56 protein-coding genes and 1 riboswitch (2 of these 57 cut by a window edge) are annotated in these 56,652 nt (G+C 70.2%); of the genes, 33 read left to right on the top strand and 23 right to left on the bottom strand.

Annotation, left to right across the window (positions count from 1 at the left end; all coding sequences use genetic code 11):
- On the top strand, positions 1–975 hold the 3' portion of the coding sequence (locus ND450_RS44170; protein ID WP_253323882.1) for an AAA family ATPase. The gene continues 1,578 nt to the left of window position 1, outside the view; 975 of the gene's 2,553 nt are visible here — the last part of the coding sequence; the start codon falls outside the window, past its left edge; its stop codon occupies positions 973–975.
- A gap of 218 nt (positions 976–1,193) precedes the next feature.
- Positions 1,194–1,709 carry an EF-hand domain-containing protein gene (locus tag ND450_RS44165; RefSeq protein ID WP_253323881.1) on the top strand — a complete coding sequence of 172 codons (516 nt, stop codon included), beginning with the start codon at positions 1,194–1,196 and terminating at the stop codon, positions 1,707–1,709.
- A 52-nt stretch (positions 1,710–1,761) separates the two neighbouring features.
- Here the strand turns inward: ND450_RS44165 and cobN are convergent, their stop codons facing one another.
- Positions 1,762–5,328, bottom strand: a complete 3,567-nt coding sequence (gene cobN, locus ND450_RS44160) for a cobaltochelatase subunit CobN (protein ID WP_253323880.1) — start codon at positions 5,326–5,328, stop codon at positions 1,762–1,764.
- Between the two features lie 34 nt (positions 5,329–5,362).
- Positions 5,363–5,496, bottom strand: a riboswitch (cobalamin riboswitch).
- Between the two features lie 8 nt (positions 5,497–5,504).
- On the opposite strand from cobN, the gene ND450_RS44155 reads away from it, so the two are divergent.
- Genes ND450_RS44155 through ND450_RS44145 form a run of 3 tightly spaced genes read left to right on the top strand, consistent with a single transcriptional unit; the run spans position 5,505 to position 8,565 of the window.
- A complete protein-coding gene (locus tag ND450_RS44155; protein WP_253323879.1) occupies positions 5,505–6,500 on the top strand; it encodes a hypothetical protein in 996 nt (331 codons plus the stop codon).
- On the top strand, positions 6,497–7,117 hold the full coding sequence (locus tag ND450_RS44150; RefSeq protein ID WP_253323878.1) for a precorrin-8X methylmutase: 621 nt from the start codon (positions 6,497–6,499) through the stop codon (positions 7,115–7,117). Before ND450_RS44155 ends, ND450_RS44150 begins: the two co-directional genes overlap by 4 nt.
- Complete coding sequence (locus ND450_RS44145; RefSeq protein WP_253323877.1) at positions 7,117–8,565, top strand: precorrin-2 C(20)-methyltransferase; 1,449 nt, start codon at positions 7,117–7,119, stop codon at positions 8,563–8,565. The genes ND450_RS44150 and ND450_RS44145 overlap by 1 nt, the downstream gene beginning before the upstream one ends.
- A gap of 58 nt (positions 8,566–8,623) precedes the next feature.
- On the opposite strand, the gene ND450_RS44140 is transcribed toward ND450_RS44145, so the two are convergent.
- The gene (locus ND450_RS44140) at positions 8,624–9,130 is read right to left on the bottom strand and encodes a hypothetical protein (RefSeq protein WP_253323876.1); all 507 of its coding nucleotides are present in this window, start codon (positions 9,128–9,130) and stop codon (positions 8,624–8,626) included.
- Positions 9,131–9,307: 177 nt separating this feature from the next.
- On the opposite strand from ND450_RS44140, the gene ND450_RS44135 reads away from it, so the two are divergent.
- Entirely contained in the window at positions 9,308–12,157 is a 2,850-nt protein-coding gene (locus tag ND450_RS44135) for a BTAD domain-containing putative transcriptional regulator (RefSeq protein ID WP_253323875.1), read from the top strand.
- Here ND450_RS44135 and ND450_RS44130 read toward each other — a convergent pair.
- The 5 genes from ND450_RS44130 to ND450_RS44110 form a co-directional block, all read right to left on the bottom strand.
- Positions 12,098–12,790: a cobalt-precorrin-6A reductase gene (locus ND450_RS44130; RefSeq protein ID WP_253323874.1), complete on the bottom strand. Its 693-nt coding sequence runs from the start codon at positions 12,788–12,790 to the stop codon at positions 12,098–12,100. The genes ND450_RS44135 and ND450_RS44130 overlap by 60 nt on opposite strands.
- Positions 12,787–13,527, bottom strand: coding sequence for a precorrin-4 C(11)-methyltransferase (gene cobM / locus ND450_RS44125; protein WP_253323873.1), 741 nt, complete (start codon positions 13,525–13,527; stop codon positions 12,787–12,789). Before cobM ends, ND450_RS44130 begins: the two co-directional genes overlap by 4 nt.
- Positions 13,524–14,669, bottom strand: a complete 1,146-nt coding sequence (gene cbiE / locus ND450_RS44120; RefSeq protein WP_253323872.1) for a precorrin-6y C5,15-methyltransferase (decarboxylating) subunit CbiE — start codon at positions 14,667–14,669, stop codon at positions 13,524–13,526. Before cbiE ends, cobM begins: the two co-directional genes overlap by 4 nt.
- Positions 14,650–15,039 carry a PPOX class F420-dependent oxidoreductase gene (locus tag ND450_RS44115; protein ID WP_253328153.1) on the bottom strand — a complete coding sequence of 130 codons (390 nt, stop codon included), beginning with the start codon at positions 15,037–15,039 and terminating at the stop codon, positions 14,650–14,652. The genes cbiE and ND450_RS44115 overlap by 20 nt, the downstream gene beginning before the upstream one ends.
- 66 nt (positions 15,040–15,105) lie before the next feature.
- Positions 15,106–17,589: a chitobiase/beta-hexosaminidase C-terminal domain-containing protein gene (locus ND450_RS44110; RefSeq protein WP_253323871.1), complete on the bottom strand. Its 2,484-nt coding sequence runs from the start codon at positions 17,587–17,589 to the stop codon at positions 15,106–15,108.
- 193 nt (positions 17,590–17,782) lie between these two features.
- Between ND450_RS44110 and ND450_RS44105 the strand changes: the two genes are divergently transcribed.
- Positions 17,783–18,625, top strand: a complete 843-nt coding sequence (locus ND450_RS44105) for a helix-turn-helix transcriptional regulator (protein WP_253323870.1) — start codon at positions 17,783–17,785, stop codon at positions 18,623–18,625.
- Positions 18,537–18,779 (top strand): DUF397 domain-containing protein, encoded by a 243-nt coding sequence (locus ND450_RS44100; RefSeq protein WP_371927597.1) that lies wholly within the window; start codon positions 18,537–18,539, stop codon positions 18,777–18,779. Before ND450_RS44105 ends, ND450_RS44100 begins: the two co-directional genes overlap by 89 nt.
- On the opposite strand, the gene ND450_RS44095 is transcribed toward ND450_RS44100, so the two are convergent.
- Genes ND450_RS44095 through ND450_RS44080 form a run of 4 tightly spaced genes read right to left on the bottom strand, consistent with a single transcriptional unit; the run spans position 18,757 to position 22,890 of the window.
- Positions 18,757–20,421 (bottom strand): aminotransferase class V-fold PLP-dependent enzyme, encoded by a 1,665-nt coding sequence (locus tag ND450_RS44095; RefSeq protein ID WP_253323868.1) that lies wholly within the window; start codon positions 20,419–20,421, stop codon positions 18,757–18,759. The genes ND450_RS44100 and ND450_RS44095 overlap by 23 nt on opposite strands.
- 1 nt (position 20,422) lies before the next feature.
- The gene (locus tag ND450_RS44090; RefSeq protein WP_253323867.1) at positions 20,423–21,181 is read right to left on the bottom strand and encodes an amino acid ABC transporter ATP-binding protein; all 759 of its coding nucleotides are present in this window, start codon (positions 21,179–21,181) and stop codon (positions 20,423–20,425) included.
- Positions 21,168–21,980 carry an amino acid ABC transporter permease gene (locus ND450_RS44085; protein ID WP_253323866.1) on the bottom strand — a complete coding sequence of 271 codons (813 nt, stop codon included), beginning with the start codon at positions 21,978–21,980 and terminating at the stop codon, positions 21,168–21,170. The genes ND450_RS44090 and ND450_RS44085 overlap by 14 nt, the downstream gene beginning before the upstream one ends.
- Positions 21,981–21,987: 7 nt before the next feature.
- A complete protein-coding gene (locus tag ND450_RS44080; RefSeq protein ID WP_253323865.1) occupies positions 21,988–22,890 on the bottom strand; it encodes an ABC transporter substrate-binding protein in 903 nt (300 codons plus the stop codon).
- Positions 22,891–23,255: 365 nt separating this feature from the next.
- On the opposite strand from ND450_RS44080, the gene trxA reads away from it, so the two are divergent.
- From trxA to ND450_RS44045, 7 genes are all read left to right on the top strand, one after another.
- Positions 23,256–23,636 (top strand): thioredoxin, encoded by a 381-nt coding sequence (trxA, locus tag ND450_RS44075; protein ID WP_089913549.1) that lies wholly within the window; start codon positions 23,256–23,258, stop codon positions 23,634–23,636.
- Positions 23,637–23,700: 64 nt separating this feature from the next.
- The gene (locus tag ND450_RS44070) at positions 23,701–24,090 is read left to right on the top strand and encodes a phage holin family protein (RefSeq protein ID WP_089913552.1); all 390 of its coding nucleotides are present in this window, start codon (positions 23,701–23,703) and stop codon (positions 24,088–24,090) included.
- Positions 24,087–24,407, top strand: a complete 321-nt coding sequence (locus ND450_RS44065) for a DUF3618 domain-containing protein (RefSeq protein ID WP_089913556.1) — start codon at positions 24,087–24,089, stop codon at positions 24,405–24,407. Before ND450_RS44070 ends, ND450_RS44065 begins: the two co-directional genes overlap by 4 nt.
- Positions 24,404–24,673 (top strand): DUF4235 domain-containing protein, encoded by a 270-nt coding sequence (locus tag ND450_RS44060; protein WP_253323864.1) that lies wholly within the window; start codon positions 24,404–24,406, stop codon positions 24,671–24,673. The genes ND450_RS44065 and ND450_RS44060 overlap by 4 nt, the downstream gene beginning before the upstream one ends.
- An 80-nt stretch (positions 24,674–24,753) precedes the next feature.
- Entirely contained in the window at positions 24,754–25,272 is a 519-nt protein-coding gene (locus ND450_RS44055; protein ID WP_253323863.1) for a VOC family protein, read from the top strand.
- 13 nt (positions 25,273–25,285) lie between these two features.
- Positions 25,286–26,374, top strand: coding sequence for an S-(hydroxymethyl)mycothiol dehydrogenase (locus ND450_RS44050; protein WP_089913565.1), 1,089 nt, complete (start codon positions 25,286–25,288; stop codon positions 26,372–26,374).
- On the top strand, positions 26,374–26,973 hold the full coding sequence (locus ND450_RS44045; protein WP_253323862.1) for an MBL fold metallo-hydrolase: 600 nt from the start codon (positions 26,374–26,376) through the stop codon (positions 26,971–26,973). The genes ND450_RS44050 and ND450_RS44045 overlap by 1 nt, the downstream gene beginning before the upstream one ends.
- Positions 26,974–27,061: 88 nt before the next feature.
- On the opposite strand, the gene ND450_RS44040 is transcribed toward ND450_RS44045, so the two are convergent.
- Entirely contained in the window at positions 27,062–27,820 is a 759-nt protein-coding gene (locus ND450_RS44040; RefSeq protein WP_253323861.1) for an enoyl-CoA hydratase/isomerase family protein, read from the bottom strand.
- A gap of 56 nt (positions 27,821–27,876) precedes the next feature.
- On the opposite strand from ND450_RS44040, the gene ND450_RS44035 reads away from it, so the two are divergent.
- Both ND450_RS44035 and ND450_RS44030 read left to right on the top strand, forming a co-directional pair.
- Complete coding sequence (locus ND450_RS44035; RefSeq protein ID WP_253323860.1) at positions 27,877–28,845, top strand: DUF2332 family protein; 969 nt, start codon at positions 27,877–27,879, stop codon at positions 28,843–28,845.
- Between the two features lie 11 nt (positions 28,846–28,856).
- A complete protein-coding gene (locus ND450_RS44030; RefSeq protein WP_253323859.1) occupies positions 28,857–29,777 on the top strand; it encodes a hypothetical protein in 921 nt (306 codons plus the stop codon).
- Positions 29,778–29,798: 21 nt separating this feature from the next.
- Here the strand turns inward: ND450_RS44030 and ND450_RS44025 are convergent, their stop codons facing one another.
- Complete coding sequence (locus ND450_RS44025) at positions 29,799–30,533, bottom strand: SDR family oxidoreductase (RefSeq protein ID WP_253323858.1); 735 nt, start codon at positions 30,531–30,533, stop codon at positions 29,799–29,801.
- Between the two features lie 65 nt (positions 30,534–30,598).
- Here ND450_RS44025 and ND450_RS44020 point away from each other — a divergent pair, with 65 nt between their 5' ends.
- Entirely contained in the window at positions 30,599–31,378 is a 780-nt protein-coding gene (locus ND450_RS44020) for a helix-turn-helix transcriptional regulator (RefSeq protein ID WP_253323857.1), read from the top strand.
- Positions 31,379–31,673: 295 nt separating this feature from the next.
- On the top strand, positions 31,674–32,807 hold the full coding sequence (locus tag ND450_RS44015) for a hypothetical protein (RefSeq protein WP_253323856.1): 1,134 nt from the start codon (positions 31,674–31,676) through the stop codon (positions 32,805–32,807).
- 72 nt (positions 32,808–32,879) lie between these two features.
- On the opposite strand, the gene ND450_RS44010 is transcribed toward ND450_RS44015, so the two are convergent.
- Positions 32,880–33,698 (bottom strand): triacylglycerol lipase, encoded by an 819-nt coding sequence (locus tag ND450_RS44010; RefSeq protein WP_143091526.1) that lies wholly within the window; start codon positions 33,696–33,698, stop codon positions 32,880–32,882.
- Positions 33,699–33,919: 221 nt separating this feature from the next.
- On the opposite strand from ND450_RS44010, the gene ND450_RS44005 reads away from it, so the two are divergent.
- Positions 33,920–35,374 (top strand): wax ester/triacylglycerol synthase family O-acyltransferase, encoded by a 1,455-nt coding sequence (locus ND450_RS44005; protein ID WP_253323855.1) that lies wholly within the window; start codon positions 33,920–33,922, stop codon positions 35,372–35,374.
- 50 nt (positions 35,375–35,424) lie between these two features.
- Positions 35,425–35,928: a hypothetical protein gene (locus ND450_RS44000; RefSeq protein WP_253323854.1), complete on the top strand. Its 504-nt coding sequence runs from the start codon at positions 35,425–35,427 to the stop codon at positions 35,926–35,928.
- Here the strand turns inward: ND450_RS44000 and ND450_RS43995 are convergent.
- The 3 genes from ND450_RS43995 to ND450_RS43985 are packed head-to-tail and all read right to left on the bottom strand — an operon-like array spanning position 35,838 to position 38,249.
- Positions 35,838–36,752, bottom strand: coding sequence for an alpha/beta fold hydrolase (locus ND450_RS43995; RefSeq protein WP_253323853.1), 915 nt, complete (start codon positions 36,750–36,752; stop codon positions 35,838–35,840). The genes ND450_RS44000 and ND450_RS43995 overlap by 91 nt on opposite strands.
- A gap of 43 nt (positions 36,753–36,795) precedes the next feature.
- Positions 36,796–37,683 carry a hypothetical protein gene (locus ND450_RS43990; RefSeq protein WP_253323852.1) on the bottom strand — a complete coding sequence of 296 codons (888 nt, stop codon included), beginning with the start codon at positions 37,681–37,683 and terminating at the stop codon, positions 36,796–36,798.
- Positions 37,680–38,249, bottom strand: a complete 570-nt coding sequence (locus ND450_RS43985; RefSeq protein WP_253323851.1) for an RNA polymerase sigma factor — start codon at positions 38,247–38,249, stop codon at positions 37,680–37,682. The genes ND450_RS43990 and ND450_RS43985 overlap by 4 nt, the downstream gene beginning before the upstream one ends.
- A gap of 63 nt (positions 38,250–38,312) precedes the next feature.
- Between ND450_RS43985 and ND450_RS43980 the strand changes: the two genes are divergently transcribed.
- Positions 38,313–39,212 carry a phosphotransferase gene (locus ND450_RS43980; protein WP_253323850.1) on the top strand — a complete coding sequence of 300 codons (900 nt, stop codon included), beginning with the start codon at positions 38,313–38,315 and terminating at the stop codon, positions 39,210–39,212.
- Here ND450_RS43980 and ND450_RS43975 read toward each other — a convergent pair.
- Positions 39,209–41,395, bottom strand: a complete 2,187-nt coding sequence (locus tag ND450_RS43975) for a hypothetical protein (RefSeq protein ID WP_253323849.1) — start codon at positions 41,393–41,395, stop codon at positions 39,209–39,211. The two genes, ND450_RS43980 and ND450_RS43975, sit on opposite strands and share 4 nt — an antisense overlap.
- A 128-nt stretch (positions 41,396–41,523) precedes the next feature.
- Here ND450_RS43975 and ND450_RS46185 point away from each other — a divergent pair, with 128 nt between their 5' ends.
- The 8 genes from ND450_RS46185 to ND450_RS43940 are packed head-to-tail and all read left to right on the top strand — an operon-like array spanning position 41,524 to position 48,108.
- On the top strand, positions 41,524–41,658 hold the full coding sequence (locus ND450_RS46185) for a putative leader peptide (RefSeq protein ID WP_371927596.1): 135 nt from the start codon (positions 41,524–41,526) through the stop codon (positions 41,656–41,658).
- A 41-nt stretch (positions 41,659–41,699) separates the two neighbouring features.
- On the top strand, positions 41,700–42,815 hold the full coding sequence (locus tag ND450_RS43970) for an ROK family transcriptional regulator (protein WP_253323848.1): 1,116 nt from the start codon (positions 41,700–41,702) through the stop codon (positions 42,813–42,815).
- Between the two features lie 44 nt (positions 42,816–42,859).
- Positions 42,860–43,819 carry a TauD/TfdA family dioxygenase gene (locus tag ND450_RS43965; protein ID WP_253323847.1) on the top strand — a complete coding sequence of 320 codons (960 nt, stop codon included), beginning with the start codon at positions 42,860–42,862 and terminating at the stop codon, positions 43,817–43,819.
- Positions 43,819–44,301: a flavin reductase family protein gene (locus ND450_RS43960; protein WP_253323846.1), complete on the top strand. Its 483-nt coding sequence runs from the start codon at positions 43,819–43,821 to the stop codon at positions 44,299–44,301. Before ND450_RS43965 ends, ND450_RS43960 begins: the two co-directional genes overlap by 1 nt.
- 3 nt (positions 44,302–44,304) lie before the next feature.
- Entirely contained in the window at positions 44,305–45,327 is a 1,023-nt protein-coding gene (locus ND450_RS43955) for an ABC transporter substrate-binding protein (RefSeq protein WP_253323845.1), read from the top strand.
- Complete coding sequence (locus tag ND450_RS43950) at positions 45,324–46,157, top strand: ABC transporter permease (RefSeq protein ID WP_253323844.1); 834 nt, start codon at positions 45,324–45,326, stop codon at positions 46,155–46,157. The genes ND450_RS43955 and ND450_RS43950 overlap by 4 nt, the downstream gene beginning before the upstream one ends.
- On the top strand, positions 46,133–46,795 hold the full coding sequence (locus ND450_RS43945; RefSeq protein ID WP_253323843.1) for an ABC transporter ATP-binding protein: 663 nt from the start codon (positions 46,133–46,135) through the stop codon (positions 46,793–46,795). Before ND450_RS43950 ends, ND450_RS43945 begins: the two co-directional genes overlap by 25 nt.
- Positions 46,792–48,108: an LLM class flavin-dependent oxidoreductase gene (locus ND450_RS43940; protein WP_253323842.1), complete on the top strand. Its 1,317-nt coding sequence runs from the start codon at positions 46,792–46,794 to the stop codon at positions 48,106–48,108. The genes ND450_RS43945 and ND450_RS43940 overlap by 4 nt, the downstream gene beginning before the upstream one ends.
- Here ND450_RS43940 and ND450_RS43935 read toward each other — a convergent pair.
- Positions 48,097–48,957 carry a patatin-like phospholipase family protein gene (locus tag ND450_RS43935; protein WP_253323841.1) on the bottom strand — a complete coding sequence of 287 codons (861 nt, stop codon included), beginning with the start codon at positions 48,955–48,957 and terminating at the stop codon, positions 48,097–48,099. The genes ND450_RS43940 and ND450_RS43935 overlap by 12 nt on opposite strands.
- Positions 48,958–49,002: 45 nt before the next feature.
- Positions 49,003–50,100 (bottom strand): alkaline phosphatase family protein, encoded by a 1,098-nt coding sequence (locus tag ND450_RS43930; RefSeq protein WP_253323840.1) that lies wholly within the window; start codon positions 50,098–50,100, stop codon positions 49,003–49,005.
- 49 nt (positions 50,101–50,149) lie between these two features.
- On the opposite strand from ND450_RS43930, the gene ND450_RS43925 reads away from it, so the two are divergent.
- The gene (locus ND450_RS43925; protein WP_253323839.1) at positions 50,150–52,474 is read left to right on the top strand and encodes a Tex family protein; all 2,325 of its coding nucleotides are present in this window, start codon (positions 50,150–50,152) and stop codon (positions 52,472–52,474) included.
- Positions 52,475–52,525: 51 nt separating this feature from the next.
- Here ND450_RS43925 and ND450_RS43920 read toward each other — a convergent pair whose 3' ends face one another.
- Positions 52,526–53,764: an ABC transporter substrate-binding protein gene (locus tag ND450_RS43920; protein ID WP_253323838.1), complete on the bottom strand. Its 1,239-nt coding sequence runs from the start codon at positions 53,762–53,764 to the stop codon at positions 52,526–52,528.
- Positions 53,765–54,099: 335 nt separating this feature from the next.
- Here ND450_RS43920 and ND450_RS43915 point away from each other — a divergent pair, with 335 nt between their 5' ends.
- Together ND450_RS43915 and ND450_RS43910 are read left to right on the top strand one after the other, a co-directional pair.
- The gene (locus ND450_RS43915; protein ID WP_253323837.1) at positions 54,100–54,483 is read left to right on the top strand and encodes a hypothetical protein; all 384 of its coding nucleotides are present in this window, start codon (positions 54,100–54,102) and stop codon (positions 54,481–54,483) included.
- Complete coding sequence (locus ND450_RS43910) at positions 54,480–56,018, top strand: NAD(P)/FAD-dependent oxidoreductase (protein WP_253323836.1); 1,539 nt, start codon at positions 54,480–54,482, stop codon at positions 56,016–56,018. Before ND450_RS43915 ends, ND450_RS43910 begins: the two co-directional genes overlap by 4 nt.
- Here the strand turns inward: ND450_RS43910 and ND450_RS43905 are convergent.
- Both ND450_RS43905 and ND450_RS43900 read right to left on the bottom strand, forming a co-directional pair.
- Positions 56,012–56,449 (bottom strand): SRPBCC family protein, encoded by a 438-nt coding sequence (locus tag ND450_RS43905; protein WP_253323835.1) that lies wholly within the window; start codon positions 56,447–56,449, stop codon positions 56,012–56,014. The two genes, ND450_RS43910 and ND450_RS43905, sit on opposite strands and share 7 nt — an antisense overlap.
- 21 nt (positions 56,450–56,470) lie before the next feature.
- Positions 56,471–56,652, bottom strand: partial view of a DUF4041 domain-containing protein gene (locus ND450_RS43900; protein ID WP_253323834.1) — the 3' portion only. Its footprint extends 301 nt past the window's final position; the window shows 182 of its 483 coding nt (coding positions 302–483); the start codon falls outside the window, past its right edge; its stop codon occupies positions 56,471–56,473.

Below are 56,652 nucleotides of genomic sequence, written 5' to 3'. Positions count from 1 at the left end.
CAGGCCCCGGCGTTGCGGGCGCTGACGAACGTGATGCGCGCGAACGTCCAGCGCCGCAAGGGAGATCTCACCTCCGCGCACGCCGACCTGGCCGTGGCCGCCGACCACCTGAGGCAGGACCGCCGCTGGCACGCGGTCTCGACGTGGCACGCGACGCTGCTCGGCGACATCCTGCTGGAGGAGGGACGCCTGGACGAGGCCGCCGAGGTGATCGCCGAGGCCTCGACGGACGAGGCGCGGCGCACCTGGTCGTTCGGCGGCGTGCTGACCGTGCGCGGACGGCTGCTGACCGCGCGGGGCGACGACCACGAGGCCCTGGAAGCGTTCCTGGCCGCCGGCCGGCACTGCGCCGCGTGGCCGTACCGCAACCCGGCACCGCTCGCGTGGCGTTCGGGCGCGGCCGTGGCGTACGCGGCACTGGGCGACGGCGAACGGGCCCGCGCGATCGCCAGGGAGGAGGTCGAACTGGCCCGCGTCTGGGGCGCGCCGAGGGCGTTGGGCATGGCGCTGCGCGCGGAGGGCCGCGTGACGGCGGGCGCGGCCGGGCGAACGGTGCTGGAGGAGGCCGTGCGCGTGCTGCGCGGCTCCCCCGCCCGCCTGGAACTGGCGCGCGCGTTGGTCGACCTCGGCGTGGTGGCACGCCGCCAGGACGACAAGGCCTTCGCCCGCACGTGCCTGCGCGACGCGGTGGACCTCGCGCAGAAGTGCGGGTCGTCGGCGATGGCCGCGCGTGCCTACTCCGAACTGGTGGCGACGAGCGCCGGACCTCGGCGGATGCGGCAGACGGGCCCGACCGCGCTCACCCCGGTGGAGCACCAGGTGGCGGAACTGGCGGCACGCGGCCGTTCGGATGACGAGATCGCGTCGACGCTGCTCATGCCCGCCTCCGACGTGGAGGGCGTGCTGTCCAGCATCTACCGGAAGCTCGGCGTAGGCGGCCGTTTGCACCTGGCGGATGCTCTGTTCGTGGACTAGTGCCGTTGGTATGACCCCTGGCAGGCAATTTCACGCTCAGCAGGACGCCTCGCGGCACCGCCCCCACGCCCCCGTACAACCAGTACGAGGACGTGGGGGCGGCACCACGATGCGTCCGTCTGAACGCGAAATGGCTAGCGAGGTTTCATACCAACGGCACTAGTTGGGACCCGTTCGGCCGATTATCCGATTAGGTCGTCCGGCCTATCGTCCTGCCCATGGCGAGCGAATTTCAGCGCAGCAAGGTGGACCTGGTGTTCGGCGCGATGGACGTCACCGGCGACGGATATCTGACGGAGGAGGACTTCCGCCTGCTCGCCGAGCGGTGGGCGTCGCTGCGCGGCAGCGACGAGGAGCTGCTGTCCACCGTGATGCTGGGCTGGTGGAACACCCTGCGGCTGGCCGCGGGCGGAGCCGAGAGGGTGACGCTGGACGACGTGCTGAACGTCGTGGACGTGTTGCCCGGCAACATCGAGCCGGTGCTCGGGACGGCCGACGCGATGTTCGGCGCCGTGGACTCCGACGGGGACGACTACGTCTCCGAGGACGAGTACCGGGTGATGATCGAGGCCTGGCTCGGCCGCGAGGGCCGCACCGACTTCACCGTCCTCGACCTCGACGGCGACGGCAGGTTGTCGCGCAACGAGTTCACGACGCTGTGGGCCGAGTTCTGGGCCGGTGACGACCCGGACGCCGCCGGTTCCTACGTGTTCGGACCGGTCCGGACCGCCTGAGCTCCGGGAGGGTCGAGGCACGACGCCCGCCTCGACCCGTCGCCGGACTCGGTCAGGCGCCGTCCTCCAGCTCGCCCTCGGTCTCCAGGTAGGCCGACCGCAGCGCGTCCAGAGTGGACTCCTCCGGGTGCTCCCACATCTTGCGCTCGGCCGCTTCGAGCAGCCGCTCCGCGATGCCGTGCAGCGCCCACGGGTTCGACGTCTGCAGGAACTTCCGCGTCTCCGGGTCGAGCACGTAGCTCTCGGTCAGCTTCTCGTACATCCAGTCCGCGACGACACCGGTCGTGGCGTCGTAGCCGAACAGGTACTCGACCGTCGCCTGCAGCTCGAACGCGCCCTTGTAGCCGTGGTTGCGCATCGCGCCGATCCAGCGCGGGTTCACCACGCGGGCGCGGAAGATCCGCGACGTCTCCTCGGTCAGGGTGCGGGTGCGCACGGCCTCCGGGCGCGTGCTGTCCCCGACGTACGCGGCGGGCGCCTTGCCCGTCAACGCCTTCACCATCGTGACCATGCCGCCGTGGTACTGGAAGTAGTCGTCGGAGTCGGCGATGTCGTGCTCGCGGGTGTCGATGTTCTTGGCCGCCACCGCGATCCGCCGGTACGCCGACTCCATGTCCGCGCGTGCCTCGACACCGTCGACACCGCGGCCGTAGGCGTAGCCGCCCCACACCGCGTACACCTCGGCGATGTCGGAGGAGTCGCGCCAGTTGCGGCTGTCGATCAGCGGCAGCACGCCCGCGCCGTACGCGCCCGGCTTGGACCCGAAGACGCGCAACGTCGCCCGGCGCTGGTCGCCGTGTTCTTCCAGATCCCGCAGCATGTGTGCGCGCACGAAGTTCTGCTCCGCGGGCTCGTCGAGCGCGGCCACCAGCTGCACGGCGTCGTCCAACATGGACACGACGTGCGGGAAGGCGTCGCGGAAGAAGCCGGAGATGCGGACCGTGACGTCGATGCGCGGGCGCTGCAGCTCCTCCGGGGACACGACTTCCAGCCCGGTGACGCGGCGGGACTGGTCGTCCCACACGGGCCGGACGCCGAGCAGTGCGAAGACCTCGGCGATGTCGTCGCCGGCGGTGCGCATCGCGGACGTGCCCCAGACCGACAGGCCGACCGAGGGCGGCCATTCGCCGTCGTTCTCGGACCGGTAGCGCTCCAGCAGCGAGTCGGCCATCGCCTGGCCGGTCTCCCACGCGAGCCGCGACGGGATGGCCTTCGGGTCGACCGAGTAGAAGTTGCGGCCGGTCGGCAGCACGTTCACCAGGCCGCGCAACGGAGAACCCGACGGGCCGGCCGGGATGTAGCCGCCGTCCAGCGCGTGCAGGACGTTCGTCATCTCGTCCGTGGTGCGCGCGAGCCTCGGGACGACCTCGACGGCCGCGAACTCCAGGATCTTCTGCACGTCCGCCGAGGGGTGCAGACCCGCTGCGGCGGAACGGTCCCAGCCCGCGTCCTCCATCGCCTGGACGAGCGCGCGGGCCTCTTCCTCGATCGCGTCCACGTCTTCCCGTGCGGTGCTCGTGAGCCCGAGTGCCTCACGCAGACCTGGCAGCGCGGCGACCTGACCGCCCCACATCTGCCGCGCCTGCAACATCGCGAGCACGAGGTTCACGCGAACGGAACCGGTGGGCGCCTCGCCGAGGACGTGCAGGCCGTCGCGGATCTGGACGTCCTTGACCTCGCACAGCCAGCCGTCGACGTGCAGGATGAACTCGTCGAACTCCGCGTCGTGCGGCCGGTCGTCGAGCCCCAGGTCGTGGTCGAGCTTCGCGGCCTTGATCAGCGTCCAGATCTGCGCGCGGATCGCCGGCACCTTCGCCGGGTCCATCGCGGAGATGTTCCCGTACTCGTCGAGCAGCTGCTCCAGGCGCGCGATGTCGCCGTAGCTGTCGGCGCGGGCCATCGGCGGCACGAGGTGGTCGACCAGCGTGGCGTGCGCACGGCGCTTGGCCTGCGTGCCCTCACCGGGGTCGTTGACGAGGAACGGGTAGATCAGCGGCAGGTCGCCGAGCGCCGCGTCCGTGCCACAGGACGCCGACATGCCGACGGTCTTGCCCGGCAACCACTCCAGGTTGCCGTGCTTGCCGACGTGCACCACCGCGTCCGCGCCGAAGTTCGACTCGATCCACCGGTAGGCGGCGAGGTAGTGGTGCGACGGCGGCAGGTCCGGGTCGTGGTAGATCGCGATCGGGTTCTCGCCGAACCCGCGCGGCGGCTGGACGATCACCGCGACGTTGCCGGACCGCAGCGCGGCCAGCACGATCTCGCCGTCCTCGGACTTGGAGAAGTCGACGAACAACGAGCCGGGCGCCTCGCCCCAGTGCTCGCGCATCGACTCGCGGAAGTCCTCCGGCAGCGTCTCGTGGAACTCGCGGTAGTCGGCCGCGGCGATGCGGATCGGGTTGCTCTCGAACTGCTCCTGCGTGAGCCAGTCGGCGTCCTGGCCACCGGCGGCGATCAGCGCGTGGATCAGCTTGTCGCCGTCGAGCTCGTCGACGCCCGGCAGCTCGTCGCCGATGTCGTACCCGTGCTCCTTCATGGCCTTGAGCAGCCGCACGGTCGACGCGGGCGTGTCGAGCCCGACCGCGTTGCCGATGCGCGAGTGCTTCGTCGGGTACGCCGACAGCATCACGACGACCTTGCGCTCGGCGACCGGGATGTGGCGCAACCGGCCGTGCCGCACGGCGATGCCCGCGACGCGCAGCGCCCGTTCGGGGTCGGCGACGTAGACGGTGAGACCGTCTTCGTCGATCTCCTTGAACGAGAACGGGACCGTGATGATCCGGCCGTCGAACTCCGGGATCGCGACCTGGGTCGCGGTGTCCAAAGGAGACAGTCCGTCGTCGTTGGAATCCCACGTGTCGCGGCTCGACGTGAGGCACAACCCCTGCAGGATCGGTACGTCGAGCGCGGCCAGCGCCCCGACGTCCCACGCGTCGTCGTCACCACCGGCGGACGCCTTGGCGGGGTTCGTGCCCCCGGCGGCGAGCACCGTGACGACCAGCGCGTCGGCCTGCCGGAGGGTGTCGAGCAGCTCGGGTTCGGCGGTGCGCAGCGAGGAGCAGTAGACCGGCAGCGGCTTGCCGCCCTTGGCCTCGATCGCGTCGCACAGGGCGTGGATGAACGCGGTGTTCCCGGCGACGTGGTGCGCGCGGTAGTAGAGCACGGCGACCGTGGGACCGGTCTCCGGCGTGCTCTCCCGCTCCAGCACCCCCCACGTGGGCGTGGCGGCCGGTGCCGCGAAGCCGTGGCCGGTCAGCAGCACGGTGTCGGAGAGGAACTTGTGCAGCTCGGTGAGGTTCGCCGGGCCGCCGTGCGCGAGGTAGAGGTGCGCCTCGGCGCACACGCCACCGGCGACCGTCGACAGCTCCATGAGCGCCGCGTCGGGCTGCATCTCGCCCCCGAGCACGACCACCGGCAGCCCGCTCGCGAGGAGCCAGTCGAGCCCTTCCTCCCACATCCGGCGGCCGCCGAGGATGCGCACGAGGACCAGGTCGACGCCGTCCACCAGCGCGGGGAGGTCGTCGACGGTGGTGCGCGACGGGTTGCCGAGCCGGTACTCGGCACCGCTCGCACGCGCCGACAGCAGGTCGGTGTCGGAGGTCGACAGCAGCAGGATCACGCAGGCTCCATCCCTCGTGGGGTCCTCGCCCCAGGTTGCGGGTGACTGGCGAAGCAGAGTTCCTGACTCCCAGCGGTGTGCTGGTCACAGTGGCGGGACCGCGCCGGATTCACACCGGCTTCCTCCTGCGCTTCGTCGTTCGGGCTCACCCTAACCGGCGGGTTACAGTCCGACCTATGCGTAGTCACCCGGATGCCTGCCCCGGCGCCGTCGAGCTGCACGCCGCGGCCGACGGCGGGCTGGCGCGCATCCGGGTGCCCGGCGGCACGCTTTCCGCTGCTCAGTGGGACGTCGTGCGGGTGGCCGCACTGGAGCTCGGAAACGGTTCAGTGGAACTGACCTCGCGGGCGAACCTCCAGATCAGGGGCCTGCGGGACGGCGTGGAGCTGGGTGCGCGACTGGCCGCGGCGGGCCTGCTGCCGTCGGCCACGCACGAGCGGATGCGCAACATCATCGCGGCGCCGCTGGAGGACAACCAGGGGCTGGTCGACGAGATCGACGCGGCGTTGTGCGCGGACCCGGAACTGGCGGACCTGCCAGGCCGTTTCCTGCTCACGGCAGGGGAGTCGGTGAGCGGGCTGGGCGGCGACTTCGGCCTGGTCAGCGCCCCGGAGGGCACGTTCGCCCTGCTGCTCGCCGGTCGTGACACCGGTGTGCGCGTCACCGACCCCGCCGACGCCGTCCTCACCGCCGCCCGCCTGTTCCAGCGGCTGCGCGGCCCGGCCTGGCGCCTGTCCGAAGTGGACGACGGTGTGCGAAAGATCACCGCTCACTTCGGCACGACGGACGCCCCGCGCATCACCCCTGCTGTGACTCCTGTCGCACCTTCACCGTTGACCCCGGGCGTTCCACTAGGCCGCCTCGACGCGCACCAGCTTCCGGGCGTCGCCCTCCGCCTGACGCCGTGGCGCGGCCTGGTCGTGCCCGCCGGCACCGACACCTCCGGCCTGATCACGGACCCCGGCTCCCCCTGGCACGGTGTGAGCGCCTGCACCGGCCGCCCCGGCTGCGCGAAGTCGCTCTCCGACGTGCGGGCCGACGCCCGCGCGTGGCTCGGAACCCCGCACGACCGGCCCGTTCACTGGTCGGGCTGTGCCCGCCGCTGCGGTCGTCCCGCCGGTGATGTGATCGAGTTCGTCGCGACCGGCGACGGCTACGAGGAGATCAGGTGACGCAGTACATCAAGGACGGGGCGGAGATCTACCGCCAGTCCTTCGCCACCATTCGCGCGGAGTCGGACCTCACCAGGTTCCCGGCAGACGTCGCGAAGGTCGTCGTCCGCATGATCCACGCGTGCGGTATGACCGACCTGCCCGACGACGTCGCGTTCTCCGCGAACGTCGTGCGTGACGCCAGGGAGGCGTTGCACGACGGCGCGCCGATCCTGTGCGACGCCAACATGGTCGCGTCCGGCGTGACCCGCCGCCGGCTGCCGAAGGACAACGAAGTCCTTTGCTACCTCCAGGATCCGCGCACACCCTTACGAGCGCAGGAGATCGGCAACACGCGCAGCGCCGCCGCCCTCGAACTGCTCGCGGACCGCTTTGACGGCGCGGTGATCGCGATCGGCAACGCCCCCACCGCGCTGTTCCACCTCCTCGACCTGATCGCCGCGGGAGCCCCGAAGCCGGCGGCGGTTCTGGGCATCCCGGTCGGGTTCATCGGGGCGGCGGAGTCCAAGGAAGCTTTGGCCGCAACGGATCTGGAGCACCTCGTGGTGCGCGGCCGGCGCGGCGGCAGTGCCATGACGGCGGCGGCCATCAACGCGATCGCGAGCGAGGAAGAGTGATGACGGGCAAGCTCTACGGCGTCGGCGTGGGTCCCGGCGACCCGGAACTCGTGACGGTGAAGGCCGCACGGCTCATCCACGACGCCGACGTGATCGCGTTCCACAGCGCCCGCCACGGCCGCAGCAACGCGAAGACCGTTGCGGCGCCGTACTTCCGCGACGGCCAGATCATGGAACAGCTCGTCTACCCGGTCACCACCGAGGACACGGACGACTACCAGGGCGAGATCGACGCGTTCTACGAGGAGGCCGCCGCCACGCTGGCCGCGCACCTCGACGCCGGGCGTGACGTCGTCGTGCTCGCGGCGGGCGACCCGTTCTTCTACGGCTCGTACATGCACATGCACAAGCGCCTCAAAGACCGCTATGAGTGGGAGGTCGTCCCCGGCGTCACGTCCGTGAGCGGGGCGAGCGCCGTCCTCGGCACCCCGCTCGTGGAACGCGACGAGGTGCTCACGATCCTGCCCGGAACGCTGCCGCCCGACGAGCTCGCGTCCCGGCTCGCCGACACCGACTGCGCCGCGATCCTCAAGCTGGGCCGCACCTTCGGCAACGTCCGCGAGGCGCTCGAAGCTTCCGGCAGGCTCGACGGCGCGTGGTACGTGGAGCGCGCCACCACCACGCGGCAGAAGATGTCGCCGCTGGCCGACGTCGACCCCGAGTCCGTCCCGTACTTCTCGATCGCGCTGCTGCCGAGCCGGTCCAAGCCCGCCAAGCCGAAGGGCGAGGTCGTGGTCGTCGGCCTCGGCCCCGGTACCCGCGCGTGGCTCACCCCGGAGGCCCGCCAAGAGCTCGAAGCCGCCGACGAACTGGTCGGCTACAGCACCTATCTCGACCGCGTGCCGGAACGTCCCGGCCAGCAGCGGCACTCCTCGCACAACCAGGTCGAGTCCGAACGCGCTGCCTTCGCGCTGGACCTGGCGCGCAAGGGCTCGCGGGTCGCGGTCGTGTCGTCGGGCGATCCCGGCGTGTTCGCCATGGCCACCGCGGTGCTGGAGGTCGCGGCGGAGACCCAGGACGTGCCGGTGCGCGTCATCCCCGGTGTGACGGCCGCGAACGCCGTGGCGGCCAAGGCGGGCGCGCCGCTCGGGCACGACTACGCGGTGATCTCCTTGAGCGACCGGCTCAAGCCGTGGGACGTCATCGCCGAACGCCTCGAGGCCACCGCCAAGGCCGACCTGGTCGTCGCGATCTACAACCCGGCCTCCAAGGCTCGCACGCACCAGGTCGCGGACATGCGAGACCTTCTGTTGCGGCACCGCGAACCGGAAACTCCGGTGGTCGTGGGACGCGACGTCGGCGGCCCCGAGGAGGAGATCCGTGTGCTCACGCTCGGCACCCTCGCCCCCGACACGATCGACATGCGTTGCCTGCTGATCATCGGTTCGTCGCAGACCGTCGTCACGGACGCGGGCGTGGTGTTCACGCCGCGCCGCTACCCGTCCTGACCACGTCCGCACCCTCCGCGCCGGCAACGGCCGGCGCGGAGGGTGCGGAGGGCCGGGTTCAGGTGATGATGCGTCCGCCGGAGCGGAACGACCCCGTGAGCGGCTGATAACCGTCCGTCCACGTCACCTGGGCCGCCATCACGCTGTCGGTCCTGCCCGTGAACCCGTCGTAGAGCACGTGGTGGGAGCACGTCGCGGACGGGCCGGGCGTTGTGCACAGCGGGCTGGTCGGCGGGATGATGCTGGTGCCCTTGCGGATGCCGATGATCATGCTGATGTCCTTGACCAGGGGCGACAACTGGTTGGTCGCGGTGTCCCGGCAGGCGATGGCCCACGTGACGTGGAGCTGACCGTCGTAGAGGGTGACGTCGTTGCCGACGCCGACCTCGCAGCGGATCGCGGCCGCGGACACGTCCCCCTGGGCGGACAGCCCGATGACGGGCCCGCTGAACACGACCCGCGGTGCGGCCGGCACCGCTGTCGCGGCTGACGCGGTGCCGGCCGCACCGGCACTCAGCAGCAGGACGGACAGGAAGCAGGCGATCCGCCTGAATCCACCCAACATGCGCTTCTCCTTGCGTTCGTCATGTGGATCGGGACGCAGGCCAGCGTGGACGCCCGGTTTCGTGCGGCCACACAACGTTCTGCGAATCGGCTGTTCAGTGGTGCCGCCCTGGGTGCCTCCGGGAATAAGCAGGAATTCGCACATCGCCGTGCCGCGATCGGAGGGGGAGCTGCGCGGGTGAGGGTGGAGCTGCGGGTGCTGGGCCAGGTCGAGGTCTTCGTCGACGGAACGCGGGTGGACCTCGGGCACGCCCGCCAGCGGTACGTGCTGGCGACGTTGCTGGTCGAGGCCAACCAGGTGGTCTCCACCGACCAGCTGGTGGACCGGATCTGGGGCGAGCGCCCGCCCCGGCGGGCCCGGCAGTTGGTGAGCAACTACCTGTCGCGGCTGCGCATCCTGCTGTCCGCCAGTGGCGTCGCGGACGAGGTGGTGATCGAGCGGCGCGGTGGCGGCTACGTCCTGCTGGCCGCACCCGGTCAGGTGGACGTGCACCGGTTCCGGCGCCTGGTCGCCGATGCCCGCGCCGACGCCGACGAGGTCCATGCGTCGGAACTGCTGGAGCAGGCCGCGCAGGTGTGGCGTGGTGAGGCGCTGGCCGGGCTGGACACGCCGTGGATCGCCACGCTGCGCCAGGAACTCGAGCGCGAGCGGTTCGCCGCCGACACCGACCGCCTCGAACTGGCGCTGCGCCAAGGCCGGCACGCCGCGCTGCTGCCCGAGTTGACCACGCGTGCCCAGGCGCACCCGCTGGACGAGCGCATCACGGCCCAGCTCATGCTCGCTCTGTACCGCAGCGGTCGTCAGGCCGACGCGCTGGAGCGCTACGAGCGGCTGCGCGTCCTGCTGGCCGAGGAGCTCGGCGTCGATCCCCGGCCGCCCCTGCGAGAACTCCACCAGAGGATGCTGGCCGCCGATCCCGGCCTCGCCGCCCAGGAGAACCGGTCACCGGTGGTACCGCGCCAGCTGCCGGCCGCTCCCGCGCTGTTCACCGGCCGGACCCTCGAACTGGCCGAGCTGGACCGCGCCCTCACCGGCGCCCGCAACGGCCGGGCCACGGCTGGAACGGTGGTGATCTCGGCGATCGGCGGCGCCGGCGGGATCGGCAAGACGTGGCTGGCCCTCACGTGGGCGCACCGCAACCTGCACCGGTTCCCCGACGGCCAGTTGTTCGTCGACCTGCACGGGTTCAGCCCCACCGGCCGGCTGACCGAGCCCGCCGACGCGCTGCGCGGATTCCTCAACGCCCTGGGCCAGGACGCCGATCACCTCCCGTCCGACCTGGACGCGGCGGCCTCGCTGTACCGGAGCCTGGTGGCGGGCAAGCGGATGCTCGTCGTCCTGGACAACGCCGCCACCGCCGACCAGGTCGTCCCCCTGCTGCCCGGCAGCCCGGACTGCACCGTGCTGGTCACCGGCCGCACCACCCTGTCCTCGTTGATCGACCGCCACGGAGCCCGCCACCTGCCCCTCGACGTCCTCACCCACGGCGAGGCCCGCGCCCTGCTGGCCACCCGCCTGGGCGAACGGCGGATCAACGCCGAACCCGGCCTGACCGACGACCTGATCGAACTGTGCGGACGCCACCCCCTGGCCCTGGCGATCACCGTCCGCCACGCCACCACCCACCCCACCATCCCGCTCGCGGAGCACACCGCGGAACTGCGCGACCTCGGGCTGGCGGTGCTCGACCACGACATCGACCCCACCGCCAGCCTGCCGGCCGTGCTGTCGTGGTCCCTGCACCACCTCACCGACGAGCAACGCGTCACGTTCGCGCTGCTGGGAATCGCCCCCGGTCCGGACATCGACCTGCCCACCGCCGCGGCCCTCACCGGTCTGTCCCCGGCGCGGACTCGCAAGGTCCTGCGCGCGCTGGAGGAGCACTCACTGCTCGACCGGCACCCGCACGGCCGTTTTCGAATGCACGACCTGGTCCGCTCCTACGCCGCGGAGACAGCCCGTGACCTCCTCGAACCGGTGCGGCGGGCGGCGGTGGACCGGGTGGTCGACTTCTACCTGCACACCACGGACGCGGCCGACCGCCTCCTCGAACCCCACCGCCCGCCGATCCCGCTCGACCCGCCCGCTCCCGGGGTCCACCCCCACCCGTTGACCGACCGCGCCACCACGCTGGCCTGGTTGGATGTCCACCATCCCCATCTGCTGGCCGCCCAGCACACCGCCGCCGCCCACGACCGTCCCCAGGTCGTGTGGCACCTGGCCTGGGCGCTGGCCACGTTCCACCTGAGGCGGGGACACCGCCACGACGACCTGGCCGTCTGGCAGGCCGCCGTCGACGCCGCCGAACGACTGCCCGATCCCGCCGCCCTCGTCCACGCCCGCCGGCGGCTCGGCCACGCGCACGCGGAGTTGGGACAGCACGAGCAAGCCGTCGCCCATCTGCACCGCGCCCTCGCCGTGGCCGAAGACCACCACGACCCCGCCCAGCAGGCCCGGACACACCACGCCCTCGCGTGGGCCTGGGGACAACAGGGAGACAACCGGCAGGCATTGGCACACGCCCGTCGTGCCGTGGCACTCCTGCGCGACCTGGACGAGCCGGTGTGGGAAGCCGACGCCCTCAACACGGTGGGCTGGCACGCCGCACACCTGGGCGACTACGACACCGCCCGCTCGCATTGCCGGGCAGCCCTCGACCTGCACCGGCACCAGCAGGACCGCGACGGCGAGGCGGACTGCCTGGACAGCCTGGGTTTCATCGCCCACCGCACCGGTGACCACCGGCGGGCCATCGATCACTATCGCGAGGCACTCGCCCTCTTCCGCAGCGTCGGCAACGCCGTCGAGGCCGCCGTCACCCTCGAAAACCTCGGCCATCCCCACGTCGCGCTCGGCGAAGTCGCGCAGGCCCGTTCGGTGTGGCGGGAAGCGCTGGAGCTCTACCGGCAGCAGGGCCGTGACAACGATGTCGCCCGCGTCCAGCGGCAACTCGACGACCTCGACAGGTCAGCGGCCCAGCCAGCCGAGCGCGCCCTCCACGGTGTCCACCACCTGGGCGGGCGGTAGCGGTGGCCGCCGCACGATCACGACCGGAACGCGGAGCTGACGCGCGGCTTCGAGCTTGGCCGAGGTCATCGAACCGCCGCTGTCCTTCGTGACCAGCACGTCGATCCGGCGAGAGCGCATCAGCTCCAGCTCACCGTCCACAACGAACGGGCCTCGGGACAGCAGCACCTCGATCCGTTGCGGCATCGGCGGTTCCGGCGGCTCGACCATCCGCGCCAGGAACCACTGCGGGCACCCGGCGAACTCCGCGAGATCCTGCCGCCCGGTCGTCAGGAACACCCGCTCGCCCGGCAGGTTCCGCGCGGCTTCGGCCACGCTGCCGACCCAGTGCCATCCGTCGACCGGCGTGAACCCGGGACGGCGCAGGATCAGGAACGGCACACCGACCCGCGCACAGGCCTCGAAAGCGTTCGCGGTGATCTGCCGCGCGAACGGATGCGTGGCATCGACAACGGCATCAACCCGGTTGTCCCGCAACCACTGCGCCAGCCCGTCGACCCCTCCGAACCCACCGATCCGCACCTCGCCGGCGGGAAGGGCGGGGTTGCTGACCCGGCCGGCCAGCGAGGAGACAGCGGTCACCCGGGAAGCCAGTTCGCGCGCCTCCCCCGTCCCCCCGAGGATCAGGATCATCGAACGCGCGCGGCCGAGTACAGGTGGCTGTCCGGGAACTGCGTCGCCCCCAGCACCTGCCCCACGATGATCACCGCGGTCCGCCTGATCCCGGCGGCCTCGACCTGCGCGGCGATGTCGTCCAGCGTCCCCCGCAGCACGACCTCGTCCTCCCGGGACGCGTACGCGACGACCGCGACCGGGCAGTCCCACCCGTAGTTCGGCGCCAGTTCCGCCACGACGTCCGAGATCCGCTGCACGGCGAGGTGCAGCACGAGGGTCGCGTGGCTGCGTCCCAGCGTGTCCAGGTCCTCGCCCTCGGGCATCGGCGTGGCGCGCTGCGAGGTCCGCGTGAGGATCACCGTCTGCCCGACGCCGGGCACCGTCAGCTCGCGCTGCAACGACGCCGCCGCGGCCGCGTAGGCCGGCACCCCGGGCGTCACGTCGTAGTCGATGCCCAGCGCGTCCAACCGGCGCATCTGCTCGGCCATCGCACTGAACACCGACGGGTCGCCGGAGTGCAGCCGGGCCACGTCCAGCCCCTGCTCCGAGGCCGCGACGAGCTCGGCGACGATCTCGTCCAGCGTCAGCTCGGCCGTGTCGACCTTCCGCGCCCCGGCGGGGCAGAAGTCCAGCAACTCCTCCGGCACCAGCGCACCGGCGTAGAGGCAGACGGACGACGACTCGATCAGCGACCGCCCCCGCACCGTGATCAGGTCGGCCGCTCCGGGCCCGGCCCCGATGAAGTGCACGGTCACTTCGTCACGCTCCACGTCGTCACGGGCATGTGCGGCCGCCAGCCGGTGAACTTGCCGACCGACGAGCCGCGGTTCACCGCGATCCGCACCAGGTCACCGCCGAGCCGCGCGTACCACTGCGCCACCACGGCCTCGGATTCGAGCGTCACCGCGTTGACGACCAGACGACCACCCGCGGCCAGCGCGTCCCAGCAGGACTGCAGCACGCCGGGCACGGTCACCCCGCCGCCGATGAAGATCGCGTCGGGCTTCTCCAGCCCTTCCAACGCCTCCGGCGCCCGTCCGATGTGGACCTCGACACCGGGCACACCCAGAGACGCAGCGTTACCCCGGATTCGCTCTGCGCGTTCGTCCGACTGCTCGATGGCGATCGCGCGGCACGTCGGGTGCGTGCGCGCCCACTCGATCGCGATGGAACCCGATCCCGCGCCGACGTCCCACAGCAGCTGCCCGGGCAGCGGCGCCAATCTCGACAGCGAAATAGCCCGCACCTCTCGCTTCGTCAGCTGGCCATCGGAGTCGTACACGTCATCGGGCAGGCCGGGGACCCTCGAGAGAGCGCTCCCGTCGTACTCGATCGCGATCACGCACAGCGGGTCCGAGTCCTGCCCGAACCAAGGGTAAACCCGCTCGGCGGGACCACCTAGCTGTTCGAGCACCGTGATCGATCCGGCGATCCCCGCGACCGTCGCGGGGTCACCGCCCAGCACGAGCACGCGCCGTCCCGGCGTCAGCACGGGGCGTAGCAGATCGACCGGGCGCGCCACCAGCGACACGACCTCGACCTCGTTCAACGCCCACCCGAGCCGCGCGCAGGCCAAAGACACCGACGACGGGTGCGGGACCACGCGCACCCGTTCCCCCAGCAACCGGACCAAAGTGGTCCCGATGCCGTGGAACATCGGGTCACCCGACGCCAGAACGCACACGTCCCGGTACTTCTCGAACAACGCGGGCAAGGCCGGCACCAGCGGCGACGGCCACGCGACCCGTTCGAACTCCCCCGGTACCAGGTCGAGCTGCCGCCGCGACCCCATCAGCACACGCGAGCTGGAAACGGCCTGTTGAGCCGCAGGGGAAAGCCCGTCCCAGCCGTCGGCGCCGATGCCGACGACCACGACGTCAGACGCTGCCGGAGACACGCTTCACCTGGATCTCGATCACCACGCGCGTCGGGTTGACGCGCGGCTGCTTGTAGCGCGCCGCATACCGCTGCTCGGCGTCCCTGACGGATTCCACGTCGTCGCGCACGACGGCAGGACCCTCCAACGTGGACCAACGCCGACCGTCCACCTGGCACACCGCGGCATACCCGGCCCTGCGGGCGTGCTTGACCTTCCAGGACCCGCCGTCGGTGATGATCCGCGCGATCCCGGTCTCCTGGTCGAGCGTGACCCCGACCGGAACAACCTGCACGGTCCCGTCCGGACGAACGGTGGACATCGTGCACAGGTGGCGTTCCGCCCAGAACTCGGTGAACTCGGGGCCGCGCTCGATCGACATGGTCCGCATCATAGGTGGGCGCAGCGATGCGGCCCGTCACCAGGAGGAGGTGACGGGCCGCACTTCAGAGCAGCACTACGGGTAGCTGACGACGTTCACCGGCACGGTGCCCGGCGGTGTCACCCCGCCCACGTTGTTGACCACGTGGGTGATCGTTCCCTGGTAGTTGAGCGACACGGTCAGCAGGTTGTGCAACCTGACGCCGGACCGGTTGGGCACCTCGAACGCGTTCTCGGCCCGCACGGACGGGTTGACGTTGAAGAAGCAGTAGCTGCCGAGTCCCCACGCCTCGTGCGTGGTGACGTTGTCGCCGACCTTGTAGGCCGCATATCCGGCCTGCCCGTTCGGCCTGTTCCAGGTCGCCTGGTTCGGCACGTCGTACGGCATCTCGTTCTGGAAGAAGATCGTCCGGCCGCGCTCGCCGTTCCAGATCACCTGGTACTTCTGGTAGTGCTCGACGAACAGGCCGGTGGCCAGGACGTCGTTGCCGTTCACGACCAGACCGGTGTCCCCGATCGCCTCGTCCCAGCCCCAGGTGCCGGCGTTGCCGTGGTCGGCGCGCCAGATCCAGGTGTGGTCGATGATCGTGTTGTGGCTGTTGATCACCAGGCTGTTCGTCGCCTTGCCCGCGATCGCGCCGCCGACGCGGAAGAACACGTCCTGCAGCGTGGTCGGGTTGGACGCGTGCGAGGCCGACGAGCCGGCCGGGCCCACGGTCAGCAGCGAGTTCGACAGCGTGGTGCCGGCGTCGAACAGGACGCCCTTGATCCGCACGCCGTCGACGTCCGCGACCTGCATCGCGGTGACGCCGTTCTGCGGCACGATCGTCGCGTAGCCGATGCCCAGCACGACGGTGTTCGGCCGCGTGATGTTGATCGTCTGGTTGACGTTGTAGATGCCGGGCGTGAAGAACAGGTTGCAGCCGTTGCCGAGCGCCGCGTTGATCGTCGCGGCGGTGTCACCGGACTTCACGACGTAGAAGTCGCTCATCGGCAGCGAACTGCCCGGCGTGCCACCGTTGACCCACGACGCACCGGAAGCGTTGGTGCGCAGGGAGGGCAGGAACACCCGGTACTTGCCGTTCTCGAAGTAGAGGTACGGCACGTCGCGCGAGATCGGCGTCGTCGCCAGGTTGGTCGACGGCGGGTTCGGGAACGTGGTCGCGGGCGCGCCCGGCGTTCCGGAGAACACCATGTTCCACACGCCGCCGTTCCAGCTGCCGTAGTTGGAGTCGCGCGTGTACCACTGCTGCTGCGAGACCGACGCGGTCTGGCCGGACACGCGGGTGTCCGCGGTGTAGCCGCCGGACGCGAACCCGTAGCTGGCCGGGTAGAGCGCCAGGTTGCCGCGGACGTCCATGCGCCGGAACGGAGCGGCCTGAGCGACGGCCCAGCGGTTGGTGCCACTGCTCGGGACGACCGTCATGTTCTCGGCGGAGCGCCAGAAGTTCTGCAGCGCCACACCCTTGTCGGACTCGTTGAACGCGTCCACGGTGATGTCGCCGTTGATCACGACGTCACCGGGGTTCTTGCCCAGTCCCGACACCGACGTGTAGTAGCCGACGTCGTCGTGGATGCCGCTGTACGTACCGGGCTTGAACAGGTGCGCGACCCTCCGCGGCGCCATCTGCGCGGTCAGCGTGTCCTTCTGGTTGTTGAAGTCGATGTCGAGCTGCGTCTGGATGCTCGTCGCCGACATGCTCGGGTCGAAAACGCGCGTGTTCGGCCCGAAGTTCGGGTTGTCGGACTGCAAACACCCCTGCTGCGTCCCGATCGTGTACGTCGCGCTGGCCACCGCGGAGTTCACGAGCCCCGACTTGATGCCGATCGCGCTGATGGTCCTGTTGCTGGGCACGGAGATGGGCCCGCTGTAGACAGGACTGCTGCTCGTCGGCGTCGATCCGTCCACTGTGTACCGGATGGTCGCGCCGGACGTGGACGTCGAGATCGTCACCGTCTGCGCGGACGCGTAGGCACCACCCGGCGGGCTGAACGTCGGCGTCGCGACCGGCGTGCCGATCACGTACTGCGCGCTGCCGACGGCCGAGTTGGGCTGACCGGACTTGATGCCGATCGCGTTGACGGTCCTGTTGCCGGGCACCGAGATCGGCCCGCTGTAGACAGGACTGCTGGTGGTGGGCGTGGACCCGTCGGTGGTGTACCGGATCGTCGCGCCGCTGGTGGACGTCGAGATCGTGACCGTCTGCGCGGTCGAGTACGTGCCACCGGGCGGGCTGAAGGTCGGCGTCGCCACCGGCTGCACCGCACCCTGGTGGGTGTACGTGAAGTGCGGCGTGTCGTACTGCGGACCGCTCTTCTCGTAGGTGAACCAGTAGTCGATGACCGTGCCGGACGACAGCGACCCGACGGTCTTCTGCCAGGTCCCGGCGTTGTTGGTCATGCGGAAGTTCTGCTGTGCCTGGCCGGAGATCAGGTAGTGCACGTCGACGTAGGCGGCAGGGGTCGTCGGCGTGAAGTTGATCCGGGCCTGAGTCGCGTCGATCGCGGTCACGTTCTGCGTGTAGTCGTCGGCCGCGTACGCGGCCTCGACCGTCGCCAATGACGACAGGGCAATCGCTACGGCGGCAAGTCCACGCCGCCATCTCACCTTTGAGAGCGCTCTCACACCTGGAACGGTAAAGCGGAGATGACGGTTGCGGAAGATGAAAGTTTCACGAAAGCTTCCCGGCACGAGTTTGTTTTCACCCGAACGAGCAGCGGCTTGAAGTGAATACAACCCATAGCGTCGGTGCATGACTGCATCCACCGCGTACAGCCGGGACCTGGGTGACGAGCTCCGGCGCCTTCGCGAGACCTGCACGGGTTTCGGCGGCCGCAAGATGGCCGAGAAGCTGGGCTGGGACCCGAGCAAGGTCTCGACCGTGGAACACGGCCGGGCACGTGCCAGCGAGGTCGACATCATCCAGTTCTTGTCCATGTGCGGCAAGGACATCGACTACATCAACGACTTCAGGCGCCGCTACCAGCACGCGTTCGACGAGTACATCGTGCAGGTGTCCGACAACCTCCGCACTGTCGCGATGGCCGAGGCCACCGCTTCGGCACTCACGAGCTACTCGCCACAGGCGATACCCGGCTTGGTCCAAACTCCGGAGTACGCCGACGGTCACTACCGGATGACCGGAATGGTGACGGAAGCGCGGATCCCCGCACTCGTCCAGATCCGGGTCGACCGACAGGCGGTGCTGCGCCGCCACGATCGGCCGACTTGCGTGTTCTACATCCATGAGAACGCGCTGCGGTTGCGAGTGGGAAGCAGCGCGATCATGAAGGATCAATACGCCCGGCTCCTGTTCCACGCGCACACCATCCGAGTGGTGCCAGACGACGCGCCGGTGGTGGCCTCGAGCTGCGCGCTCTGGGAGTTCGAGAAGGCCCGGCCGGTGGTCTACAGCGAGACCGAACTGACGAACGTGTACGTGCAGGACCCCGGCGCGATCGCTCGGACTCGGCTGCTCTTCGATCGTCTGGATGAAGTCGCGTTGAATGCGGAACAATCGCGGAGCAGGCTGGCGGACTACGTCGGCCGACCGCGAGAGGATTCCGATGATGCAGGACCGCACTTGGCGTACTAGCAGCTACAGCGTCGGCACCGAGGAAGGTGAGTGCGTCGAAGTCTCGCTCTCCCACGACGCCCTCGTCCGGGACTCGAAGAACGCGAGCGGCGGCGTGCTCGCGTTCTCGGTCCCCGCCTGGCAGAGCCTGCTCAGGTCCCTCGGTTCTCGTTGAGGTAGTTGTAGATCGTGTAGCGGGTGACCTCGAGGACGCCCGCCAGGTGGTCGACCGAGTCGCGGATGAGGAAGAAGCCTGCCTCGTCCAGCACCCGGACGACCTGCGACTTGTGCACCTTCTTCATCAGCTCGACCGGCACGCCCACGTCGGCGATGGCCTTCTCGACCAGTGAGCGCTGCAGCGTGTCCACGTCCTGCGGGAAGGACTCCACCGGGCCCGACGCCTCGTGGGCCGCGAGTTTGTTGACGCACAGGCAGCCCACGGCGACGCCCGACGCGTCGCGGACGAAGGTCGTCGACGACCAGATCGCGCGGCCGTCCGGGGCGTAGGTCTCGTAGCCCGGCATGTCGGTGGTGGTGCCCCGTCGCACGAGGCCCAGCAGCAGGTCCGTCATCGGGCCGCCCACCTGGCGGCCGGTCAGGGAGCCCGCGATGGCGATGATCGAGTTGGGCAGGCGGGACAGGTCGTGCACGACGACCTCGGTGTCCGGGCCCAGGGCGGACGCCAGGCTGTCGATGGTGGGCACCAGCGCCGACAAGGCTGCCGGAATCGGGGAGGAAGCCGGGCCGGACAACGACTTCAGGGCCGCCCGCAGACGCTCCAACGTGCCGCGCGAGGTGGTGGCGTGCGGGGACAGGCGGACGTGCTCCGGGCGGACGGTCGCGGTGATGCCGAAGGCGTTCAGGGCCTCGCCGACGACCGAGGCGGCCTCGGGCATCGTGAACGCGAGGATTCCAGCTCGGCGTTCTCGTGCCGACACGACCTTGCCACCGGCCGACAGCACGATCTCCTCGACCTCGGCGACGATCTCGGCCACCGCGGTGGCCAGCCTGGAGACGCCGGCCAGTTCGACGAGTTCCAGGGCCTCCGCGAAGGCGCCGGAGACGATCGGCGAGAGGTTCGTGATGTTCCAGGAGGCGGCGTCCGGGGCGGCGGCGTGCACCGAGTCGTCGAACAGGCCCGCGTCCACGGCGCCGGTCCAGCCCGACAGCACCGGCGAGAGGCGTTCCAGAGCTCGGTCGGAGAGCACCGCGAAACCGGTGCTCCAGCCCGCCCGCAGCCACTTCTGGCCGCCGACGACGAGCACGTCGGCGAGTTCCCACGGCTCGTCGACCACGCCGAAGCCCTGGATGCCGTCCACGACCAGCAGGCGGTCGCCCACCGCCTCGCGCAACGCCGCGAGGTCCGCGCGGTAGCCGGTGCGGAAGTCCACAGCGGACACCGACAACGCCGAGACCTCGGGCGTCAGACCGGTAGCGACGGCCGCCGGGTGCACCGGGCCGTCGAGCACGACCGACGGGATGCCCGCCCGCACCCACGGGTAGGTGTTGGACGGGAACTCCGCGGCCGAGTACATGACCGTGCCGGACAGTCCGAAGGCCGCCTGGAACAGGCCGATCGACGTGTTGGGCACCAGGGCGACGTGGTCGGTGTCCGTGCGGCAGAGGCGCGCGACGGCGGCCTTCACCCGCTGCTCCTCGCGCATCAGGGTGTCCACGGTGGACGGCCCGGCGAGCGAGGCCTGCTCCAGCAGGCGGGAGGTGGCCGTGACGACCGCCAGCGACGGCGGGCCGAAGCGGGCGAAGTCGAGATACCCCTCCGGTTCGCGGAACTGGGCGAGGTACGAGGCGTCGATCAACTCAGAGCACCTTTGCGAGGAACTGTTGCGTGCGCGGCTGCTGCGGATTGTCCAGCACGCCGGACGGTGTGCCGGACTCCACCACCGCGCCGTCGACGAGGAACACCACGCGGTCGGCGACCGAGCGGGCGAAGCCGATCTCGTGGGTCACCACGATCATCGTCATGCCGTCGCGGGCCAGCGAGGTCATGACGTCGAGCACCTCGCCGACCAGCTCCGGGTCCAACGCGGACGTGGGCTCGTCGAACAGCATCAGCTTGGGCTTCATCGCCAGAGCGCGGGCGATCGCAACACGTTGCTGCTGACCTCCCGAGAGCTGGGCCGGGTACGCGCCCGCCTTCTCGGCCAGCCCCACCCTCTCCAGCAGCGCCAGCGCCTCCGCGCGCACCTCCGCGCGACCGCGGCCGAGGACCTGGACCGGCCCCTCCATGATGTTCTCCAGCGCCGTGCGGTGCGGGAACAGGTTGAACCGCTGGAACACCATCCCGACGTCCCGGCGCTGGTGGGCGGCCTCGCGTTCGCGCAGCTCGTAGAGCTTGCCGCCGGCCGAACGGAACCCGACCGGCACGCCGTCGACCCAGATGCGGCCGGCGTCGATGGTCTCCAGGTGGTTCACGCACCGCAGGAACGTCGACTTGCCCGCGCCCGACGGGCCGAGGAGGCACACGACCTCGCCGCGCTCGACCTCCAGGTCGATGCCCTTGAGCACCTCGGTGTGCCCGAACGACTTGCGGACACCGACCGCCTCAACGAGGGCCATAAGCACGCTCCAGGTAGTGCTGCCCGATCGACGCGAGGGACACCATCACGAGGTACCAGGCCGCGGCGGCGAACAGCGTTTCCATGATCTCCAGGTTCCGCGACGAGATGTTGTTCGCGGCGTGGATGAGCTCGGTGAAGGCGATCACCGACGCCATCGACGTGCCCTTGATCATGTTGATGAAGTTGTTGCCCGTCGGCGGGATGATCACCCGCATCGCCTGCGGCAGGACGACGCGCCGCAGAGTCGTCAACGGCGTCATGCCGATCGACTTGGCCGCCTCGGTCTGCCCCTCGTCGACACTGCTCAGCCCCGCGCGGACGATCTCCGCCATGTAGGCGCTCTCGTTGAGCCCCAGGCCGAGCAGCGCCGCGACGAACGCCGTCATGACCACGTTGGTGGGCACGGAGAACAGCATCGGGATGCTGATGTTCTGGAAGACCAGCGCGAGGTTGAACCAGATCAGGATCTGCAGCAGCACGGGCAGCCCGCGGAACAGCCAGATGTAGCCGATCGCGAACCACCGCGCGACGGGGTTCGCGGACAGCCGCATCAGCGCCACGACCACACCGAGCACGATCGCGCCGCCCTGCGCGGCGACGGCGAGCACGATGGTGTTGAGCAGGCCTTCGAGCATCACGGGGTGTGTGAAGAACCCCGGCACGTCCTCCCACTGGATCTGGGCCTCGGACATCGCCCAGCCCAGTCCCGCGATGACCAGCACGATCACCGCGCCGCTGATCCACCGCCAGGGGTGGCGCAGCGGCACGACGACCAGTTCCTCACGCACGTCGTTCATGCGGGTGTCACTTGCCATTGACGGTGGCCTTGGTGATCGCACCCTGCTTGATGTCCCAGGTGGTGACGATCTTCTCGTAGGTGCCGTCGTCGATCAGCGACTGCAGCGCGCCCTTGATCGCCTCGGACAGCTTGGCGTTCTTCTTCGCGACGCCGATGCCGTACGGGCCGCCGTTGATCGGCGCGAGCGGCACGACCTCGAAGTACTGACCGTCACCGGCGGTCTTCGCGACGTAGACGGCGGTCGGCAGGTCGTTGAGGATCGCGGCGACGCGGCCGGTGCGCAGCTGGTTCTGGTTGCCGGTGTCGCTGTCGGTGACGCTGAGCGTGACCTCGGGCTTGCCCGCGGCCTTGCACTTCTCGCTCTGCTCCTTGCCGAACTGCTCCTGCGAGCTGCCCAGGTTCACCGCGATGCCCTTGCCGCACAGGTCGTCCGGGCTCTTGACGCCCTGCGGGTTCCCCTTCTGCACCATGATCGTGATGCCGGAGGTGAAGTAGTCGACGAAGTCGATCTTCTGCTGGCGCTCGGCGGTGTCGTTCATCGCGGCCATCGTCACGTCGACGCGGCCGGTCTCGAGGCTGGTGATCAGCGAGCTGAACGCCATGTCGCTGTGCTCGGCCTTGAGCCCGAGCTTGGCGGCGATCGCCTTGATCAGGTCGACCTCGGACCCCATCGGGGTCTTGCCGTCCTGGTCGTAGAAGTTGTTCGGCGGGTTCTGGATGTTCGACCCGACCTTCAACGTGCCGGCCGAGGCGATCTCCGGCGGCAGCAGCGCGGCGAGCGCGTCGTCCTTCTTGACCGACCCGAGGTCGGACGACGGGGGCGTGGACGTCTGGGCGGGGTCGGACGTGGACCCGCAGGCGGCGAGCCCCAACACGAGCAGCGAGGTCACGAGCAGGCGCGGCATCATGGCGGGGACCGTACAACGCCGAGTTGAAGCCGTCCACAAAAAGTTGAACCAACCATTTCCGGCAGATCGGCGGCGGCGGGGGTGGCAGGCGGCGGGAGCTGCGCAAACAGGGTGTTGAAGGCGTCCACAAAAAGTTGAGGTCGCGGCCGGTGGCGCGGGCCGGTGGGTGGCGGGTGGCGGACAGCGGGTTCGCGCCTGCTGCCGCCAGCGCCTCGTGGCCGCCACCTCATCCGCGTGGCGGCGCGATCGCGCCGTCCTGGCGGGCACCCCGCACCCTCCCACCGACGTGACCGGGCGCACCTGGGGAATTCCACCGCGCTCCGGTTCGTTGGTCCGGATGCCCCCAGAAAACGAGGAGGACCAACATGGCGACGGTCGAGCTGACCAAGGAGAACTTCGACGAGGTGGTCGGTGGCTCCGACGGCTCCGGCATCGTCCTGGTCGACTTCTGGGCCGAGTGGTGCGGGCCGTGCCGCGCGTTCGGGCCCACCTACGAAGCGGCGTCGGACAACAACGAGGACATCGTCTTCGGCAAGGTCGACACGGAGGCGCAGCAGGAGCTCGCGGCCACGTTCGGCATCCGTTCCATCCCGACGCTCATGATCGTGCGCGAAGGTGTCGTGCTGTTCTCGCAGCCGGGCGCGCTGCCCGCCCCCGCGCTGAACGACCTGATCCAGCAGGCGCGCGACGTGAACATGGAAGAGGTCCACGCGAAGGTCGCGGAGGCCCAGGCCCAGCAGGGCTGATCGCCTCGGCAGGACCGCTCGGCGGGACTGATTGGCTCAACCCACCTGTGGGTAATCGACGTGCATGAACACCGACACGTCGACCGCGCAGCTGGTGAACCAGCTGTCCGAGCAGGTGAGCAGGCTCGCGCGCGATGAGATCCGTCTCGCCGTCGCCGAGCTGAAGGACAAGGGCAAGCACGCCGGTGTCGGCGCCGGGATGTTCGGCGCGGCCGGCGTGTTCGCGTGGTGGGGAGGGCTCAGCGTCGTCGCGGGCCTGATCCTGCTGCTGGCACTCGTAGTTCCGCCGTGGGCGGCCGCTCTGATCGTCGCGGCCGCCCTTCTGCTGTTCGCGGGCGTTTTCGCGCTCGTGGGCAAGGGCCAGGTGAAGCAGGCCGCTCCGCCGGTCCCGAGGCAGGCGATGGACAACGTCCAGCGGGACATCGCGACGATCAAGGAGAGTGCGCACCGATGAGCGACCCCAAGGAGCAGCTGCAGCGCGACGTCGAGCGCACCCGTCGTGAGCTCGGCGAGACCGTGGAAGCGTTGGCGCACAAGGTCGACGTGCCCGCCCGCGTGAAGGAGCAGGCGCACGAGACGGCCGAGCGGGTGAAGGGCCAGGCGCAGGACGCGGTCGTGCGCATGACCGCCGCGACCAACCAGGCCGTCGACTCGCTGCCCGACCCCGTCGCGGCGCAGGTCGAGAAGGCGCGCAGGCACCCCGGCGCGATCGCCGCGGCGTTGATCGCGCTCGTCCTCGCGATCTGGGCGATCTCACGGAGGAACCGATGAAGCTGTTCTACCGTCCCCTCGGAATGCTGTTCGGCGCGCTGGGAGGTTTCCTCGCCACCGCGATCTTCGGCCAGATCTGGAAGCTCATCGCCGGCGACAAGGAAGCGCCCAGCGCCACGATGCGCAACCGCGCCTGGACCGAGGTGCTGCTGGCCGCGGCCATCCAGGGCGCCATCTTCGGCCTGGTCAAGGCCGCGATCGACCGCGGCGGCGCCAAGGGCTTCCAGAAGCTCACGGGCGAGTGGCCCGGCGACGAGGAAGACTGACAGGTCTCCCCGAGCGCCCGGCCCGCCGCGGGCCGGGCGTTGAGCCTGCGGACGTTTGAACGATCAACTACCCTGGCGGCATGCCACAGCCAGAGGGTGAAGAGCTCGCCGCCATCCGCGCCAAGCGCGATGAGCTGCGCGAACGGTACGTGAAGCCTCTCGCCGAACGCGGCGGCTCGCCGACCAGGGGCGTGCACCACATCGCGCTGATCTGCAAGGACGTCGAGGAGACCATCCGGTTCTACCAGGAGTTCCTCGGTTTCCCGCTGGTCGAGCTCGTCGAGAACCGCGACTACAACGGCTCGAGCCACTTCTTCTTCGACCTCGGCAGCAAGAACCTGCTGGGGTTCTTCGACTTCCCGGGTCACGACCACCCGGCGTTCTCCGAGACGATCGGTGCCGTCCAGCACCTCGCCCTCTCGACGTCGCCGGAGCGGTTCGACGAGATCAAGTCCAAGCTGGACGAGGCCGGGATCGAGTACCTGGGGCCCGACCGGGGCGTCGAGGACAGCCTGTACATCCGCGACCCCAACGGTGTAGGGATTGAGTTCTACCGGGAAGAACTCGGCGAGTTCGAAGGCACGACACTGATCAACTGAGGACGGAGTCGCAGTGGCGCAAGAGGTCAAGGGCATCGTCGCCCGGGGCAAGGGTCAACCCGTCGAACTGACCTCGATCCTGGTGCCCGATCCCGGCCCGGGCGAGGCGGTGGTGAAGGTCCAGGCGTGCGGCGTCTGCCACACCGACCTGCACTACCGCGAGGGCGGGATCAACGACGACTTCCCGTTCCTGCTGGGCCACGAGGCCGCGGGTGTCGTGGAGTCGGTCGGCGAGGGCGTCACGGATCTGGAGCCCGGCGACTTCGTCGTGCTGAACTGGCGCGCCGTCTGCGGCACGTGCCGCGCGTGCCGCCGGGGCAAGCCCTGGTACTGCTTCTCGACGTTCAACGCCTCGCAGCCGATGACGCTGACCGACGGCACGAAACTCTCCCCCGCACTGGGCATCGGCGCGTTCGCGGAGAAGACGCTCGTCCACTCAGGACAGTGCACGAAGGTCGACCCGTCCGCGCGCGCCGCGGCCGTCGGCCTGCTCGGCTGCGGTGTGATGGCGGGTGTCGGTGCCGCCGTGAACACCGGCGGTGTCGGCCGCGGCGACTCGGTGGCCGTGATCGGCTGCGGCGGTGTCGGTGACGGCGCCATCGCGGGCGCCCGCCTCGCCGGTGCCGCGAAGATCATCGCCGTGGACACGGACCCGCGGAAGCTGGAGTGGGCCAAGGGTTTCGGCGCCACGCACACCATCAACGCGCGCGAGGTCGACGACGTCGTCACCGCGATCCAGGACCTGACGGACTCGTTCGGCGCGGACGTCGTGATCGACGCGGTCGGCCGCCCGGAGACGTGGAAGCAGGCGTTCTACGCCCGCGACCTCGCCGGAACCGTTGTCCTGGTGGGTGTTCCGACGCCGGACATGAAGCTGGAGATGCCGCTGATCGACTTCTTCAGCCGCGGCGGCGCGCTCAAGTCCTCGTGGTACGGCGACTGCCTGCCCACGCGCGACTTCCCGATGCTCGTCGACCTGTACCAGCAGGGCCGCTTCGACCTCGACGCGTTCGTCACCGAGGAGATCCCGCTCGACGGCGTCGAGGGCGCGTTCGAGAAGATGCACCACGGCGACGTGCTGCGATCGGTCGTGGTGTTCTGATGGCACTCCGCGTGGACCACGCCGTCACCTCCGGCACGTTCTCGCTGGACGGCGAGACCTTCGACGTCGACAACAACGTCTGGGTCATCGGCGACGACTCCGAGTGCGTGGTGATCGACGCCCCGCACGACGTGGACGCGATCCTGAAGGTCGTGAACGGCCGCGAGGTCGTGGCGATCCTCCTGACGCACGCGCACGACGACCACGTCCGCGTCGCGCCGGACCTGGCGCACGCGACGGGGGCGCCGCTCGCCCTGCACCAGGCCGACCACGTGGTGTGGAACCTGACGCACACCGGCGTCATCCCGCACCAGGCGCTGGAGGACGGCCAGGTGCTGACCGTGGCCGGCGAGGAGATCCACGTGCTGCACACGCCGGGCCACTCGCCCGGCGCCGTGTGCTTCTACGTGCCGTCGCTGGGCGCGGTGTTCACGGGCGACACGCTGTTCCAGGGCGGACCGGGCGCGACCGGCCGGTCGTTCTCGGACCGGCCGACGATCGAGCAGTCGATCCGGGAGAAGCTGCTGACGCTGCCCGGCGAGACCGTGGTGCACACGGGCCACGGCGACGACACGACGATCGCCGCCGAGGTGTTCTAGCTAGTGGTGCGTCCCAGAAGGTCGGCGAGGTAATCCACACTCAGCAGGGCGCCTCGCGGCACCGCCCGCAACCTTCTGCGCCACACCACTAGAACCGCGGAGGCCGCTTCTCCAGGAACGCCGTCACGCCCTCGGCGTAGTCGGCGCTGGAGGCGGCCTCCGCGTACAGCGCGCGCACGAAGTCGTCCTCGTGCCCGCCGTCCGTGATCGAGTTGATGATCTTCTTGGCCCCGCGCACCGAGACCTGCGCGCGGCCGGCGATCTGCTCGGACAGCTCCTTCACGCGTGCGTCCAGCGACTCCACCACCTCGTTGACCAGGCCGATCCGCAACGCGGTGGCCGAGTCGATCAGGTCGGCCGAGAACAGGATCTGCTTCGCCCACGCCGGGCCGACGGCGTCGACCAGCGCCTTGGTGGACGTGAAGTTGTAGACGATGCCGAGCTTCGCCGGGGTGATGCCGAAGCGGGCGTCCACCGCCGCCACCCGCATGTCGCACGCCAGGGCGATCTCGCAGCCGCCGCCGACGCAGAAGCCGGAGATCGCGGCGATCGTCGGCTTGTCCAACCGGGCGATGGCCCGCTCGCCGGCGTGCACGGCCTCGCCGTAGTGGGCGGCGCCCTCCGCGCCGCGCCGGAGGGTCGAGAACTCGGCGATGTCGGCGCCCGCGGAGAAGTGCTCCCCGCCCCGGATGACGAGCACCCGCACGCTCTCATCTGCGGAAACGCGCCCGAGCAACCCCGGCAGGGCCGACCACATGTCGTAGCTCATGGCGTTGCGCTTGGCCGGTCGGTTGATCATCAGGGTGGCGACCGGACCGGCCGCGGACAGCTCCAGGAACTCGCTCACCCGTCGGACGATACCGGCGCCCTTGTAAGGTCCTCTGGCCGAAGACAGGAGGACCCGTGACCGCGGCTGCAATGGGTGCGTCCACGTTGCGCACGTTCGCGGCGCGGTTGCGCGCCACCGCGCCGGTGTCCGCGCGCATCCTGTCGGAGCTCGCGAGCGAGCTCGACAAGGGCGGGCCGGTGGCGGACCTGCTGTGCTCGCACAGCGCCGTGCACAGCCCGTTGTTCGGCGTGCAGGCGCTGGCGGGGGTGCGGTTGCTGATGCTGTCGGGCAGGGCGCCGGAGCTCACCGAGCGGTTCACCAGCGCGCACGCGGCGGCGATGGCCGGGGAGTCCGACTCGGCGGCCCTGCTGACGTGGCTCGCCGCGCGCAGCGCGATCATCGAGAACCCCGGCGAGATCCTGGCCGCGCTCGACCGCACGGTGCAGCAGCACCAGCCGAAGACGGCCGGGTTCCTGCTCCGGGGCCTCACCATGATCGGGGCGCCGAAGGTCCGGCTGCTCGAGCTCGGCGCGTGCGCGGGGCTGAACCTGATCCTCGACCACTACCGCTGGTTCGGCCTCGGCTGGGAGTGGGGCGACAAGGACTCGCCGGTGCGGCTCGCCGCGGCCGGTCCGCAGCCGCCGAACCTGCGGATCGTCGACCGGGCCGGCTGCGACCTGCAGCCGCGCGACCCCGCCGACCCCAAGCACGCGATGATCCTGCAGTCGTTCATCCCGCCCGAGCACGACGCGCTGCGCTGGGACCTCGACGACGCCATCGAGCTCGCCGCGAAGGTCGGCGTGAAGGTCGCGCGCTCCCCCGCGGGGCGGTGGCTGCGCGAGAACCTCGTGCCGCCGGAGGACCGCACCACCTACACGGTGATCTGGCACAGCTCGTTCTGGTCGTACCTGACCGAGGACGAGCGGCACGAGATCGAGACGACGCTGACGGCCGCCGCCGGGTCGATGCCACTTGCGCGCGTCGCCTACGAGTCGACTGATTTTCGCTCGAACCCCCGCCTGACGGTCACCATCTACAGCTAACCTCCGGCGGCGTGAAAACGATCCGCGCCTCCCTGCTGGCCGTCGCCCTCTTCACGACGACCACGGCCGCGCCCGCCCGGGCGGCCGTCTCCGACCACGACCTGGCGTTCCACTGGGCCCCGGTGCACCACCAGGACACCGACTCCTCCGACCACGACGCCGACTACCTGTCCACAGTGGACTTCGACGGCGACTGGAACACACTGAACAACTGGGAGAACCAGCCCCAGCTCGCCAAGCTGACCGGTGCCGCGTACTACTCGGTGGTCGAGACGGGCACGCACTGGTTCCTCGTCTACGGCTTCTTCCACCCGCGCGACTGGGACGACCAGCCCGACCCGTTCGGCCAGCGCACCCACGAGAACGACCTGGAGGGCGCGCTGTTCGCGGTCCGCAAGGACGGCTCGCAGTACGGCAGGCTCGAAGCCGCGGTCACGGTGGCGCACAGCGACTTCTACTCCTACGTGCCCGCCGGGTCGCCGTACCGGAACGGCGCGGAGACCATCGACGGCACGCTGCTGCTGGTCGGCGGCCGCCCCGCCACGTTCCAGGAGGCCAAGGGCCACGGCCTGTACCGCTGGAACGGCGCCGAGTTCCCCGGCGGTGACGGCGTGGTCTACCAGCCGTCCGCGATCGGCGAGGTGCCGTCGGGCGGCAACGACCGCAGCGTCGGCTACCGCCTGGTGAACACGTTGGACGCCAACGGCATGTGGGCCCGCCGGAACAACACGGAGACCTTCGCGTCGTTCGGCACCTTCCGCGGCGACAACGGCAAGGACAACGCCGCCAACGCACCGTGGGGCTGGGACGACCAGAACGACGGCCCGGTCTACCGCGGCTACATGGCCACCGACCCGGCCCTGCTGATCGACCGGTACTTCTCCAACAAGGGCGACTTCAGCCTGACCTACACGCGCAACGCCTTCCGCTGAGCCGTTTCCCGGGCCGGCCGCTCAACCCTGGGCGGCCGGTCGCACCGCGATCTCGTTCACGTCCACGTCGGCGGGCTGCTCGATCGCGAACGCGATGGCGCGGGCGATGGCGTCCGGCGGGATCGCGATCTCGTCCCGCAGGCCCGCGATGCGTTCCCGCACAACGGGGTTCGACGAGGCCTCCGCGAAACCGGTGTGCACGAACCCCGGGAACACCGTGGTGACGCGCACGGTCGGACCGGCCTCCTGGCGCAGGCCCTCGCAGATCGCCCGCACCGCCACCTTCGTGCCCGCGTAGACCGCCATCGCGGGCGCGACGGTGAACGCGGCCGTCGACGAGGTGGTCACGAAGTGCCCGGCCCGCTGCTCGCGGAACACCGGCAGCGCGGCCGCGATCCCGTGCAGCACGCCCTTGATGTTCACGTCGACCATCTCGTCCCACTCGTCGACGCGCAGGTCGTCCATCGGCGAGATCGGCCCCACGCCCGCGTTGCCGACCAGCACGTCGAGGCGCCCGAACCGTTCGCGGGCCAACGCCACCAACGCGTGCAGATCCTCCCGGCGGGTCACGTCCACACGCACGCTCACCGCCGTGCCGCCCGCACGCTCGATCCTGTCCACCAGGTCCGCGAGACGGTCCGCACGACGTGCTCCGAGCACGAGCCGCGCGCCCCGTTCCGCCAGCCACAACGCGGTCGCCTCACCGATCCCGCTGCTCGCACCGGTGATCGCCACGACCTTTCCCTCACCACTCATGACCCCAGCCTGCGGCGAGCCCAGCCTGGTATCCAGAGCCGGTTTATTCTGGTACCGGAGGTGCCATGACCGCGGACCGCAGGCGAGAGCTGGGGGTGTTCCTGCGCAGCCGCCGGGAACGGATCACACCCGCCGAGGCCGGTCTGCCGACCACCGCGCGGCGCCGCACGCCGGGTCTGCGGCGCGAGGAGATCGCGGTGCTCGCCGGCATCAGCGCCACCTGGTACACCTACCTCGAACAGGGCCGTGACGTGCGCGCGTCCGACCAGGTCCTCACCTCCCTCGCGGCGGCGCTGGGGCTCGACCGGCCCGAGAGGGACCACCTGTTCCACCTCGCGGGCCACGCGCCCGCGCCGGAGGCCGAGGCGGAACCGCTGACGGCCGAAGCCGCCGCCGTGCCGCACCTGCTGCAGCCGAACCCGGCGTACGTCATCGGTGCCACCTACGACGTCCTGAGCCACAACGAGGCCGCCGCGGACCTCTTCCCCGTGCTGCGCACGCCCGCGCCGAACCTCGCGCGGTGGACGTTCACCGACGAGACGGCACGAGAGGTCGTCCTCGACTGGGAGCAGGAGGCGCGCGGCCTGCTCGCCCGGCTGCGCACGCTCGCCGCGCGGCACCCCGGTGACGAGCGGTTCACGCGGCTGTTCGAGGAGCTGCGCGAGGCGAGCCGGGAGGTGCGGGCCTGGTGGCCGCACCAGGAGGTCCAGGCGCAGAGCGGAGGGCGCAAACGTCTGCGCCACCAGCGACTGGGCGCCCTCGACTACGCGTACACGGCGTTCCACCTCGCCGAGCAGCCGAGCCAGACGCTGGTGATCTACGCGGACCCGCGCCCCTGCGCGTGACGGTTCATCCGTCCGGTGGGCGTCGCAGGCATGGCGGCGGTCGCTCGTTCAGGTGGCGCGCGTTCCGCAGGTTTTTCGGGCTCGAACGCGGCTACTCCAGACGGCGCAACCAGGTGTTCCGTTCAGGGGAGGTGAAGTGCTCGGAACGCCGGTGCGGCGGTGGCAGGCCCTCTTCCCCAGATCGACGTCCCGCGGACCGGATGCCGGCGTGACTCCGGGCCGTGGTGCACGCACGGGCTCCAGCCACCGAATTCACCTCGCATGAACGAGATGTTGTCGTCTAGAGAGGAAGAACATGCGCAAGAACGTCACAACCGGCCTTCTGGCCGCGATCGCGGCCACAGGCCTCGTGCTGGCGGGCGGACCCGCCGCCAGCGCTGACAGCAGCGCGTTCCACCCGTACGACTTCGGTGGCCACGAGAACCTGACCGCGGACTGGTTCGACCATCAGACGTGGACGTGGGCCTCGGGCGGCTTCGGCGGGGACTCCGGTGAGGGCGGCGACGCCACCAGCTCCAACACCGCCACCACCGGCGACTCCGGCGATTCCGACGACGAGGACACGCCGACCGGCGACACCGGTCACGCCGCGAACAACAGCAACACCGAGGGCGGCGACACCGGCAGCGGAGGCGACGGCGGCGACGCCGTCGCCGAGGCGGACTCGGCCACGACCACCTGGGACGAGGACTCGGACGAGGAAGGCGACGAGGACGAGGGCAAGGGCGGGGACCACGGCTACGGCCACGGTGACTCCGACTCCTCGACCGCGGCCGCCGAAGCAGGCGACGGCGGGAACTCCGGTGAGGGCGGCGACGCCGACAGCACCAACACCGCCACCACCGGCGACTCGGGCGACAGCGGTGACTCCGGCGACACCGGGCACAACTCCGCCATGGTCATGTGCGTGCACTCGGTCTGCCTGACGGGCACCGACTCGGGCGACTCCGGCTGGACGGGCACGGGCGACACCGGCGACGCGATCAACAACAGCAACACCCACGGCGGCAACACGGGCAGTGGCGGCAACGGCGGCGACGCCGACGCGGCAGCGGACAGCTCCACCGCGACCGAGTGGGACGACGACGAGAACGGCGGGAACGACGAGTCCGGCGCCACGGCGGCCGCGGTGGCCGGCAACGGCGGGAACTCCGGCGAGGGCGGCGACGCCGACAGCACCAACACCGCCACCACCGGCGACTCGGGCGACAGCGGCGATTCCGGCGACACCGGGCACAACTCCGCCATGGTCATGTGCGTGCACTCGACGTGTGTGACCGGCACGGACTCGGGCGACTCCGGCTGGACGGGCACGGGCGACACCGGCAACGCGACCAACAACAGCAACACCCACGGCGGCAACACCGGCCACGGTGGCCACGGCGGCGACGCGGTGGCGACGAGCCTGAGCGAGGTGGTGGACGCCTGATCGGCTGAGGCCATCACCTGGTGAGCGGGTGGGGACCGAAGTCCCACCCGCTTTCCGGGCGTCACAGGGGTTTCAGGCCGCCCGCGGATACAGGCGGGCCATACCGGGAGGAGCAGCGAAGGGCGCCCACGTGCCCTCCGCCTGCGCCAGCCGGTCCGCGACGACCCACAGCACGCTGGAGTTGAAGCCGTAGCCCAGGTGTGAGGACGACACCTGGATGTTCTCCCTGCGCGGCCCCGGTTCCTCGACGCACGACTCCCACGAGACGATGCCGTCCGTTTTGGAGTAGACCGACGTGGCGGGCACCGGGATCGGCGGCCGCGTCGACTCGAGCGGCGGGAACTCGTCCTTCGGGATGTGCAGGCGCGACAACAACGAGAACGCCGGCATCGCCCGCGACTGCACCGGATCGCTCATGTTGTAGGGCGATCCGAGCGTGATCACCTGGCGGACGCGGTGCGGGTGGTCGCGCGCCATCTCGCGCGCGAAGATACCGCCCAGCGACCAGCCGACGATCGACACCGGCCCGCCGTAGGCATCCGAGACCTTCTTCACCAGCGCGTGCATGCCGTCGACGGCCTTGCGCGTCGGCCCGATGTTGCGGCCGAGGCCCCACGGGTTGACCTCGTAGCCGAGCCCCGACAGGAAACGGCGCAGCATCACCGTGGACGAGTCCGCGGCGCCGAGGCCGGGGAACACGAGGACCGGGTGGCCGTCACCGGACGGCGCGCCGCGCAGCATCGCCCGCGTGGCCACGAACTCGCCGACGTCGAGCGCGCAGCGGGTGGGCTCGGTGAGGTACCAGAACAGGCCGGGAGCGCTGCCTCTGACGAGGTGCAGCGGTGAGGTCGCAGGAGCTTCGAAGACTTCGTCCGAAGGTACGGCGGACATAGGAGCCTCCCCACACGTCGACAACCCCGAGCCGGCGCCCCGGGCCACGTCGCCCGGTGAGTCCATGATGTTTCGTGAACGATCTTTTCGCCAGCACTTTCGAGTCTCGATTCGCCACGAAGATGTAACGCGTCGGCAACCTCACAGCTGTGCAGTGCCTCTCACCTGCATGGACGTCGATTGAGACGCACCGCTCCTCTAGTCTTTTTCGAGTGGATCGGATGAGCAGTTTGGACGCGAGCTTCTACTTCATCGAGGACGAGAACGTGCCGATGCACGTCGGTTCCGTCCTGGTCTTCGACGGGCCGGCCCCGTCCTACGGCGACGTGATCCGGCTCTTCCTGTCGCGCATGGACCAGGTGCCGCGCTACCGGCAGAAGGTGAAGGCGCTGCCGTTCCACGTGGGGCGTCCGGTCTGGGTCGACGACGACCACTTCAACATCCTCTACCACGTGCGCCACACCGCGGTGCCGTCGCCGGGCGGGGAGGACCAGCTGCGCAACCTCGCCGGACGGATCTTCGCGCAGAAGCTCGACGACTCGAAGCCGTTGTGGGAGGCGTGGCTCGTCGAGGGCCTCGAGGGCGGCCGTTGGGCGATCATCTCCAAGGTCCACCACTGCATGATCGACGGAGTGTCCGGTTCGGACATGCTGCAGCTGACGCTCGACTTCCGGCAGGACAGCGTGCTGCCCGAGCCGAAGGAGTGGAAGCCGCAGCCGCAGCCCTCGACGCTCGACCTGGTGGTCGACGGTGTCCGCGACGCCGTGGTGACGCCGGTGCAGCACCTGTCCGCGTTGCCCGCCGTCGCGCGCAACGTCCGTTCCCTCAGCGAGATCCTGGACTTCGGCAAGTCCGTCCTCGGTTCCCTTCCCAGCACGGCGAGGCGTCTGGTCACGCGGGCGGCGACGTCGTTGAACGGTCCCATCGGGCCGCACCGCCGCTGGGTGTGGGCGCGCGCGAACCTGGCCGAGATCAAGCAGATCCGCACCGCCGCGGGCGGCACCGTCAACGACGTCATCCTGACCGCGATCACGCGGGGTTTCCGCGACCTGCTGGAGAAGCGCGGCGAGCTGACCGAGGGCATGGTCGTGCGCACGATGGTCCCCGTGTCGATGCGCAAGTCCAACCAGCACAACGAGTTGAACAACCGCGTCAGCGCCGTGCTGGTCAACCTGCCCGTGGGCGAGGCGGACCCGGTGAAGCGCCTCGCGTCGATCCGCGAGCAGATGGACGACCTGAAGGGCTCCCGCCAGGCCGCGGGCGCGAACGTGCTGACGAACCTGTCGAACTTCGCCGCGCCGACGCTGATGGCGCTGGGCTCGCGGACGGCGATGCGGTTCCCGCAGCAGATCCTGCAGACCGTCACCACGAACGTGCCCGGCCCGCGCGTGCCGCTCTACATGCTCGGCCGCCCGCTCGTGGAGATGTTCCCGTACGTGCCGGTCGCCTCGACGATCCGGATCACCGTCGGCATCTTCTCCTACCTCGACCGGTTCACCTTCGGCATCAACGCCGACTTCGACGGCGTGCCGGACGTCCAGCTCCTCGCGGACGGCATCCGCGCGGGCTTCGACGAGATGGTGGCGCTGGCCGCCGAGGCGGCGGAAAGCTCGGCGGCGAAGAAGCCCGCCGCGAAGCCGCGTGCCGTGCGCACGAAGCCGGAGCCGACGGCCTGAGGCACGAGCTGACGGTCCAGGCGGGCGAGCACGACCTGCGCCTGACCGTGGTGGGACTCGACGCGCGGCTGGGCGCCCTCGGGCTGGCTCTCGGCCAGGTCGACGACGTCCGGGTCGAGCTGGAGGACGTGCGGTGGTCGCGCTGGCGTGCCCGCCGCGCCACCGTCGTGTGCCGCGACGTGCACGTGAACCCGCCCGCCGTCCTGGTGGCGTCACCGGTCGAGTTCCGCGTGGAAGTGGACTTCACGGACATTCCGGAGTTACAACCGGTCAGTTGGTTGCCGTTGACCGTCCGGTTGGTCGGCTCGGAGCTGCACGTGCGGCTGCACAGGTGGCTGCCGGCACGGGTGTTCGCGGTGCCCGAGTTGCCGCGCGGCATCGAGCTGACGGGCGTCGAGCAGCACGCGGACCACTTCGTGCTGACCGGGGCCGCCCCCGCGCTGCGGGAGCGGCTCACGTTCGGTCAGCTCGCGGACGTGCTGAGGCGGTTGGCGTCCATCCAGTCGAGGACCCGCTCGGACACGACCTCGGGGACCTCCAGCTGGGGCACGTGACCGACGTTCGCCAGCTCGTCGTAGCGCCAGTGCGGGAACCGGCGGGCCGCAGCCCGGGCGGAGGCGACGTTGACGAGCCTGTCGCGGTCACCGCTCATCAGGAACACCGGCACGCGCACCTTCGCCATCGCCGCGTGGTAGAGCCCGCGCTTCGAGAGCGCGGACACGACGCTGCGCGCGGCTTCGAGGAACGCCTTGTCGAGCCCCTCGACCTTCGCGCGCTCGCCGATCAGGTGCTCGCTGGCGAGCTTGAGCTCCTCGGGGATGCCCGACGGATCCGCGCAGACCAGTTTCAGCAGCCGGTCGACCTGCGCCCGTGCCGGCGCGGTCCTCGACCTCGCCAGGAACCGCTCCCCCAGCCCCGGCACCGAGTACAGGAAGAACGTGGCGAGCACCGCAGGGTCCGGCCGGGTGCCCAGCACCATCGGCAGCGCGGGGTCGACCAGCACCAGTCCCGTCACCGGCTCGGGGTCGTGGGCGGTCTGGAAGAGCGAGATCAGCCCGCCCATCGAGTTGCCGACGAGGACCGCCGGTTCCCGCACGACCTCCCGCAGGAACCGGCCCAGCAGCCTCGTGTTGGCCTGGACGGTCGTCTGCCGCCCCTCCGGGTGCGTCAGGCCGTGCCCGGCGAGGTCGACGGCCGTGACGCGGGCCCTCCGCGCGAGCAACGGCGCCAGCAGCACCCAGTTGAGGTGCGACCCGCCGAGCCCGTGCACGAGGACGACGCGCGGACCGTCCTCCGGTCCGCCGAAGTCGACCCAGTGCACGGGCCCGCCGAGGTCAGCGTGGTGGCTGGTGCCGCCGAAGTTCGCCACAGTCGTCATACCAACCAGTATGTCGCTTGGCCCTGCAGATCGGTAGCGCCTGTCAGCGCCACTCCCAGGCCGGAGCGGGCCGGCACTTCTTCGTCGCGGTCTCGACCTTCCCGATCGGATCGTGGTCGGGGAGCGTGATGTCGGTGCCGGGCATGGTCCAGCACTGCTGCTCCTGCTCTCCACCGGTGCCGAGCAGGTTCCCCGCCGCGTCGTAGAACCGCGTCTCCGAGGAACCGTTCTCGTCGCCCGCGGCGGTCCACGTCGACGGGTACAGCATCCGCACGAGGTAGGTGCCGTTGGCGATCCTGGCCTCCGCCGTCCTGCCGTCCTGCGCCCGGTACGTGACCCGCGCGACGGACGGGTCGACGCGACCCGCCTGGATGCGGTAGCCGGGGGCGCCCGCGAGCTCCGGGAAGTTCCGGTTCGTGTCACCACCGGGAAAGCTGCCGCCCGCGTCCATGGCGAAGTGGCCGGCCAGCCAGCCGACGTACACGGGCTGGAACCCGCCCGCGCGGTATTCCCTCCCGCCGCGGCCGATCTGGCACGAGACGTAGGCCTTGTCCGTGTAGAGGAACGCGTACCCGTCGGTGCCGGCGACGTCGTACTGGTGCAGCGTCAGCTTGCCCGGTACGGCCGAGGACCTGGCGCACCCCTCCTCGATCGCCGCGATCCGCTCCGGTGTGAGACCGAAGGTGTCGCGCGCCTTCGGTGCGGACGTCGGCGACGTCGTGATGTGGACGGCCGGCGTCGGCTCCGCCGGACCTGGCCTGAGCAGCACCACGCCCGCCGTCACGACCGCCACCGCAGCAGCGGCGGCGAGGAGCGGCACGGTGAGCCGGGACGCCCCGCGGCGGCCTCGGGCCGCCCGTTCGAGCTCGGCGCGGATCCCTGCGTGGCGGCCCGGCGGCAGGTCGCGCGGGGGAGGGAGCGTGCTGGTCATCGGTCCTCCTCGGTGTGCACGAGCTCGCGGTGCTGCTGGAGCTTCGACTTCGCCTTGCTGACCCGCGCCCGCACGCTGCCCTCGGTGATGCCGAGCACCGCCGCCGCGTCCGCGTACGACACCTCGGACCACACGCACAGCGCGAGCGCCTCACGTTCGTTGCGCGGCAACTCCGCCACGGCGTCCAGCAGTTCTTTCATCCGCCGCTGGTCGTCGAGCCGCTCCGCCACCAGGTCCGCGTGGTCGGGCACCGCGCGTTCCTCGCCCACCCGCCGCAGGTTGCGCAGCCGCCGGGTCAGGGAGCGCTGCTCGTTGCGCACGACGTTCGTCGCCACGGCGAGCAACCACGGCAACGCCGAATCGCGTTCCAGCCGCACGTCGCCGCGCTTGCGCCAGGCCAGCAGGAACGTCGCCTGCAGGTGGTCCTCGGCCTCGGCCCACGAGGCGGTCAACCGGAAGCAGTGGTTGTAGACGGCCTTGGCGTGCCGGTCGAACAGCACCCCGAAGGCCCGCGCACCGCCCCCGGCGGCCCGCAACCACAACTCGCGGTCGTCTTCGGTTGTCATACCCGTACGTGTCCGCCCACCCCGGAAGTGTTGGCACCGCGCCGTTCACTAGCGTTGCGGAGCGTGGCACATCTGGGGGTGGCCGATCTCGCGGGCATCGCGCGGTCGGCGTACGGCCGTGAACTGCGCGACGTGACCCGCCTCAGCGGCGGCAGCAAGAAGGGCGTCTACCGTCTCACGCTCGACGACGGCACGACGGGCATCGCGTACGTGTGGCGCGCCTCCGAGGATTACTGGCCGGAACACGACCACGACCCGTTGTTCGGCCACGCGAGCGGACGCGACCTGTTCCTCACCGCCCACGCCGCGCTGACCGAAGCGGGCGCGTCCGTGCCGAGGCTGGTGCTGGCCGCCGAGGACGTGGTCGTCGTGGAGGACCTGGGCGGCGAGTTCCTGGAACAGTCGCTCGACACCGAGGCCCTGAACCGCCTGTGGGACGACCTAGCCGCCGTGCACCGCCACACCAGCCCGCGCTACGGCCGCCCGAGCGCACTCCGACCGCTGGACGCGCCCGCGGTGCCCGACGTCGTGCTGCACCGCGCCCTCGGCCACCTGCAGGCCTGCTGCGCGCGCGTCCCGAGGATCGCCGCCGAGCACGACCGCCTGGAAACCCAGCTGCGCCAACGACACGCCGTGCTCGCCCCGCGCACCACGTACTCGCTGATCCACGGCGAACTGGGCCCCGACCACGTCCTCGTCGCGGACGGCCGGCCGGTGCTGATCGACATCGAGGGCGTGATGTTCTTCGACGTGGAGTGGGAGCACGTGTTCCTGGAACTGCGATTCGGCTCCCACCACCGCCCGGTCGCGGGCCTCGACCAGGCCCGGATGTCGTTCTACCGCCTCGCGCAGCACCTGTCCCTCGTGGAGGGCCCGCTCCGGTTGCTGGACGGCGGTTTCCCGCACCGCGAGGCCATGCGGGCGATCGCGGAGCACAACATCGGTCGAGTCTTGAGCTGTTAGCGCTCGTCGCGCTTGAACAGCCGGCCGATGCCGGTGACCAGGCAGACCGCGAGCACCCAGCCCAGGACGGTGAACGCCAGCGACGCCCACCTCGCGCCGTGCAGCGGCACCCAGAGCTGGCTGTGTTCGAGGCTCATGATCGGCAGCAGCAGGTCGATCGTGTAGAGCCACGGGTTGAACCACACGTCCTGGACGTCTTTCCTCACCGGGGCGAAGTTGTCCGGGTTCTCGGCCAGCCCGTGGAAGAGCGGGCCACCCACCAGCACAAGTGCTCCGAGCCACCACAGGATTCGCAGCGGGCGGTAGCCGTAACCGACGGTGGGGCTGAGCAGCAGCCACACGATGCGATGCAGGCTTCCGAAGAAACCGTTCAGGCTCCGGCGGCGCACGTCCTCCTTCGCCATCAACACATCGGTCGCTTCGTCCTGCCGGCCCGCTCTGGCATAGGTCGACGCCAGTTGCAGGTAGACCTGCGGGACGTACTTGTGGTGCGTTCGCAACCATTCGAGCCGTTTCGGCACCTTCACCGAATCGTCGTGCAGGGCACCGTAAACGAAGTCGTCGAGCCTGGTCTCCGTCCCCTCCGGCCAGTCGCCGTCGCGGTCGTCGAACGACCCCGTCGTCACCTGGCGCAGGTCCAGCGGTCCGACAGGCTTCTCGGCGAACGCCAGACGCAACGTGCTGCGTATCTGGGTGCCGGTGAGCTTCAGCGCGGGGCTCCCGACGATGACCGCGCCGTCGAAGGTGACCTCGGTGCCCACATGGGCGTCACGCATCTGCACGCCCCCAAGCACTCGGGCGTGGTCGAACTTCACGGCGTGACCGACGCGAATCCGGTCACACCGCACCGCTTCGGTGCGACTCTCGAACCGGCCGTGCCGAAGGTCGACCTTGCCGTCGACCGACGCGCCCGCGAAGTCGACCCGGCCGTTCGCGCTGAACCCGTTGCGCAGAGCCACGTTCCTGTCCACCCTGATTCCTCTGGCGACCAGAGCGTCTCTTTCCTCGTTCTCAAACCAGCCATCGGTGCAGTCGAAGTTGCCTCCCACGTGCGCCTCGCTGAACACGACCTGCCCCTGGGAGCGGAAGCGCACGCCGTACTGCGTGCCGAGGCTCAACTCACCGTGCACCCTCAACCCAAGCGCTTCGATCGCCGTCTCGAACCTGTTCCAGAAGAGGCCTCCCTGAGCCCTGACCGCGCCACCGACCCGCGCGTTGGACAGGCAAAGCTTGCCGTGCACCACGGTTCCGCCCCGCATCGTCAGATTCATCGCGGTCGAGGCGAGCTGAAGGTTGATCGCCATGCCACCGGGGTTGCGGAACGTCCCACCGGTGAAGGAGAGCCAGCCACCGAACTCACAGGCGACGAGGTTCAGTTCGCCGATCGCGGTGCACTCCTCGGTGAACTCCGCCTGCTGGCGGACCTTCATACCGGGAGCGTCCAGGGCCGGACCGCGGAGGTTGTAGAACCTGGCGCCGTGGCAGAGCAGCTGACCACCGATGTCCGAACCGCTCAGGTTCACCGCCCCCTCGACGGAGAAGCCGCGACGCCAAAGGACGTGCTCCTTCACCACGATGCTCCGCAGGTCCAGTGCGGTGGCCACCCCGGGGTTGCGGAACACGGCGCCGTCGCAGACGAACTCCCCTCCGAGGTGGGCGCCGATCATCCTGGCGAGACCGGTGACCCGGAACCTGCCGCACAGGTAGGCGTCCTGGTCCACCCGCAACCCGTCCGCCTCCAATGCGCCTTCGGCCCCGCCTGTGATCACGCAGTCCCGCATGTTCAACTGCCCCGCCACGTGCGCGCCGGTGAGTTGAACGCAACCGTTCACCTGGCAGTCGTCCAGCGCGAGGCCGTCCTGAACGCGGACCTGCGAGGCGCGGAAACCCGGCAACCGGCAGTCGGTGAAGTAGAGGCCGGCGACACTCGCCTGCTCGAAGTTCGGTTCGCTGTCGAAGGAGCACCGCACGAACTCCACGGGGAACCCGACCGCGCTGGCCTCCAGGTCGAGCTCACCCACCACGGCCACGTCGTACAACGCCAGCGTGCGCGGGCGGTCTTCGTTCCCACGCAGCAGTTGCTCCGTCAGGAACGCGGCTCCGATCACTCGTCCCGCACCGGCGAAGTCGACCCGTCCCCTCTTCTCGATCGCGTTGAACAGCTCCATCTCGACTGGCGTCATGTCGCGCGCACTCCTCTGCCGCGACCGCGTCCGCCAAGCGCGATCTGGTGTGCAGGGTTAGTCAGAAGCAACAGGGCGGTTGTTAGCCATGAGGCGAACGTTCACCTGTTCAGAGCACGTCCCACCACGTGGGCGGCCTTGGCCGGGGGCGCGCGGGATGTCAGAGTCGTGGTGTGTCCCAGGCATCTGTGCTCAGCACGCGCCGCCACGTCGACCTCCGTCGGCAGGCCAGCGCGATCTGTGCCGTGCCCGCCTTCGCCTGACCGGGAATCAGACGAACCCCTGCGAGAAGGGGAGGGACCGCGTGAGCCGCACCGCCGCCACCGTGCTCAGGTCCGTGCTGGACCACGGGCCCGTCGCGCGCAGCACCATCGCGCGCCTGACCGGGTTGAGCGCCGCCACCGTCACCAAGCAGTACGCGGAGCTCGCCGAGCGCGGGCTGGTGCGGGAGGTCGACACGCGGATCCCTCGCGTGACGATCGGGCGGCCGCACGTGCCGGTGGACATCGACGTGGACCGGCACGTGGTGTGCGGGGTGCACATCGCTTACGGGCACACGACATTGGCGCTCGTGGACCTGCGCGGGCGGGTGATCGCCGAGGAGCGCGAGGCGCACGACAGGCCGGAGGCCGGGCGGGCGCTGCGGCGGATCGCGGAACGGGTGCCCGCCTTCCTGCGCCGGCACGACCGCGTGCCGCTCGGGGTCGGGGTCGCCACCGGCGGGCGGGTGGACGACGGCACGATCGCCGAGCACAGCCAGCTCGGCTGGAAAGACGTGCACATCAAGGAGTTCCTGACTTCCGCGCTCGACACGTCCGTTCAGGTCGAGTCGCACTCGAGGGCGCTCGCGCGGGCCGAGCAGCTCTTCGGGGCCGACCCCAGAGCCCGCACCAGCCAGGTGCACCTGTTCGTGGGCAACGTGGTCGACGCGGCCATCGTCACCGGCGGCGCGGTGCACAGCGGGCCGGGTGGTGCGGCGGGCGAGATCGCGCACCTCCGGCTGCGCGGTGACGACACGCCCTGTCCGTGCGGTGCCACCGGGTGCCTGCAGGCGGCGGTGGCGGACAAGACGGTCGCCGAACGGGCCGTGGAGCTCGGCATCGTGCGCGAGCCGTTGGTGATGAACGTGGTCGACGCCGCCCAGGCCGGTGACCGCCGGGCGTTGGAGCTCCTCCGAGAACGCGCCGTGCTCGTCGGGCAGGCCGCGCGCCTGCTGCTCGACGTGATCAACCCGGACGTGCTCGTCGTGGTCGAGGTCGGTTCGATGTTCATTCCTGAATGCTGGGAGGTGTTGACAGGAGAAATAGGATCACGCAGTACCGAGGTGATTCGGAGCAGTTTCGGCAGGAACGTGCTGAGTGTGGCCGCCGGAGCCGTAGTACTCAGCGAACTCTATGGTCAACCGACTTATTTTCCGTGAGCGCAAAATAGACAGCGCAAGGCCCTGAACTGCAAGCTCGATGCATGACCTCAGTTCAGGAAAAGACCGCCACCGTCAAGCCGATCGCCGGGCACATCGGCGCGGAAATCTCGGGAATCGACATTTCCCAGCCCCTTCGCGCGGCCGATCTGGAAACCATTTACAAGGCACTCCACGCGCACAAGGTGATTTTCTTCCGGAACCAGGAGCTGGACCACGCGAGTCAGATCGCCTTCGGCCGGCAGTTCGGCGAGCTCACCTACGCGCACCCGCACGACGACGCCCCGCCGACCGGCTTCCCGGAGATCTTCACGATCGACCCGCGCCGCTACGAGGAGCGCTACGGCAAGGACTTCACCCAGCAGACCCGCAGGCGCCAGTACAGCTACTTCTCCGGCTGGCACACCGACGTCACCGCCGCGGTGAACCCGCCGGCCGCGTCGATCCTGCGCGCCGAGGTGGTGCCCGAGGTCGGCGGCGACACGACGTGGACGAACCTCGTCGCCGCGTACAACGGGCTCTCCGACCCGATCAAGTCCTTTGTGGACGGGCTGAGGGCCGAGCACCGCTACGGCGGCTCGGTGAAGGTCGCGGACGGCGCGTACGCCAAGCGCGTCAACGACAACCTGCTCGTCGCCGAACACCCGGTCGTGCGCGTGCACCCCGTCACCGGCGAGAAGGGCCTGTTCGTCAACCCGGGCTTCACGAGCCACGTCACGGGCGTGTCCGCGGCCGAGAGCAAGGCGGTCCTCGACCCGCTCTACGCCGAGATCACCCGCCCCGAGTACACCGTGCGCTTCCGCTGGGAACCGGGCAGCGTCGCGTTCTGGGACAACCGCGCCACCGCCCACCTCGCGCCGCGCGACCTGGAGCACCTCGACGTCCAGCGCACCCTGCACCGCGTCACGATCGTCGGTGACACCCCGGTCGGGCCGGACGGGCGCGAGTCCACGCTGCTCGCCGGCCGCCCGTTCACCGCCGACCACGCCGTCAAGGTCGACTGATGACCGCGGTCCTGCCGGGCGCCGACTTCAAGCAGGCGTTCCGCCGCCACGCCGCCGGGGTCGTCGTCGTCACCGCCGACGCCGAGCACGGACCGGTGGGGTTCACCGCCACCTCGCTCACGTCCCTGTCGCTCGACCCGCCGCTGCTGTCGTTCGGCATCGCGCACACGTCCTCGAGCTGGCAGCACATCAGGATCGCCCGCACGATCGTCGTCAACTTCCTGACCGCACACCAGGAGGCGGTCGCGCGGACGTTCGCCACGAGCGGCATCGACCGGTTCGCCGGAGACCACTGGCACCGCCTCGACACCGGCGACCCCGTGATCACCGGGTCGAACTGGCTGCGCGCCGAGACCCACCGGCTCATCGAGATCGGCGACCACACGGTCGTCATCGCCAGGGTCGTCGGCAGCGACATGTCCGACTCCTCCCCTCCCCTGCTCTACCACGACGGCTCCTACCACACGATCGGCCAGGTGTGACCGATGCTGACCCGACGTTCCCTGTTGCTCGGCCTCGCGGCTCTCGGCGCCGCGGGGTGTTCCGCGGGCAACTCCATCCCGCAGCAGGTCCTCGGCGACCTGCCCACGACGGCACCGCCGCCGGGCACCAAGCTCTCGATCTCCATCCGCACCACGCTCAAGCAGCTCGAAGCGAGCGGTGAGCTGGGCAAGCTCCCCTTCCAGGTCACCGACTGGCCGAACATCCAGGCCGGTCCGGACGTCATCCAGGCGTTCCGGGCGAAGTCCGTCGACCTCGGCGCCAACGCGGGCATCCCGCCGATCCAGGCGAAGGCCACCCGGCTCGCCACCAAGATCGTGGCCGTCGGCGAACGCGACGAGCCCCTCTACACCTACGCCACCAGACCCGGTTCGCCGATCAAGACCCTCGGCGACTTCAAGGGCAAGAAGATCGCCTTCAGCCAGGGCCAGGCGCAGGGCGTGGTCGTCCTGCGCACCCTCGAGGAACTCGGCCTCAAGATCACCGACGTCGAGCTGATCCCGTTGACCAGCAACCAGTTCCTCACCGCCGTGCAGGCGGGACAGGTGGACGTCGCGGTGCTGGCCGAACCGCAGCTCACCAAGTACCTCGGCCAGTACCCGGACGCGCGGGCGATCCAGATGAACTCCGTCGACCTGCTCACGGTCCTGTGGGCGCCGGTCGAGGTCCTCAACGACCCGGCGAAGCTCGCCGCCATCAAGGCCTTCATCCCGTTCTGGGCCCGCGGAACCGTGTGGAGCTACGAGAACCCCGACAAGTGGGTCGACACCTACTACGTCAAGGACCAGAACGTCTCCAAGGCCGACGGCGACCGGATCGTGCGGTCCCAGCCCCCGCTGACCTTCCCGACGAACTGGGACCGCGCGGTCAGGTGGGAGCAGGAGACCTCGGATCTGCTGGCAGAAGGCGGTTTCGTCGAGAAGTTCGACGTCACGGACCTCTTCGACCGCAGGTTCGAGAAGGTCGCCGCCGAGGCCGTCGACGCGAAGTACCGGAGCCGGACATGACCCACGTGCTCGACCGCCCCGCCGCCCTCACGACGCCCACGTCCCCGGCCCGACGCACCCGCCTCGGGCTCGGCAAACCCATCCCGTACGGGCGGGTCCTCGGCCCGGTGCTGATCATCGCCGTCTGGAGCGTCGCGTCCGCGACCGGCGCTCTCGACCCGCGCATCCTCAGCGCACCCTGGACGATCGTCCACACCGGAATCGAGCTGACCGCGAACGGCAAGCTCCCCGAGAGCGTCCTGACCTCGCTGCAACGCGCCGCGCTGGGCTTCTTCTTCGGCGCCACAACGGGAACACTGCTCGCCATCGCGTCCGGGCTGAGCCGAGTCGGCGAGGCGCTGATCGACGGCACCGTCCAGGTCAAGCGCGCCATCCCGTCGCTCGGCCTGATCCCGCTGCTGATCCTGTGGCTCGGCATCGGCGAGGAGTTCAAGGTCGTGGTCATCGCGATCAACATCGCGACGATCATGTACCTGCAGACCCACGCGGCACTGACCGGCATCGACAGCAGGTACGTCGAACTGGCGGAAGCCGTGGGCCTGAAACGCTCCCAGTACGTCCGCAAGGTCGTCTTCCCCGGCGCGCTGCCCGGTTTCTTCCTCGGCCTGCGGCTCGCGGTCACCGCATCGTGGCTGTCGCTGGTCGTACTGGAGCAGATCAACGCGACCAGCGGCATCGGCTACCTGATGTTCCAGGCCCAGAACTACGGCCAGACCGACGTGATCGTCGTCGGGCTCGTCGTCTACGGCCTGTTCGGGTTCGTCTCCGACGCGCTGCTGCGCATCGCCGAACGGAGGGCGCTGGCATGGCGACGCACGCTGTCCGGGTGACCGGCCTGACCCGGGCCTTCCAGGAGCGCAAGGTCCTCGACGACCTCGACCTCACCATCGCGCCCGGCGAGTTCGTGGCCCTGCTGGGCCGCAGCGGTTCCGGCAAGTCGACGCTGCTCAAGGCCATCGCCGGTCTCGACCACGACGTGACCGGCAGCGGCGAGCTCGACGTGCCCCACGAGGTCGCCGTCGCGTTCCAGGACTCCCGGCTGCTGCCGTGGCTGCGCGTGCTCGACAACGTCGAGCTGGGCGTGAAACCGGGAAAGGGCAAGGCAGTGCTGGAAGAGGTCGGTCTCCAGGGCCGCGAACGGGCGTGGCCCGCCGAGCTGTCCGGCGGCGAGCAGCAACGCGTCGCGCTCGCCCGCTGCCTCGTCCGCGAACCCCGGCTGCTGCTGGCCGACGAACCCTTCGGCGCCCTGGACGCGTTGACCCGCATCAGGATGCACGACCTGCTGCGCGAACTCTGCGCGAAGCACCGGCCCGCCGTCCTGCTGGTCACGCACGACGTCGACGAGGCGATCGAACTGGCCGACCGCGTGGTCGTCCTGCAGGAGGGCCGCATCGGCCTCGACCTCCCGGCGCACGACGCCGACCGCACGCACCTGTTGTCCGCACTCGGCATCGGAGTAGCCGCATGACGCTCCACCTCAACCTGTTCCTGCACGACACCGGTCACCACGAGGCGTCGTGGCGCCTGCCGGAGTCGGATCCCCTGGCGCACATCGACATCGCCTACCACCAGCGGATCGCGCGCATCGCCGAGGAGGCGAAGTTCGACTCGGTGTTCCTCGCGGACTCCCCGGTGCTGTGGGGGAACCCTAGCCGCCGCCCTTCCGGCAAGATCGAACCGACCATCCTGCTGACCGCGATCGCCGCCGTCACCACGAGGATCGGCCTGATCGCGACGGCGTCCACCACCTACAACGAGCCGTTCAACCTCGCCCGCCGGTTCGCGAGCCTCGACCACGTCAGCGGCGGCCGCGCCGGCTGGAACATCGTCACGACGGCGGGCGACGACGCGGCCCGCAACTTCGGCCTCGACGCCCAGCCCGCCCACCTCACCCGCTACGACCGGGCGGCGGAGTTCGTGGAGGTGTCGAAGAAGCTCTGGGACTCCTGGGACGACGACGCGATCATCGCCGACAAGGCCTCAGGGGTGCACGCCGTCGACGACCGCGTCCACACCATCGACCACGTCGGCCCGCACTTCAAGGTCCGCGGCCCGCTCAACGTCCCGCGCTCACCGCAGGGCCACCCGCTGCTGGTCCAGGCGGGCAGCTCCGAGGACGGCAGGGACTTCGCGGCGAGGTACGCGGAGGCCGTCTTCACCGCGCACCAGACGCTGGAGGACGCGGTCGCGTTCTACCAGGACGTCAAGCGCCGGGCGATCGAGTTCGGCCGCGACCCGGACGAGGTCAAGATCCTGCCCGGCCTGGTCCCGGTCATCGGCGCCACGGAAGAGCAGGCGCACGAGCTCGACGCCGAACTGGAGCGGCTGATCGTCCCGGAGCACGCGGCGAGGCAGCTCGCGGGCCTGCTCAAGGTCGACCACCTGGAACTCGACGAGGAACTGCCCGCCGACCTGCCCGACGAGGCCGCGATCGAGGGCGCCAAGTCCCGGTACACGCTGATCGTGGAACTGGCCCGGCGCGAACGGCTCACCGTGCGGCAGCTGATCGGCAGGCTCGGCGGCGGCCGCGGCCACAACACCTTCACCGGCACCGCGCTCCAGGTCGCCGACACGATCGAGGAGTGGCACCGGGCGGGCGCGGCGGACGGGTTCAACATCATGCCCGCGGTGCTGCCGTCCGGGCTGGAGCGGTTCGTGGACGGCGTGCTGCCGGTCCTGCGCGAGCGCGGCCTGTTCCGCAGCGAGTACACCGGCACGACGCTGCGCGAGCACTACGGCCTGCCCCGCCCGGCCGACCAGTTCGGCGCGCTATCCGTGTGACGGGTGCCCGTACAGCCCCGCACCGGTGAACTCCAGCGCCGTGAGGAACGCGGTCGAGGCCTGGTAGGAGGCCTCGACCAGTTCCGCGGTGTGCGAGAAGTCCAGCGGCGTCACGGCCTGCACGGGCGGACCGGGCAGGTACAGCACCGGCGCGCTCTGCGACGCGAGCTCCACCTCCAGCACGGCCTGGTTGCGCATGCCGAGCGTCGCCCAGAACAGCAACGTCTCGGCGAGCGTCTCCGGCACGGCCGGCAGGTGCCCGGGGAACGCGCAGTCGAGCACCACCAACGACTTCGCGCCCATCGCGAGGGCCTGGCGGATCGGCACGTTCGCCAGCACACCGCCGTCGTAGAGCACCTGGTCGCCGATGCGCACCGGCGGGTACACGCCCGGGATCGCCGCGCTGGCGAGGATCGCGGGTATCAGCTCGCCCTCGGTGATGTTCACGGCCTCACCGGTCACGCCGTTCACCGACACCGCCCCGAACGGCAGCGCGAGGCCGGCGAAGTCGGCACAGCCGTCGAGCCCGTCCGCGAGCACCGAGGCGAGCCCGGTGTTCGGGAAGAGGTAGGTCTTGTTGGTGCGCAACGACCTCAGCTGTGCGATCGGCCCGCCGGGGAACACCCGCTGCCGCGTCATGCCCTCCCACAGCACCGCGAGCCGTTCCGCCGCCTTGTCCGGGTCCAGGGCGAGCAACGAGCCGTTGACCGACCCGACCGACGTGCCGACGACCAGGTCGGGCCGCACGCCGTGCTCCCGCAACGCGCGCAGCATGCCGACCTGCGCGGCACCGAGGCTTCCCCCGCCTCCGAGCACGAAGGCGACTGGTCCAGGCAGTTCGATCGTCACGTCCGGTGATCCTAGAGCTGACCAGCGACGAAGGCTGGGTTTGGTCTACACTGAAGTCACTGAGTGCACAAGCAGTGGGATCGCCAGCTCTGCCCGCGTCCGCGCGCCGTGCATCCCGGTCAGCCCGCTCAGCAACGGCTCGGCCTGGCTGCGCACCACCACGTGCTCGTCCCGCATCGCCACCACGACGTCCCCGATCCGGTCGGCCGCGAGCGGGCTCACCCGCCCGAACCACCCGGCCTCCACGGCGTCCTCCCGCGTCAGCACGTCCGCGCGGTCGCCGAGGAACTCCCGCCACGTCGAGAGCACCTCGTCGCTGTCCACGTGCAGGTACCGCACCCGCGGCTCGCCCGCGATCACACGAACTCCCTGCCACAGCAACGGTTCCGTGTCGAAGTCGATCCGCTCTCCCACGGTGACCATGCCGTGGTCCGCCGTGACGACGAGCTGCGCGCCGGAAGGCAGCCGCGCGGCGATCCGCTCGGCCAGCGAGTCCACGAACTCCAGCTGCACCAGCCACTCCTCGGACCCCGGCCCGTAGAAGTGCCCGATCGTGTCGAGGTCGGCGTGGTAGGCGTAGCAGAACGACCGGTCCTGCTGGACGGCCGCGACGGCCCCGAGCGCCAGGTCGCCGAACCCCGCCACGCCGCGGAACCACGACCCGCGGAGCACCGCCCTGGTCAGCCCGGACGAGCGGTGCAGCAACGGCGCGACCGCGCTCACCGCGACCCCGGCGGCCGCCGCGCGTTCGAACAGCGTCGGGTGCGGCTGCACGACCTCGGGCACGAGCGTCTTGCGCAGGTCGTGGCCGTGGTCGGCGGCCCGCGACCAGGTCAGCGAGTTCAGCACCTCGTCGCCGACGGCGAACGTGTAGCCGACGATGCCGTGCTCACCGGAGTGCAGCCCGGTACCGATCGAGGCGATGCTCGTGGCCGTCGAGGACGGGAACCCGGCGTCGATCGAGCGGTCCGGCAGCGAGGACAGGAACGGCGCGTGCGAGGCGTGCGCGCGCAGCAGCTCGTGGCCGAGGCCGTCGACGAGCAGCAGGACGACACGCCGGGCCGGTGGCAGGCCGAGCGTGTTGTCGGCGCCCGGAACTCCCAGGCCCGACAGCAGTGAGGGGACGACCGCGGCGATGGTCATGAAGGACACCGTGCCACGTCGAATCCGGCAGCGGGCAGAATGGCGCGCTGTGACAACGCTCATCCACCAGAAGATCGCTGACGAGCTCGGCGTGGCCGCAGGCCAGGTCGGCTCTGCTGTCGAACTGCTCGACGGTGGCGCGACCGTCCCGTTCGTCGCCCGCTACCGCAAGGAGGCGACCGGCGGTCTCGACGACGCCCAGCTGCGCACGCTCGAGGAACGCCTCGGCTACCTGCGCGAACTGGAGGAGCGCCGGGCGGCCGTCCTCAACTCCATCCGCGAGCAGGGCAAGCTGAACGACGCCCTCGAAGCGCAGATCCTCGCCGCCGACTCGAAGGCGCGGCTCGAGGACCTCTACCTGCCGTACAAGCAGAAGCGCCGCACCAAGGCCCAGATCGCGAAGGAAGCGGGCCTGGAACCGCTCGCCGACGCACTTCTGGGTGACCCCGGCCTGAACCCGCAGGAAGAAGCCGCGAAGTTCGTCGACCCCGCCAAGGAGGTCGCGGACGCCGCGGCCGCCCTGCAGGGCGCGCGGGCCATCCTGGTCGAGCGGTTCGGCGAGGACGGCGACCTGATCGGCGAGCTGCGCGAGCAGATGTGGACGCGCGGCCGCGTCGTCTCCAAGGTCCGCGAGGGCAAGGAGACCGAGGGCGCCAAGTTCTCCGACTACTTCGAGTTCGACGAGCCGTTCGCCAAGCTGCCGTCGCACCGCATCCTGGCGCTGTTCCGCGGTGAGAAGGAGGAGGTCCTCGACCTCGTCCTGGAGCCGGAGGAGCCGCGCGAGGAGGGCCCCTCGACGTTCGAGGCGCGCATCGCCTCCCGCTTCGGCATCGACGACCAGGGCCGTCCCGGCGACAAGTGGCTCACCGACACCGTCCGCTGGGCGTGGCGCACGCGCATCCTCGTGCACCTGGGCATCGACCTGCGCGGCCGGCTGCGCTCGTTCGCCGAGGACGAGGCCGTCAAGGTGTTCGCCTCGAACCTGCGCGACCTGCTGCTGGCCGCCCCGGCCGGCACGCGCGCCACGATGGGCCTCGACCCCGGTTACCGCACCGGTGTGAAGGTCGCGATCGTCGACGCCACCGGCAAGGTCGTCGCGCACGGCGTCATCCAGCCGCACGTGCCCGCGAACCGCTGGGACGAGTCGATCGCGAAGCTCGCCGCGTGGGCGAAGCAGTACGACGTCGACCTGATCGCCATCGGCAACGGCACGGCCTCGCGCGAGACCGACAAGCTCGCCGCCGACCTGATCAAGCGCCACCCGGACCTCGGCCTCACCAAGATCGTCGTGTCCGAGGCGGGCGCGTCGGTGTACTCGGCGTCGGCCTACGCGTCGTCCGAACTGCCGGGCCTCGACGTGTCGATCCGCGGCGCCGTCTCGATCGCGCGCCGCCTGCAGGACCCGCTGGCCGAGCTCGTGAAGATCGACCCGAAGTCGATCGGCGTCGGCCAGTACCAGCACGACCTGGCGGAGTCCAAGCTGTCGCGGTCCCTGGACGCGGTGGTCGAGGACTGCGTGAACGCGGTCGGCGTCGACCTCAACACCGCGTCCGTGCCGCTGCTGACCCGCGTCTCCGGCATCACCGCCGGTCTCGCGGAGAACATCGTGCTGCACCGCGACTCGAACGGCCCGTTCAAGACCCGCAAGGCGTTGATGGACGTCGCGCGCCTGGGCCCGAAGGCGTTCGAGCAGTGCGCGGGCTTCCTCAAGATCCGTGGGGGCGACGAGCCGCTCGACGCCTCCTCGGTGCACCCCGAGGCGTATCCGGTCGTGCGCCGCATCCAGGAGGCCGCGGGTGCCGAGCTGATCGGCAACACGGCGGTGCTGACGAAGATCCGGCCCGAGCAGTTCGTGGACGAGCAGTTCGGTCTGCCGACCGTCACGGACATCCTGAAGGAGCTCGAGAAGCCGGGCCGCGACCCGCGTCCGGCGTTCAAGACGGCGACCTTCGCGGACGGCGTCGAGAAGATCGCCGACCTCAAGCCCGGCATGGTGCTGGAAGGCGTCGTGACGAACGTGGCCGCGTTCGGCGCGTTCGTGGACATCGGCGTGCACCAGGACGGTCTGGTGCACATCTCGGCCCTGTCCAACACCTACGTGAAGGACCCGCGCGACGTCGTGAAGTCCGGTGACGTGGTGCGGGTGAAGGTGCTGGAGGTCGACGAGGCCCGCAAGCGCATCGGCCTGACGCTGCGGCTGACCGACGAGCCGGGCAAGCCCGCCCCGAAGCAGGGCGGCGGCGGTGGCCGTGACCGCGGCGGCCGTCCGCAGCAGCGCGGTGGGCAGCAGCGCGGCGGCCAGCAGCGCACCTCCCCGCCGCCGGCGAACGGCTCGATGGCGGACGCGCTCCGCAAGGCCGGATTCGGCAAGTAAGTCCACAGAAAACGGCCCCTCCACCCGGAGGGGCCGTTTCTCATTTGGCGACTACTTGGCGCGCGTGCCCTTGAGCTTCACGAGCTCCGACTCGAACAGCTCCTCGACGGTGGTGAGACCGCCGGGCGCCTTCGAGTCGACCTTCGTGACGTAGGACTGGGTGGCCGAGGGCCGTCCCACCAGCGAGTAGTGCAACGCGCTGGTCAGGCCCTGGGTGTCGAGGCCGTTGGTGCTGTGGAACGCGTCCAGCACGCCATCGCGCGAGAGGTCGCCGTTCTGGCAGGCCTTCTCGATGACGGAGAGGAACACCTTCGCGACCGTGTAGCCGTGGTCGACGTAGATCGCGGGCTTGTCGTTCGGGTAGTACTTGTTGAACGCCGCCGCGACCTCGCGCGGGCCTGGCTGGCTGCCGGTGAACGGTGCCACCGACGTCACCACGGACACCTGCTTCTCCACGGCCGGACCGACCGGGGAGTCGAGGATCGCGGTGTCGAAGCCGACCACGTTGACCATGAACGGCACCTCCCACTTCAGCGCCGCGGCCACCCCGACGGCGGCGGCGGTCTGGGCGGGGGTGGTGCTGAGCACGACGGCCTTCGCGCCCGCGGCCTTCAGCGCGGCGATCTGCTGCGTGAGGTCGGCGGTGGTCTCGCTGATCGGCTGCTCGGCGATCTTCATGTTCCACTGCGTGCCGACGAAACGGCTGCCCTCGACGGCGTTGTCGCCGTAGCTGCCCTGGGCGTACACGTGGCCGACGGTGTCGCCGTCCTTGATCACACCACGGCGCTTGTAGTGATCAAGTCCGTTGATGACGTCGAGGTCGTACGTGGTGCCGACGATCATCATGTGCGGGTTGCCGAGCAGCGACGCGGCCCACGACGCGGGCGCGGTGAGCGTCCGGGTCTGCATGATGTCGGGCTCGATCGCGGCCGTCATCGGCGTGCCCGCGAGTTCCAGCAGGCCGAGGACCTGCGGCTCCAGGTCGAAGTAGGCGTCGAGTGCCTTCTGGACGTCGTACGCGTGGTCCTTCTGCTTGAGCTCGACCTTGCGACCGCAGATGCCTCCGCGGTCGTTGACCTGCTTCAAGTACAGCTCGTAACCCTTCATGCGGGTGAGCGCCGACGCTTTGAACGGCCCTGTCATGTCCGTGAGGATGCCGAGCGAGATCGTGTCGTCGGTAACGCCCGGCCCGGTCTTGACCTGGGCCTTCGCGTCTTCCTTTGCGCCACAGCCGGCCACCAGGACGGCTAACGCCAAGGCGGCGGAGGGCAGTACGCGGCGGAGGGGCATGCAGAGGTCCTTGTCCAAATGATCGAGGCATACTAAGCGGTAGCTCAGTATTGGGCGGAGGCCCGCATAATGCCCCCTTATGTGCTACGGAACACAGCACCGTAAGGTTCAAGTAACTTCCACTTGGTTACGGAGTGTGCTAGCTCTTCGGTACCGAACGAAATGAGATACGCGTGATCGGTCACATCGCGGGTATCCGGGCAGGGTGAAAATCGTCGTCACCGGTGCGTCCGGCAACGTCGACGGCACCGAGCACGTGCTCGCCGCGCGCGTGAAGGGTCGACGAGTCGTGGACGCTGACGGGCATCGCGGACAACACCTACAGCGCGCACAAGGTGCGGCTGGAGGAGCTGGTCGGCCCGCTGCTCCCGCCGAGACTGCTGCCGTACCTGCCGGTCCCGTTGTGGAACGACCTGCGCCTGCAGCTCGTGCACGCGGACGACGTGGCGCGCGCGATCGTGGCGATAGTGGAGCGCAAGGCGTTGGGCGCCTTCAACCTCGCGGCCGAACCGGTGCTGACGGCACCGATGATCGCGGGCCGCGTGGGCGCGACGTCGCGCCTCGGGCTCCAGCCCCTGACCCCGGAGTGGGTCCGGATGGCCGACCAGGCGCCGCTCGTGAACACCACACGAGCACATGAAGATCTGAAATGGTGGCCCGAACACGACGCGCGCGATGTGCTGCGCGAGGTCATGACGGCAATGGGAGGACGTGCGTGAACGAGGTCGACGCGGTCGTCATCGGCTCCGGTCCGAACGGGCTGGTCGCCGCTACCCTGCTGGCGGACGCGGGCTGGGACGTGCTCGTCCTGGAGCAGCGCGACACACCGGGCGGTGCCGTGACATCGGCCGAGATCACCGCTCCGGGCTTCACGAACGACGTCTACAGCGCGTTCTACCCCCTCGGTCTGGGTTCGCCGGTCATCGGCGCGTTGAACCTCGACGTGCAGTGGGAGCACGCACCGGCCGTGCTGGCCCACGTGCTGCCGGACGACCGCGTCGCGCTCCTGTCCCGCGACGTCGACGTCACCGCGAAGTCCGTCGGCACGTTCGCCGACGCGGACGCGGACGCGTGGCACGCCGCGTTCGCCCAGTGGCGGCGGGTCCGCGACAGCGTGCTGGACAGCCTGCTGCGGCCGTTCCCGCCCGTGCGCGGTGGTGTCTCGTTGCTGCGCACGCTGGGCCTGGGCGACACGCTGCGGCTGACGCGCCTGCTGACCCAGCCCGTGCGGCGCCTCGGCGAGGAGCTCTTCTCCGGTGAGGGCGCACGGGTGCTGCTGGCGGGCAACACGATGCACTCGGACCTCGGCCCGGACCAGGCCGGTGGCGCGGGCTTCGGCTGGCTGCTCGCGATGCTCGCCCAGGACGTCGGCAACCCGGTCCCCCGCGGCGGCGCGGGAGAGCTGGCCGCCTCGCTGGTCCGCCGGTTCGGTGGACGCATCGAGACCGGAGCGAAGGTCACCGACGTCCTGCACGCGCGCGGTGTGGCCGTGGGTGTGCGTCTGGAAGACGGCTCGGTCGTGCGCGCACGGCGTGCGGTGCTCGCCGACGTGCCCGCGCCCCGGCTCTACCTCGACCTGATCGGCGGCGACGCGCTGCCGGCGAAGCTCGCGGACGACCTGAAGCGGTTCCAGTGGGACGGCGACACGATCAAGGTCGACTGGGCGCTGTCGGGCCCGATCCCGTGGCGCAACGCGGAGGCCTCGCAGGCGGGCACCGTGCACCTCGGCGGCGACGTCAACGGGCTCGCGACCGTCGCGCACGAGCTGGCGTGCGGCAAGGTGCCGCGCAACCCGTTCATGATCCTCGGCCAGATGACGACGACCGACCCGACCCGTTCCCCGGCCGGCACCGAGGCCGCCTGGGCCTACACCCACGTGCCGCTGGGCGGGGCCTGGACACCGGACCGCCTGAAGCGCCGCGCCGACCGCCTGGAGCTGATGATCGAGGAACGCGCACCCGGCTTCCGCTCGCTCATCCAGGCCCGGTCCGTGCTCGGCCCCGACGACATCGGCTCGGTCAACGGCGGCACGGCGGCGATCCACCAGCAGCTCGTCTTCCGGCCCGTGCCCGGCCTCGGCCGCGCGGACACCCCGTTCGACCGGCTCTACCTGACGGGCTCCTCGGCGTGGCCGGGCGGCGGCGTGCACGGCGCGGCGGGCGCGAACGCGGCACGGGCGGCACTCGCCCGCTGGGGTGCGGCGGGCGAGCTCTACCGGACGGTGGTGCAGGGCCTGCAGAAGGCGATCTACTGACGACCCCTGGCCAGGTCGCCCAAGCGCTGCAAGGTCTCCTTGTTGCGGGGCGTCAGCAGGACGTCCTGCACGGCCTTGGGCATCAGGGTCGACGGCCCGCGCACCACCCGCTCGGCCATGCGCACCTCCGTCCGCGACTCCCCGCGCGCGTGCAGCGTGAACGTGATCCGCGCGGCCCCGGCCGGCCACAGCCGCGCATCGAGTTCGAGCAGCTCGCGGGGCTCGCAGCGGACCACCTCGGTGGTGTCGCTGATGACGAGCGGCCACGGCCCCACGCTGTGGTGGATGCGCGTGCCCGGCTCCGGCCAGCCCTCGTCCACGTCGCGGATGTGCGACGCGCCGACCACCCATCCCGCGTACGACCAGCCGTCGGCGAGCACCGCCCAGACGGCGTCCACAGGCGCTTCGACGTTCAGTGCGACCTCAGCCATGCGCAGGAGGTACCCCGTCGATCAGGAAGCAATCCGGCGGGGGCGGCGGCTTTCGGCCTTGCGCCGCAGGTGGTCGGCGGTGAGCTCCAGCTCGCGGATGCGCAGCGCCTGGTAGCGCGGCGAGAGGCGGAGACCGACGGTCCCACTGAGGCGCTCGATCGCCGACGCCGCGCGATCGAGCCGCCTCCTCGCCGCTTCCAAGC

The sequence above is a fragment of the Lentzea sp. HUAS12 genome (assembly GCF_024125735.1).
In the GTDB taxonomy this organism is placed as follows: Bacteria; Actinomycetota; Actinomycetes; order Mycobacteriales; family Pseudonocardiaceae; genus Lentzea; species Lentzea albida.
This window is presented reverse-complemented; position numbering and strand designations above follow the sequence as displayed.

Coding starts and splice junctions, on each gene's coding strand:
- ND450_RS44045 (WP_253323862.1), top strand. CDS start 26,374: ATGGCACTCCGCGTGGACCACGCCGTCACCTCCGGCACGTTCTCGCTG.
- ND450_RS43905 (WP_253323835.1), bottom strand. CDS start 56,449: ATGGCTGAGGTCGCACTGAACGTCGAAGCGCCTGTGGACGCCGTCTGG.
- ND450_RS44005 (WP_253323855.1), top strand. CDS start 33,920: ATGAGCAGTTTGGACGCGAGCTTCTACTTCATCGAGGACGAGAACGTG.
- ND450_RS44010 (WP_143091526.1), bottom strand. CDS start 33,698: ATGTCCGCCGTACCTTCGGACGAAGTCTTCGAAGCTCCTGCGACCTCA.
- ND450_RS44155 (WP_253323879.1), top strand. CDS start 5,505: ATGCGTAGTCACCCGGATGCCTGCCCCGGCGCCGTCGAGCTGCACGCC.
- ND450_RS44100 (WP_371927597.1), top strand. CDS start 18,537: ATGCGGAACAATCGCGGAGCAGGCTGGCGGACTACGTCGGCCGACCGC.
- ND450_RS44055 (WP_253323863.1), top strand. CDS start 24,754: ATGCCACAGCCAGAGGGTGAAGAGCTCGCCGCCATCCGCGCCAAGCGC.
- ND450_RS44025 (WP_253323858.1), bottom strand. CDS start 30,533: ATGAGTGGTGAGGGAAAGGTCGTGGCGATCACCGGTGCGAGCAGCGGG.
- ND450_RS43985 (WP_253323851.1), bottom strand. CDS start 38,249: ATGACAACCGAAGACGACCGCGAGTTGTGGTTGCGGGCCGCCGGGGGC.
- ND450_RS44090 (WP_253323867.1), bottom strand. CDS start 21,181: ATGGCCCTCGTTGAGGCGGTCGGTGTCCGCAAGTCGTTCGGGCACACC.
- ND450_RS43955 (WP_253323845.1), top strand. CDS start 44,305: ATGCTGACCCGACGTTCCCTGTTGCTCGGCCTCGCGGCTCTCGGCGCC.
- ND450_RS44015 (WP_253323856.1), top strand. CDS start 31,674: ATGCGCAAGAACGTCACAACCGGCCTTCTGGCCGCGATCGCGGCCACA.
- ND450_RS43990 (WP_253323852.1), bottom strand. CDS start 37,683: ATGACCAGCACGCTCCCTCCCCCGCGCGACCTGCCGCCGGGCCGCCAC.
- ND450_RS44130 (WP_253323874.1), bottom strand. CDS start 12,790: ATGATCCTGATCCTCGGGGGGACGGGGGAGGCGCGCGAACTGGCTTCC.
- ND450_RS43945 (WP_253323843.1), top strand. CDS start 46,133: ATGGCGACGCACGCTGTCCGGGTGACCGGCCTGACCCGGGCCTTCCAG.
- ND450_RS43920 (WP_253323838.1), bottom strand. CDS start 53,764: ATGCCCCTCCGCCGCGTACTGCCCTCCGCCGCCTTGGCGTTAGCCGTC.
- ND450_RS43940 (WP_253323842.1), top strand. CDS start 46,792: ATGACGCTCCACCTCAACCTGTTCCTGCACGACACCGGTCACCACGAG.
- ND450_RS43930 (WP_253323840.1), bottom strand. CDS start 50,100: ATGACCATCGCCGCGGTCGTCCCCTCACTGCTGTCGGGCCTGGGAGTT.
- ND450_RS43995 (WP_253323853.1), bottom strand. CDS start 36,752: ATGACGACTGTGGCGAACTTCGGCGGCACCAGCCACCACGCTGACCTC.
- ND450_RS43950 (WP_253323844.1), top strand. CDS start 45,324: ATGACCCACGTGCTCGACCGCCCCGCCGCCCTCACGACGCCCACGTCC.
- ND450_RS44080 (WP_253323865.1), bottom strand. CDS start 22,890: ATGATGCCGCGCCTGCTCGTGACCTCGCTGCTCGTGTTGGGGCTCGCC.
- ND450_RS43965 (WP_253323847.1), top strand. CDS start 42,860: ATGACCTCAGTTCAGGAAAAGACCGCCACCGTCAAGCCGATCGCCGGG.
- ND450_RS44020 (WP_253323857.1), top strand. CDS start 30,599: ATGACCGCGGACCGCAGGCGAGAGCTGGGGGTGTTCCTGCGCAGCCGC.
- ND450_RS44145 (WP_253323877.1), top strand. CDS start 7,117: ATGACGGGCAAGCTCTACGGCGTCGGCGTGGGTCCCGGCGACCCGGAA.
- ND450_RS43960 (WP_253323846.1), top strand. CDS start 43,819: ATGACCGCGGTCCTGCCGGGCGCCGACTTCAAGCAGGCGTTCCGCCGC.
- ND450_RS44070 (WP_089913552.1), top strand. CDS start 23,701: ATGAACACCGACACGTCGACCGCGCAGCTGGTGAACCAGCTGTCCGAG.
- ND450_RS44065 (WP_089913556.1), top strand. CDS start 24,087: ATGAGCGACCCCAAGGAGCAGCTGCAGCGCGACGTCGAGCGCACCCGT.
- trxA (WP_089913549.1), top strand. CDS start 23,256: ATGGCGACGGTCGAGCTGACCAAGGAGAACTTCGACGAGGTGGTCGGT.
- ND450_RS44085 (WP_253323866.1), bottom strand. CDS start 21,980: ATGAACGACGTGCGTGAGGAACTGGTCGTCGTGCCGCTGCGCCACCCC.
- ND450_RS44140 (WP_253323876.1), bottom strand. CDS start 9,130: ATGTTGGGTGGATTCAGGCGGATCGCCTGCTTCCTGTCCGTCCTGCTG.
- ND450_RS44165 (WP_253323881.1), top strand. CDS start 1,194: ATGGCGAGCGAATTTCAGCGCAGCAAGGTGGACCTGGTGTTCGGCGCG.
- ND450_RS44115 (WP_253328153.1), bottom strand. CDS start 15,039: ATGCGGACCATGTCGATCGAGCGCGGCCCCGAGTTCACCGAGTTCTGG.
- ND450_RS44105 (WP_253323870.1), top strand. CDS start 17,783: ATGACTGCATCCACCGCGTACAGCCGGGACCTGGGTGACGAGCTCCGG.
- ND450_RS44060 (WP_253323864.1), top strand. CDS start 24,404: ATGAAGCTGTTCTACCGTCCCCTCGGAATGCTGTTCGGCGCGCTGGGA.
- ND450_RS43975 (WP_253323849.1), bottom strand. CDS start 41,395: ATGACGCCAGTCGAGATGGAGCTGTTCAACGCGATCGAGAAGAGGGGA.